The organism is Rhodovulum marinum (assembly GCF_004343075.1).
Taxonomy (GTDB): Bacteria; Pseudomonadota; Alphaproteobacteria; order Rhodobacterales; family Rhodobacteraceae; genus Rhodovulum; species Rhodovulum marinum.
On the sequence record NZ_SLXP01000005.1, the window covers coordinates 134372 to 187710 of the forward strand.

Sequence of the window (53339 nt, forward strand, 5' to 3'; positions counted from 1 at the left end):
GACGGCACGGGTTCAGTGGTGAAGGTGACGAAAGGCACATCGTCGGCGCGCGGCATGGCGTAATCCATGAAACTGGCGCTGAGAAGCTGGCCGTATTCGTCGAACCCCACCTGTTCGCAGATCGCCTGGCCCAGCCCCTGCGCCACGCCGCCATGGACCTGCCCCTCGGCCAGGCGGGGGTTCATCAGGTTCCCGAAATCGTCGGTGACGGTGTATTTCACGACGCGCGTCTTGCCGGTCTCGGGGTCGATCTCGACCTCGGCGACATGGGCGCCGTTGGGATAGGAGCGGCCCGGCAGGGTGTATTCGGCGCGGTGATTCAACAGGTCGCTGCGCCCGGCGGCGCGGGCCATCTCGGCCGCCTCGACCAGCGTGGGCGTCAGGTTGGAGCCCGGCGCGCGGAAGGTGTGGCCGTCGAAATCGACCGCGGCCGCGTCCACCCCCATTTCATCGGCCAGGAAGGGGGCGAAGGCGCCCACCATCTGCGCGACCGTGGCGACGGTGGCGTTGCACTGGGTGGTGACGGACCGCGACCCGCCGGTGCCGCCGCCCGTGGCGATCCGGTCGCTGTCGCCCTGGATCACGCGGATCTGCTCCACCGGGATGCCGGTGCGGTCGGCCAGGAACTGGGCATAGACGGTTTCGTGCCCCTGCCCGTTCGACTGGGTGCCGACATACAGGTTCACGGTGCCATCCTCGCAAAACTCGACCTCGGCGGCCTCGCTCGGGTCGCCCAGGATCGACTCGATGTAATAGCACAGGCCCAGCCCCCGCAGCCGCCCGCGCCCGGCGCTTTCGGCCCGGCGCGCGGCGAAGCCCGCGACATCGGCCGCCGCGTGCACCCGGTTCAGCACCCGCGCGAAATCGCCCACGTCGTAAAATTCGCCCGTGGGCGTGCGATAGGGGAAGGCGCCGACGGGGATGAAATTCTTGCGCCGCAACTCCCACGGGTCGACGCCCAGTTCGCGCGCGGCGCGGTCCAGGGTGCGTTCCAGGGCATAGATCGCCTCGGGGCGGCCCGCGCCGCGATAGGCGTCGACCGGCGTGGTGTTGGTATAGACGCCCTTGACCTGCAACAGCGCGGCGGGGATGGCATAGGCCCCGGTCAGCACCTTGGAAAACAGCTGCGACTGGATGAGCTGGCCGAATTGCGAGTTGTAGGCGCCGAGATTGGACAGCGTCGTCACCCGGTAGCCGGTGATCCGGTGATCGGCGTCGAAGGCCAGTTCCACGGTCGATGTCAGGTCGCGCCCAGCATTGTCGGTCAGCATCGCCTCGGTCCGTTCCGACATCCAGCGGACCGGCCGGCCCAGTTCCCGCGCGGCATGGCCGAGGACGAAATATTCCGGGTAGGGCATCCCCTTCATGCCGAAGCCGCCGCCCACGTCGGGGTTCGTCACCCGCACATCCCCGGGGGCAAGGTGCAGCATCTCGGCCAGCCGGTCCTTGTGGACCCAGACCCCCTGCCCCGACAGGCAGACATGCAGCCGCCCGTCGGCCCATTCGGCCCAGGCGCCGCGGGGTTCCATCGAATTCACGATGATCCGGTTGTCGGGCACCTCCAGCGTGACGGTATGGGCCGCCGCGGCAAAGGCCGCCTCGACCGCGTCCGCGTCGCCCATCGCCCAGTCATAGGCCAGGTTGCCGGGCACCTCGTCATGGACCAGCGGCCCGCCGGTCGCCAGCGCCAGGTGCGGGTCCAGTTCGTCGAAATCGAACTCGATCAGCTCGGCCGCGTCCTTGGCCTGGGCCAGCGTCTCGGCCACCACGACGGCCATCGCCTCGCCCACATGGCGCACCTTGCCCGTGGCCAGGAGCGGCCGGGCGGGCGCGGCGGCGCGCGTGCCGTCGCGATTCTTGACGATGGTGGCGGCCATGGCCATGCCCAGCCCGGCCGCGATCAGGTCGTCCGCCGTCAGCACCAGGTGCACCCCCGGCGCCCGGCGCGCCGCGGCCACATCCAGCGCGCGAATGTCCGCATGGGCCACGGGGCTGCGCAGGAACACCGCGTAAAGCGACCCCGCGGGCGCGGTATCGTCGACATAGCGCCCCTCGCCCTTCAGCAGGCGCACATCCTCGATGCGCTTGACCGTCTGGCTTTCGCCGAATTTCCTGTCCATGGGGCGCCTCCCTGTGCCTGCCGGGCGGACGATAGCGGCCCCGCGCCCCCTGTCCAGCCCCGCCGGGGGTTGGCCTTGGCCCGGCCTTTCGCTAATTGACCGCCAAGCCCACTGCCATGCGAAGGACCCGCGCCCCATGCCGATGGAAAAGACGTTCGACGCCGCCGAGGCCGAGGCCCGGCTTTACGAGGCCTGGGAAAAGGCCGGTTGCTTTACCGCAGGCGCGAATGCCTCGCGGGCCGAAACCTTCTGCATCATGATCCCGCCGCCCAACGTGACGGGGTCGCTGCACATGGGCCACGCCTTCAACAACACGTTGCAGGACATCCTGGTGCGCTGGCACCGGATGCGCGGGTTCGACACCCTGTGGCAGCCCGGGCAGGACCATGCGGGGATCGCGACCCAGATGGTGGTGGAACGGGAACTGGCCAAGGCGGGCAAGCCGTCGCGGCGCGAGATGGGGCGCGAGAAATTCCTGGAAACCGTCTGGGAATGGAAACAGCAATCCGGCGGCACGATCATCAACCAGTTGAAACGCCTCGGCGCCTCCTGCGACTGGTCGCGCAACGCCTTTACCATGTCGGGCGCGCCCGGGGCGCCGGCGGGCGAAGAGGGCAATTTCCACGATGCCGTCATCAAGGTCTTCGTGGACATGTACAACAAGGGCTACATCTATCGCGGCAAGCGGCTGGTGAACTGGGACCCGCATTTCGAAACCGCGATTTCGGACCTCGAGGTCGAACAGGTCGAGGTCGACGGCCACATGTGGCGCCTGCGCTACCCGCTGGAGGGGGGCGCGACCTATGAACACCCCGTGGAATGGGACGAGGACGGCAACCCCACCGCGTTCGAGACCCGCGATTACCTGGTGGTCGCCACCACGCGCCCCGAAACCATGCTGGGCGATACCGGCGTCGCGGTTCACCCCGAGGACCCGCGTTACAAGCACCTGATCGGCAAGACCGTGCGCCTGCCGCTGTGCGGCCGGTCGATCCCCATCGTCGCCGACGACTACGCCGACCCGGAAAAGGGCACGGGGGCCGTCAAGATCACCCCCGCCCATGACTTCAACGACTGGGAAGTGGGCCAGCGGACGGGCCTGCGCGCGATCAACGTGATGACTACCCGCGCGGCGATGTGGCTGAAGGACAACCCCGATTTCGCCGAGGGCTGCGACCCCGACCTGGTGGCCAAGGCGATCGAGCGGCTGGACGGCACCGACCGCTACGAGGCGCGCGAGGCGATCATCAACGAGGCCACCGATGACGGCTGGCTCGACGGCATCGACAGCGACCGCCACATGGTCCCCCACGGCGACCGCTCCAAGGTCGCCATCGAGCCCTACCTGACCGACCAGTGGTTCGTGGACACCGCCAAGATCGTCGGCCCCGCGCTGGACGCCGTCCGCGACGGGCGGACGAAGATCCTCCCCGAGCAGCACGAAAAGGTCTATTTCCACTGGCTGGAAAACATCGAGCCCTGGTGCATCAGCCGCCAACTATGGTGGGGGCACCAGATACCGGTTTGGTATGGGCCTTCGAAGGAAGAACTGGATGCGTATCCCGCGGTTTATAGCGGACTGCCTCAGAGTTTTTGCGCACCCAGCTTTGAAGCGGCAAGAGAACTCGCTTCGCAATACTACGGCGAAGACGTCCAGATTGGCGAGTTTCCGTCGACCGGACCTGCCCGTTCGTATGCCTTCGGCTGGAACGGACCGAAGCTCTCCATCGATCTTCAGCGCGACCCCGACGTCCTCGACACCTGGTTCTCTTCCGGCCTCTGGCCCATCGGCACCCTGGGCTGGCCCGAGCAGACGGACGAACTGAACAAATACTTCCCCACCGATGTCCTGATCACCGGCTTCGATATCATCTTCTTCTGGGTCGCCCGGATGATGATGATGCAGTTGGCCGTGGTCGACCAAATCCCGTTCCACACCGTCTATGTCCACGCCCTCGTCCGCGACGAGAAGGGCAAGAAGATGTCCAAGTCGCTGGGCAACGTCCTCGACCCCTTGGAACTGATCGACGAATTCGGCGCGGATGCGGTGCGGTTCACGCTGACCTCGATGGCCGCGATGGGCCGCGACCTGAAGCTGTCGACGCAGCGCATCGCCGGCTATCGCAATTTCGGCACCAAGCTGTGGAACGCCGCGCGGTTCGCCGAGATGAACGGCGTGTTCGAGGGCTATGCCCCCGACGGCACGATCCCGCAGCCCGCCGAGACCGTGAACACCTGGATCATCGGCGAAACCGCCCGCGTGCGCCAAACCGTCGATGACGCGCTGGCGGCCTATCGCTTCAACGACGCGGCGAACGCGCTTTATGCCTTTGTCTGGGGCAAGGTCTGCGACTGGTACGTGGAATTCTCGAAACCGCTGTTGATGGACGGCACGCCTGCGCAACAGGCCGAAACGCGGGCCACCATGGCCTGGGTGATCGACCAGTGCCTGATCCTGTTGCACCCGATCATGCCCTATATCACCGAGGAATTGTGGGGCACGCTGGGCCAGCGGGACAAGATGCTGGTCCATGCCGATTGGCCGACCTATGGGCCCGAACTAATCGACGCGCAGGCCGACCGCGAGATGAACTGGGTGATCGGGTTGATCGAGGAGGTCCGCTCGGCCCGCGCGCAGATGCACGTGCCGGTGGGCCTGCAGATCCCGATGCTGTTCACCGAACTCGACGCCGCGGGCCGCGCCGCCTGGGACCGGAACGAGGCGCTGATCCAGCGGCTGGCCCGGATCGAGAGCCTGGAGGCCGCCGAAACCCTGCCCAAGGGCTGCGTGACCATCGCGGTCGAGGGCGGCAGCTTCGGCCTGCCGCTGGCGGGCATCATCGACGTGGCCGAAGAACAGGCGCGGCTGGAAAAGACGCTGGCCAAGCTGGAAAAGGAACTGGGCGGGCTGCAGGGGCGGCTGAAGAACCCGAAATTCGTCGAAAGCGCGCCCGAGGACGTGGTCGAGGAAACCCGCGAGCTGGCCGCGGCCAAGGGCGAGGAGGCCGACAAGCTGCGCGCCGCGCTGGCGCGTCTGGCGGAACTGGCCTAGGCCTCGCGCAGGGTAAACGCCATCGCCGCGCCCGCCGCGGCGATGGCCGCGAACAGCCCCAGCGTGACGGCCGCGCCATAGGCCCCGGCCAGCGCGCCAAAGCCCCCTGCCGCCAACAGCGCCACGCCCACCGTGGTGTTCGCCACCGCCGTATAGGCCGCGCGGTTGTCGCTGGGCGCCATGTCCACCAAGTAGGTCGACCGGCCCAGCCGCACCCCCTGATAGGCGATCATCAGCCCGAACAAGACGCCCGGCGCGGCCCACGCGGTGCCCATCACCCCGGCCGTGTTCAGCGCCACCGCCAGCCCCAGGAACCCCGCCGCCACCGCGCCCGAAAAGGCCAGCACCAGCCGGCTGGACCGGTCCGCCAGCCGGCCCCAGACCCAGGACGACACCAGCCCGGCCAGAGACGAGGCCAGCACCATCGCGCCCAGCGCCCCGAACCGGTCGTCGCCCGCCTGCCCGGCCAGCAGCACGATATAGGGCGGCGCCAGCGCGGTCGGCAGCAGCAGCACGCGGGCCAGCACGAACCGCCCCAGCCCCGCATCGCGCCACAACAGCGCCAGTTGCGACAGCCCGATGCCCTGGGCCGACTCGCCCGGCGCGTCCTCTTCGCGGATTGTGGAAAAAATGAAAGCCGCCAGCAGCCAGAAAGCCCCGGCAAGGCCGATCGCCCCCAGCACAAGTTCGAATCGTGCAAGCGCCCCGGTCAGCAAAAGCGCCGCGAAAACCAGAACGCCCGCCGCCGCCACGCTGCCCGCGAGCCCGGTCGCGGTGCCGCGCCGGGCCTTGTCCACGGTCTTGCCCAGCACGTCCTTGTAGGAGACCGACGCCACCGAGCGCGCCACCGCCAGCACCGCCAGCGCCCCCACGATCACCGCGCCCGCAGCCCAGCCCGAAAGCGTCAGCGCGGCCACAAGGATCGCCAGCGCCGCCAGGCCCTGCCCCGCAGCCCCCGCCGCCCAGGCCCATTTCCGCCGCCCCATCGCCCGGATGCGCGCCGCGGTGAACAGCTGCGGCAACAGCGCGCCCGCCTCGCGCACCGGGACCAACAGGCCCACCAGCGCCGCGGGCGCGCCCAGCGCGCCCATCAGCCAGCTGAGCACCAGTTTCGGGTCGATCAGCCCATCGGCCAGCTTGGACAGCGACAGCGCCGCGCCATGGCGCAGGAAATTCCCCGGCTCGGCGGCGCGGGCGGCGTCGGTGATGTCGCGGGCGGGGGCGTCGGCATTCTCGACCAGCAGGTCGAAGGCGGTTTCGGCAATTCGGGACATGGCCCAATCAGATAGCGTCCCGGCGTCGCGGGCAACCCCGCTTGACACCGGGACGGCACAGGTTCACAGAAGCCGCGACCATAACCCGCAACCGGGCGTTCCGTGGGCGCCAAACCGACGAGGAGGCCGCAATGGGCCAGATCACCCTTACCTTCCCCGATGGCAATGCGCGCGACTATCCCGCCGGGATCACCCCGGCCGAGGTGGCCGCCGATATCTCGACCTCGCTGGCGAAAAAGGCGATTTCGGCCACGGTGAACGACGCGCATTTCGACCTGCAATGGCCGATCACCGAAAGCGCCGCCATCGCCATCAACACGATGAAGGACGAGGCCCCCGCGCTGGAACTGATCCGCCATGACCTGGCGCATATCATGGCCCGCGCGGTGCAGGAGATCTGGCCCGAGGTGAAGGTCACCATCGGCCCCGTCATCGAGAACGGCTGGTACTACGATTTCGACCGGGAGGAGCCTTTCACCCCCGAGGATCTGGGCCAGATCGAGGCCAAGATGCGCGAGATCATCAACCGCCGCGACCCCGTGACGACCGAGCTGTGGGACCGCGACCGGGCGGTGGCCTATTACGAGGCCAACAACGAGCCCTACAAGGTGGAACTGGTCGGCATGATCCCCGAGGGCCAGCCGATCCGCATGTATTGGCACGGCCATTGGCAGGACCTGTGCCGCGGCCCGCATTTGCAGCACACGGGGCAGGTGCCCGCGGATGCCTTCAAGCTGATGAAGGTGGCGGGTGCCTATTGGCGGGGCGATTCCAACCGCCCCATGCTGCAACGGATCTATGGCGTGGCCTTCCGGACGCGGCAGGAATTGAAGGATTACCTGACCTTCCTGGAAGAGGCCGAGAAACGCGACCATCGCCGCCTGGGCCGCGAGATGGAGCTGTTCCACATGCAGGAAGAGGCGCCGGGGCAGGTGTTCTGGCACCCCAACGGCTGGCGCATCTATACCACGTTGCAGGATTACATGCGCCGCCGGCAGTTCGACGGCGGCTATGTCGAGGTGAACACGCCCCAGGTCGTCGACCGCAAGCTGTGGGAAGCCTCGGGCCACTGGGAAAAATACCAGGAACACATGTTCATCGTCGAAGTGGACGAGGAACACGCGCGCGAGAAATCGATCAACGCGCTGAAACCGATGAACTGCCCCGGCCATGTGCAGATCTTCAACCAGGGGCTCAAATCCTATCGCGACCTGCCCTTGCGGATGGCCGAGTTCGGATCGTGCAACCGCTATGAACCCTCGGGCGCGCTGCACGGGTTGATGCGGGTGCGCGGCTTTACCCAGGACGACGCGCATATCTTCTGCCGCGAGAGCCAGATCGAGGAGGAGACGCAGAAATTCATCGAACTGCTCAGCTCGGTCTATGCCGATCTGGGGTTCGAGACGTTCCGCGTGAAATTCTCGGACCGCCCGGAAAAACGCGCGGGCAGCGACGAGGTCTGGGACAAGGCCGAAACCGCGCTGAAGGCCGCGACCGAGGCGGCGGGCTATGACTACGAGTTGAACCCGGGCGAGGGCGCGTTCTACGGGCCCAAGCTGGAATTCGTGCTGACCGACGCGATCGGGCGCGACTGGCAATGCGGCACGTTGCAGGTGGATTTCGTCCTGCCCGAGCGGCTGGAGGCCAATTACATCGCCGAGGACGGCGCGAAACACCGCCCCGTCATGCTGCACCGGGCGATCCTGGGCAGCTTCGAACGCTTCCTCGGGATCCTGATCGAGAATTTCGGCGGCAAGCTGCCCTTCTGGCTGACCGCGCGACAGGTGGTCGTGGCCTCGATCGTGTCCGATGCCGACGAGTTCGTGCACGAGGTCGTCGCGGCATTGAAAGCCGCGGGCGTGCGGGCCGAGGCCGACACCCGCAACGAGAAGATCAACTACAAGGTCCGCGAACATTCGGTCGGCAAGGTGCCGGTGATCCTGGCCATCGGCCAGCGCGAGGTCGAAGAGCGCACCGTCACCGTGCGGCGGCTGGGCGAAAAGCAGACCCGGACTGTAACATTGGACGAGATCGTCGCGGAACTGGCCCGCGAGGCCACGCCCCCCGACCTGGCCTAAGGCCCCCGCCCACCCCGTTGAAAAGGCGCCGAAAACCGGCGCCTTTTTCTTTTTCCTACATTTTTCATAAATATTTCAAGACCCTGACGCGCCCTCACGCCCGCGTGCTGCACCGTCCTGTGACTGGCAGTTGATCGGCCCTGGACGGCTCACTGGACCCGTCGCACAGCGCGACACAGCGATCCAACCAAGGGAGAGAGACCATGTCCGATACCACCAAGACCCTGGCCCTGGCCGGCGCCGTGGCCGCAGCCCTCGCCGCCCATGGCGTGACCCCCGCCCAGGCCCAGGAGAACGAGAAATGCTATGGCGTGGCGCTGGCCGGCGAGAACGACTGCGCCGCGGGCCCGGGCACGACCTGCGCCGGCACGTCCAAGGTCGATTACCAGGGCAACGCCTGGAAACTGGTGCCCGCGGGCACCTGCGAGACGATGGAGGTGCCCGGCGACCGCATGGGCGCGCTGGAACCGCTGGATCGCGACATCCCGTCCTGATCCGTCCCCCGGCCCGGGCCACACGCCCGGGCCGGCCCCCCAAGGGAGGCTGCCATGTTCGACACCACACGCCCCGCCCTGCCGCCCCGTCCCGGCGTCGGGTTCAAGGCCCGGCATTTCGCCGCGATCCTGGACGACCCGGGCCCGGTGGCCTGGCTGGAAATCCATGCCGAGAACTACATGGGCGATGGCGGGCGCCCGCTGGCGCAGCTGCGCGCGGTTGCGGATCGTTTCCCGATCTCGGTCCACGGCGTGGGCCTGTCGATCGGCGGCGCGGGGCCGCTGGACCCCGACCACCTGGCCCGGCTGAGTCACCTGCTGGGCTGGCTTGCCCCCGCCAGTTTCTCGGAACACCTCGCCTGGTCGACCCATGAGGGCGCCTATCTGAACGACCTGCTGCCCCTGCCCTACACGGCCCGGACGCTGGCCCGGGTCTGCGATCACATCGACCTTGTGCAGGACAGGCTGGGCCGCCGGATGCTCTTGGAAAACCCCGCGACCTACCTGGACTTCGCCGAAACCGAGATGGCCGAGACCGATTTCCTGGCCCGGGTCGTGGCCCGCACCGGCTGCGGCCTGCTGCTGGACGTCAACAACGTGCATGTCGCCTGCACCAATCGCGGCGCCGACCCGGTGGCCTATCTCGACGCCTTCCCGATGGCCGCCGTGGGCGAGATCCATCTTGGCGGTCACGACGTGCAAAAGGACGAGCACGGCGCGCCCCTGCTGATCGACAGCCACGGCACGCAGGTGGCCGACCCGGTCTGGGCGCTGTACGCCCATGCGCTGCGGCGGGCCGGGCCGGTGGCCACGCTGATCGAATGGGATACCGACCTGCCCGACTGGCCGACCCTCGCCGCCGAGGCCGCCCGCGCCGCGGCCCTGATCGACCGGGTCGCGGCATGACCGGGCAGGACGCCTTTGCCGCCGCCCTGCTGGACCCGGACCGGGCCCCGCCCGGCAGGCTGACCGGGGCGGGCGGCGCGCCTGCCGGGCGGCGCTTCGACGTCTACCGCAACAATGTCGTGGCCGGCCTGATCGAGGCGTTGGAGACCGGGTTTCCCGTGGTCCGCGCCCTGGTGGGCGCGGCGTTCTTCCGGGCGATGGCCGGGGAATTCGTCCGTGCCCACCCGCCGCGCACGCCGCTTTTGATGCTGTATGGCGAAGCGCTGCCCGGCTTTCTGGCCGGTTTTCCGCCCGTCGCGCATCTGGGGTACTTGCCCGATGTCGCCCGGCTGGAACTGGCCCTGCGCGACAGTTACCACGCCGCCGACGCGGCCCCCGTCGATCCCGGTGCGCTGGCCGCGCTATCGCCCCAGGCGCTGGCGCGCGCCCGGCTGAGACTTGCGCCCGCGGTTCGGTTGGTCCGCTCGGACTGGCCGATCCACGGCATCTGGCAGGCCCACCACGGCGGCCCCCGCCCGCCGCAGGGCGCGCAAGAGGTGCTGGTCGCGCGGCCCGGTTTCGACCCCGTTCCGCACCTGTTGCCGCCGGGCGGATACCGGGGCATCGCCGCGCTGCGGGCCGGCGTACCGCTGGGCGCGGCCCTTTCCGACTTGCAGGAATCGAACATTTCCGCCCTGCTGCAGCTTTTGCTGCAAAGCCGGGCCATTTCCGCCATCACCCCGGAGGATGCACAATGAAAGCCCTTGTTCGCCTGTCCGACAGGCTTGGCCAGCGGGCCGAGGCCGCGCTGGGCCCCGCGGTCCTGCCCAGCCTCGCGCGTTTCACTTTTGCTGCAACCTTGCTGGTTTATTACTGGAAGTCGGGACTGACCAAGCTGGACGGTGGATTGACCGGGCTCGTCTCACCTTCGCTGGGCGCCTATGCCCAGATCTTCCCCCGCGCGATGGCGGCGGCGGGCTATGACGCCAGCCAGCTGGCCGGCTGGCAGCACGCGGTGGTGATCGCGGGCACCTGGGCCGAATTCCTTCTGCCCGCGCTGCTGTTGATCGGGCTGGTCACGCGGCTGGCCGCGCTGGGGATGATCGGCTTCGTGCTGGTCCAGACCGCGACCGACCTGGTCGGCCATGGCGCGCTGTCCGATCCGGCGGCGCTGGGCGCCTGGTTCGACCGCGCGCCCGATGCGCCGATCCTGGACCACCGCTTGCTGTGGGTCACCGTCCTTGCGATCCCCGCGCTGATGGGGGGCGGGCCGATCTCGGTCGACGCGCTGTTGCGCCGCCGGGCCTATGCCGTGTCGGGCTGACGCGCGGCCAGCGCCAGGATACCGCCCAGGCCGCACATCGCGATCGGGAACATGGTGAACACGTTGAAGCCGAAGCCCCAGTACATCCCCGCGCAGGACAGCAGCATCAAGACGCCCCCGAGGATGTTCCGCGACCGCGCCATCGCACCGCCCGCGATCGCAAGGATCGGCGCGCCCAGCGAGATGATCCGCGTCTTGTCGGGGTTGTCGACCTGCCGCGCCAGGTCCCCCACCTCGCCGAAGCTGTCGATGAACACGGTATAGCCATAGCCGAAGAACCCCACGACCAGGGCCAGCAGCCCCGCGATCAGCCCCAGCACCAGGGCGGCGTTGCGCATGGTCTCGCTCCTCTTTCGTCGCCCCGGTCTAGGCCTTCGCCGCGCCCGTGCCAAGCAGCGCGGCCTGCACGTCCTTGCCCCAGCCCAGATACAGCCGCCCGCCGGCCTCGATCACCGGGCGTTTCATCAGGGCCGGGTGCGCGGCCAGCAAACCCGCTGGATCGCCCGCGCGTTCGGCCTCGGACAAACCGCGCCAGGTGGTCGAGCGGCGGTTCACCAGCGCCTCGCCGAAGGCCTCGAGAAACCGCGCGATCTCGGCTGCCGACAGCGGTGTTTCGCGCACGTCGCGCAATTCCGCACCGGGCAGCAACCCTTTGGCTTTGCGGCAGGAATCGCAGGTTTTCAGGCCAAAAATCACCATTTTTCACTCCGTTTGGGGGGGTGTTGCGGGAGTCTTTTCTTGCTTTTTAGGCGATTCGTCCGTCATCATCTCGCCCCGTGACGGCAGACGACCTGGACGACCGCTCCTCGCTCGGGGCAGCCGGTAGACTGGAAGACCTGGCTGTGACCCGCGCCCTCCGCAATCCCGCAGGCGCGGAAACCGACGAAGGAGAGACTGACGATGCCCACCGGCACCGTGAAATGGTTCAATACAACCAAGGGCTTCGGGTTCATCGCGCCCGATGACGGCGGCAAGGACGTGTTCGTGCATATCTCGGCGGTGGAACGCGCCGGGCTGACGGGCCTGGCCGACAACCAGAAGATCGCGTTCGAAATGATCGAAGGGCGCGACGGCCGGAAATCGGCGGGCGATCTTAAGCTTTTGTGATCGGGCCCACGGGGCGGCATATGAATCGCATATGAATTCCATATGACTCCCATATGAGCTTTGTCGGACGCGGCCCGGGTTAACGGGCCGCGCGCCGCCTCAGGCGAAAATCCGCGCCACGGTCACGCCCACCCAGGCCGACCCCCCGGTCAGAACCGCGCCCCAGGTCGTGTCGACCACCACCTGCACCACCGACCAGTTCTTCAGCGTCGCGTAATTGGTGAACTCGTAGGTGCCATAGGCCATGGCCCCCAGGATCGCCCCCTGCACCAGCGCCTGCATCGGATCGCCCGCGATCAACGCCGGGCGCGAGACCAGATAGACCAGCCCCCCGACATAGGCGAGGTAGAACGCCGCCGCCGCCCCCATCCGCGGATCCTCCAACAGCCAGTCGCCGACATAGCGCTCGAACAACGGGCGCATGACGGTCTTCAGCGCGACGACATCGACCGCGAGGAAAACCACCGCGGTGACAAGGTAAAGCACGATCAACGTGACGATCGACATGACGTCCCCCTTTTCCGGTTTTGCCAATCCTAGGGCGCGGGCGGGGTTGGGCAATGCGGCACGGGCGGGGATTTCGGGGCGGCGGGCGACGGGTCGCCCCCCCGGCCGCATGGGGGGCGAGGACCGGCCCGCGCCCCCGGGGGTCAGAGCGGTGGGTTGGCACCCACCCTACGGGTGAGGAGGCGGGTGAGGTCGGGCATGGGGGGAGGATAGCGGAAACGCCGGGGCGCGTCATGCGGCGCGCGGGGTGTGGTGGGTTGGCACCCACCCTACGCTTGCTTACAGCGAGGCAAAAAGCGTTCAATCAGTTGCCAAGGATGAACGAAAGTACGAGCGAAGATCGCTTGAGATTCGGGAGACCTCTGGTGCGCATTTTTCTTTTAAGTCGCTCCAAGCCTCATGCCCCATTCGAAAATCATCCGACTCCTGAGCAATTCTTTTATTTACTATCGCCCCATAAATATGATCAGCGATAGAGCGAAAGTCCTTTACCGTCTGCTCCGACATGAAAATTTCATGGATACTCACACAATTCCGAAACTCGATGTGCGCGTTAATCGCGTCATTGTGCCGCCTAATATTTTCTATCCGCATATATTCACCAGTTGGATTTGCGGATTCCAAAATTTCTTTCTTTTGGAAATCGAGTATATCAAGCCTATTCACATACTCCTCTCGCGCACCCTCACTCATCCGGCCAACATCCTGATACTCCTGCATCGGAGAAACAAATGCGTACGTCTTTCCAAATGCCAGATTCATTAACCTCCAGCACTCTGAAAGAACTTCAAACTCCTTCTCCTGAACGCGAAACCTGACATTTAAAGCGCCATCAATATTTGCCTTAAGGGCCTGTAGTTCTTTTGCGTTCTGGTGCCGGAATGATTCAAGTCTTTGAGCGAACATGTCGTCGAGCCACGACTTTCCGAGCACGCGAAATATTCCGTAGGCAACCATCGCTGCGCCACCCCCGGATGCAAGGAGCGCCAATATAGCGTCAGAGATATCCACGCCCAACGGATCAGCCACCAATCACCCCCTCAAACTCCCGCCATTCCCCCTTGGACATGCCGGAATTCTCCTGCGTCACCGTCTCGCCCTTCAGCATCCGGCGGACGCACTCCATCGCGGTGGCCGACAGGTTGACCCCGCCCATACGGTAATCGGCAAAGGCTTTATACGCCAGCGGCACCCAGTCGGCGACGATCTCGCACATCACCTGGGCATAGACGCGGATTTCATATTGCGCATGCACGTCGGCCCGCAGCCGCAAAAAGTGGAAGAGGTTGTGCAGATCGGTCTTCCAATACCATTGGGTATAGATATTGGCGGGCAGGTTCATCCGGGCCAATTCGCGGGCCAGGCCCTTTTGCCCCTCGGTGGACAGCATCGCCTCGTAATTGTCATAGGCGCGGGCGGCGTCGGTTTTCAGGATGTCGAGGACGCGGGCGGCCTCCTCCCCCTCCAGCAATTCGCCGCGGCCCTGGTTGTTGGTGGTGGACTGGGCGGCCAATGCCTCGGGCGCGGGGATGTAGAATTCGCGGTCGAGGATCGAGTAGCGGGCGGAGTATTCGTTGACGTTGGCGGTGCGGTGGCGGATCCACTGCCGCGCGACGAAGACCGGCAGCTTGACGTGGAATTTCACCTCGCACATCTCGAAGGGGGTCGAGTGCCAGTGGCGCATGAGGTAGCGGATCAGCCCCTCGTCGTTCGACACCGCCTTGGTGCCACGGCCGTAGGAGACCCGCGCCGCCTGGCAGATCGCGGCGTCGTCGCCCATGTAGTCGATCACCCGGATCAGCCCGTGGTCGAGCACCGGATGGGCGGTGTAGAGGCGGTTTTCCATCCCCGGCGCGGTGGCCCGCAGGGTCTGGCTGGGCTGGCCGCGCTGGGCCTCGATCTCGGCGCGTTGGTCTTGGGTGAGCGGCATGGGGCCCTCCTGCTGCGGGGTGCGAGTCGGGGGACACTATATCTATGCGGGTGCGCGCGGGAAACAGCCAGATGATGTGAAACGGCGCCGCATCGCGGGGGGTCGCCGGGGGCGCGGCGCGTGCTAGGTTGGGAGTGGCAAAGGAGGGAGAGATGGACGTTCGCTATCTGCACACGATGGTTCGGGTGAAGGACCTGGAGAAATCCAAGGCGTTCTATGAATTGCTGGGGCTGAAGGAGACGCGCCGGATCGACAGCGAGGAAGGGCGGTTCACGCTGGTCTTCATGGCGCCGCCGGGGCAGGAGGACTGCCCGGTGGAGCTGACGTATAACTGGGACGGGGACGAGGGGTTGCCGTCGGACAGCCGGCATTTCGGGCATCTCGCCTATGCGGTCGAGAATATCTACGAGATGTGCCGGCACCTGATGGACAACGGGGTGACGATCAACCGGCCGCCCAGGGACGGGCGGATGGCGTTCGTGCGCAGCCCCGACAACGTGTCGGTGGAGCTGTTGCAGATGGACGGGCGGCTGGAGCCGGCGGAGCCATGGGCGAGCATGCCCAATACCGGCCACTGGTAGGGCTGCTGGCGCTGGGGGCGCCCGGCCCGGCGGAGGCCTGCCGGCTGGCGCTGGTGCTGGCGCTGGACATCTCGTCCTCGGTCGATGCGGCCGAGGACGCGTTGCAGCGGGCGGGCGTCGCGGCGGCGCTGATGGCGCCCGAGGTGCAGGCGGAGCTGCTGGCCGGGCCAGAGCCGGTGGCGCTGGCGGTTTACGAATGGAGCGGGCGGTACCAGCAGGACGTGGTGCTGGGCTGGCGGATGCTGGACAGCGCGGCGGCGATCCGGGCGGCGGCGGAGGCGATCGCGGGGTCGCGCCGGTCCTATGCCGAGTTCCCGACCGCGATGGGCTATGGGCTGGGCTTTGCCACCGAGATGTTCGCCGCCGCGCCCGACTGCCTGTTCCGCACGCTGGACGTGTCGGGGGACGGGGTGAACAATGACGGGTTCGGCCCGGCGCTGGCCTATCGCAACTTTCCCTTCGACGGGATCACGGTGAACGGGCTGGCCATCGGCGGCGCGACCGAGAACGACGCCGAGCTGTTCGATTTCTACCGGCAAGAGGTCATCCGCGGCCCCGGCGCGTTCGTCGAGACGGCGCGGAATTTCGACGATTTCGAACGCGCGATGCGGCGCAAGCTGAAACGCGAGGTCGCGGCGCGGGTCTATGGCGCCCTGCCCGGCCCGGCGGCGGGGGACGGATGAGGGCGGCGGCGCTGGCGCTGGCGTTGACGGCGGGGGCGGCGCAGGCCGACTGCCGGCAGGCGCTGGCCATCGGGCTGGACGTGTCGGGGTCGGTCGATGCGCGGGAATACCGGCTGCAGATCGACGGGCTGGCGGGCGCGCTGAACCACCCCGAGGTGCGCGCGGCGCTGTTGCAGATGCCGAACGCGCCGGTGGCATTGGCGGTCTATGAATGGAGCGGGGCGGCCGATCAGCGGCTGGTCCTGCCCTGGACGGCGATCGACGGGCCCGAAACGCTGGCCGCGGTGGCGGCGCGGCTGCGCGGCACCGCCCGAGCCGAGGCCAGCCGGACGACGGCGATCGGCGCGGCGCTGATGCGGGGCGCGGCGCTGTTGGCAGAGCGGCCCGAATGCTGGCGCCACACGCTGGATTTGACCGGGGACGGCAAATCGAACGAGGGCCCCCGCCCGCGCGAGGTGCCCGCAGGCGCAGAGACGGTGAACGCGCTGGTGATCGGGATCGAGTCGGCCGCCCGGATGGACCATGCCGAGGCGGACCTGGCCGAACTGACCGCCTATTTCCACGCCGAGGTGATCCGCGGGCCGGAGGCCTTTGTCGAGACGGCGCAGGGATTCGCCGATTTCGAGGCGGCGATGGTGCGCAAGCTGCTGCGCGAATTGCAGACCGTGGCCGTGGGCGCGGCGCGCGCGGCGCCCTATGTCGTGGCGAAAGGAGACGACCGATGAAAGGCCCGGTTCTGGCCGTGGGGTTGGCGCTGGCGGCCGCCCCGGCCCCGGCCCAGCAAATCCCGTTCGCCGCCGGCTGGACCGAACAGCGGTTTTCGCTGCTGTCGAGCAACGATTACCGGCTGAACGGCGACAGCCTGGGGGTGCGCTCGGACGGGACCGTGTCGCTGTTGTGGACACCGTTGCCGCCGGCGCTGTGGTCGGGGCGGGTGGCGGCGTGGGACTGGCGGGTGGACCGCTCGGTGCCCGCGACCGACCTGGCGCGCAAGGGCGGCGACGACCGCAACCTGTCGCTGTATTTCGTGTTCCTGCCCGAGGCGGCGGCGCGCGCGGCCACGGGCCGCGGCGTGCGGGCCCTGTTGGACAACCCCGAGGCGCGGGTGTTGATGTATGTCTGGGGCGGTGCCCATGCGCGCGGCGACCTGCTGGCCAGCCCCTACCTGGGGGCGCGCGGCAAGACGCTGATCCTGCGGCCGGCGGGCACCGGGTCGGCCAGCGAACGGGTGGACCTGGCCGCCGACCACCGCCGCGCCTTTGGCACCGACCCCGCCCGGCTGGTGGGGGTGGCGGTATCGTCCGACAGCGACGACACGGGCAGCGCGGTGCTGGCCCGCATCGACCGGCTGCGGATCGAGTAAGCCGTTAGTAGATATAGCGGATCTGGTCGGTCCAGTAGCGTTCCATGCGCTTGAGCGAGTCCGTGATCTCGGTCAGCCCGTCGGCGGTGACCACGCCCCGCTCGACCAGCCCCTCGGCATGGCGTTCGAACAGGCCCGCGACGACATCGCGGATCTTGCGGCCCTCGGGCGTCAGGCGCACGCGCACCGACCGGCGGTCGATTTCGCAGCGCTGGTGGTGCATGAAGCCCTTTTCCACCAGTTTCTTGAGGTTGTAGGACACGTTCGAGCCCTGGTAGTAGCCGCGGCTTTTCAACTCGCCCGCGGTCACCTCGTTGTCGCCGATGTTGAACAGCAACAGCGCCTGGACCGCGTTCAGTTCCAGCACGCCCAGCCTCTCGAACTCGTCCTTGATGACGTCGAGCAGAAGCCGGTGCAGCCGTTCGACCAGTGAAAGCGCCTCGAGATAATCACTCATGACGCCCGTCTTGCCGCCCGAATCGATGGGGGAATGGATACTCATTTCTCTCTCCGCCGTTCGCTTGCTGAACGAAGAGATAAGGACCAAGTCGCGAATATTCGGTTAAAGCGTGAAAAAAGCGAACTAACCGGCGGTGCGGGCGGCCAATGCATCGACAAGGGGGGCATGGCGCGCGGGCGGCGGCACCTGGCCGGTCACCCATTGGTAGAGGTCGTGATCGTCCTCGGCCAGCAGCGCGTCGAAGGCCTCCAGCGCGGGGGCATCCATCGCGGCCAGGTGCGCGTCGGCATAGCCGCCCAGGATCAGGTCCATTTCCTTGGTGCCGCGCCGCCAGGCCCGGATATGCATGCGCTTGCGGCGCGCCTCGGTCGATTCGGTCATGTCTCAGCCATGCTCCTTGAGGGTGTGGCGCAGGCGTTTTTCCAGGATGCCCAGCCGGTCGGACAGGCGGCCCATCTCGGTCTTGACCTGCCGGATCTCGGTCAGCACCTGGCGCACGTCGCCGGACAGCGGGGCCTCGTCGGCGGGGGCGTCCAGCCCGTCGCCCTGGCCGTTCAACAGCCACATCATCGACACGTTCAGCACGCCCGCCAGCATCTGCAACTTGTTCGCGCGGGGTTCGGCCAGGTCCTCTTCCCAGGCGCGCACGGTCTTGAGCTTGACGCCCAGCCGCTTGGCCAGTTCCGTCTGGGTCATGCCCAGCGCCTCGCGCGCGCCGGCCAGGCGGTCGCCGAAGGTCGCGGTCTCTTCGGAATACCAGTCGGAGGCGTCGTCGGTCATGTCGGTCATCGCGGGAACCCCTTGCGGCAAAGCCGCTTGAACGGCCATCGCGGGAACCCTATGAGAAAGGGAATTCCTTTTCAAACCGGAGGCGACCATGTCCTTTCTGTCTGCGACACTCGCGCGGGTCAAACCCTCGCCCACCATCGCGGTGACGACCAAGGCGCGCGAGTTGAAGGCGGCGGGCAAGGACGTGATCGGGCTGGGCGCGGGGGAACCCGATTTCGACACCCCCGACAACGTCAAGGCCGCCGCCAAGGCCGCCATCGACCGGGGCGAGACGAAATACACCGCCGTGGACGGGCTGCCGGAACTGAAGAAAGCCATTTGCGAGAAGTTCAAGGCCGATAACGGGCTGGACTATACCCCCGCGCAGGTCAGCGTGGGCACGGGCGGCAAGCAGATCCTTTACAACGCGCTGATGGCCACGCTGAACCCCGGCGACGAGGTGATCATTCCCGCGCCCTACTGGGTCAGCTATCCCGACATGGTGCTGCTGGCGGGCGGCGAGCCGGTGATCGTGGAAGGCGGCATCGAGACGGGCTTTCGCATCACGCCCGAGGCGCTGGAGGCGGCGATCACGCCGAAGACCAAGTGGTTCATCTTCAACTCGCCCTCGAACCCGACGGGCGCGGGCTATACCTGGGACCAGCTCAAGGCGCTGACCGACGTGCTGATGCGCCACCCGCATGTGCACATCATGTCGGACGACATGTATGAAAAGCTGACCTATGGCGATTTCGAGTTCTGCACGCCGGCGCAGGTGGAACCGGGCCTTTACGACCGCACGCTGACCTGTAACGGCGTGTCCAAGGCCTATGCGATGACCGGCTGGCGGATCGGCTATGCGGCGGGGCCGGCCGAGATCATCAAGGCGATGGGCAAGATCCAGTCTCAGTCCACCTCGAACCCCTGTTCGATCGCGCAATGGGCCGCGTTGGAGGCGCTGACCGGACCGCAGGATTTCATCCCCGAGAACAACGCCACCTTCCAGCGCCGCCGCGACATGGTGGTGGAAATGCTGAACGCCGCCCCCGGCATCACCTGCCCGGTGCCCGAAGGCGCGTTCTACGTCTACCCGTCGATCGCGGGCTGCATCGGCAAGACGACGCCGGGCGGGGTCAAGATCACCGATGACGAGGCCTTTGCCACCGCGTTGCTGGAGGAAAAGGGCGTCGCGGTGGTGTTCGGCGCGGCGTTCGGGCTGTCGCCCAATTTCCGCGTCAGCTATGCCACCTCGGACGAGAACCTGAAGGCGGCCTGCACCCGCATCCAGGACTTCTGCGCGTCGCTGACCTGACCGGGGGGCGACCGATGGCCGCCGACCTGCCCGAGTTCTATTTCCGCACCCGTGAAAACGGGGCGCAGGTGTTCCGCGTCGACACGGCGAACCGGCACCAGCGCATCGAGATGGAGCCCATCGCGACGGTCAACACCCGGAGCGGCGAGATCAAGCCACAGGGGGGCCGGGCGCTGGGCGCGGCGGAACAAGCGGCCATCGAGGACTGGCTGGCGGCGCGGCGCGCCGTGCTGGCCGAGCGCGAGGTGGACGACATCCTGCGCACGGTCGATCACCTGAACCTGACGGCCCACTGGGCGCAGACCCGCGCCGACGACGCGGCGCTGGACCGGGTGACCGACGCTCTGCTGATGGCGATGCACGACCTGCGCACGGTGCTGGTGCGCAAGAAGGCCGAGCGGATGGGGAAAGGCGGGGAATAGGGCGGGGTCCGCTTTGCGGACGGAGCTGACGCATGAGAAGAAGGAGCGAATGTCTCGATTGGGGCCGGTTCCAGAAGGTCAGACTCGAGGTAAGAGATCGCCAATCCGTCCATTCCGGCCTCTGATTGGATCTACGAAACTTGCCCATGCCTATCACTATATGGCGGCGCAAGTAAGGCGCCCACCAACCCGCAGCATACTTCGTTGTCAGATTGTTTTACGCGGACTAGCCTTTGGGTCAGGATCGGCATCGAGGAGTACGCGCAATGGACGGAAAGAGGCTCCGAAATTTTTGGAACCAAGAAGTCAAGGCACTCTTGGCGGTGTACCGACAGTTTGAAACCCTACTGCCCAGCCCGGCTACGGATGGCGCAGCGCATCGCGGTGAGGATGGCCGTTACGTAGAAGCTTTGCTCCGCAGTTATCTGCAAAAATACCTTCCCAAGGATCTGGAGGTGCTGACAGGCTTCATTTTGCGACCGGCCGTCAAGACGGGCAAGAACACGCGCTACAGGAAAGGGGAAACAGACCAGCATTCGACCCAGCTTGACATCATTGTCTATGAGACTGCCGCCTTTCCAGTGTTTCAGCGCATCGGCGAGACGGTGATCGTACCGCCTGAGGGCGTCATTGCTGTGCTGTCGGTCAAAAAGAAGCTGCGCGATTCAGATGTAGTCGCCGAATGCAAAGCCTTAGCAGCCGTGGGCAAAGTTTGCCGCTCTGATGAGAGTAAGCCACAGGAGAGGCGCCGCGGGCCGTTCCTTGCACTAGTGGGTGCTGGCTCGCAACTTGCTGACACAGAAGCGCGGAAGGAAAAGAAAATTTTCGAGAAACTCGAAGGGCTTTACACTAACCCCTTTGCTTTCGATGACATGGTCGGCTTCATCGGCGATCTGTCAGGCTGGTATGTCTTCAAGGAGCGCCCACCGAAAAAAACCACACCGGGCAATAGTGTGGCGACATATCGGTATCTTTCTCTAAGTGATGATGAGTTGCATCATGGCTTCCAATTCCTCCTCACCAGCATTCTATCGGTCTATTATGATGAAACCAGGCGCACAGTGAAAAGACCTGGATATACGGCATTCCCGAAAAAGCCGGCTATCAAACTGGGTGGCATCCCATTCGCAAGCCTTCGGTGATAGCTCGCAATCATAGGGCTACTTGAAAACAGCGGCGCCTATATGAAAGGACCGCTTTGGAGGCCAAAGCGGTCCTTAATCCGGTTTTTTCCGCTATAAGCCGTCAGGAGTGACCGGAAACACACTTTGGCTATTTCGTCGGCAAGCTGAACTCTCGCCTTCCGCCCATGCATATAGCGCAACTTGCGAAGCGCTTCAAGGGAGGCGTCATCTCAGGAGGCGACCTTCGTTCAAGCTGCAGCATCGGTCAATTTGGGCTCAAAATACCCGTCCGCCCGCCCCTAGTTCCCGCCGAAGAGTTTCTTCAACCCCTTCTTCGCCTCTTCCTCCAGCCGCCGCCGGGCCGCGTCCTCGACGCTTTCGCCGTCTTCGGTGCGCGCGCCCAGTTCCTTGGCCAAGCTCTCCTTGGCCTTTTCCTCAAGCGCCTTTTTCTGCTCGTCCAGGCGTTCCTCGGCCAGGGATTCGAGGTCGAGCTGGAAGCGGGGCTTGGCCCAGGGGCCGGTGATCATCAGCGGCACCTTGACCCCGCCATTGCCGTCGCCGCCGGGCAGCGCGGTGGGCACGATGCGGTAATCCAGGGTGCGCGCGCCGATCCCCACCTTGCCCTTGCCGGTCGCGGTCAGAAGCGGCGCGGTGAAGCGCAGGTCGTTATTGGACAGCACGCCCTTGTCGATGGTGAAGCTGGCGGTGATCGCGTCGAAGATGGTCTTGGCGCCCTCGCCCACGTAAGCGGTGTCCATGGTGCGGATCATGCCCACCAGGTCGAAGCCGCGCAGTTCGCCCTTGCCGAAGCTGACCGCGCCCGAGCCGGACAGGCCGGACATGAGCGCGGCCATGGAATTGCCGACGCCCAGGAATTTCAGCCGCAGGTCGCCCTGCCCGATCAGCCGGTCGTAATCGGCCAGATCCGACAGCAGGCCTTGCATGGCGACGCCCGCCACGTTCAGGTCGCCGCCGACCGACAGGCCGCCGCGCCCGTTGACGACGAAATTGCCGGTGACGGTGCCGCCATAGGCACTGACCTGCCGCAGGTCGAGCACGAGGCGGCGGTCGGTAAGCGTGGCGCCGAGGCGGGTGGGGCCAAGCCGGGCGGTGCCGAGGTTCACGCTGTCGGCACTCAGCGACAGGTCGGCATCCAGCGCGCCGAGGCCGCCGACGTCGATGGGGGCGGTGGACCAGCCGTCTGCGCCACCGCCACCGCCATTGCCACCGCCACCGCCGGAGCCGCCCCCGCCCCCGGTCAGCGCGGACAGGTCCAGCGCACCGGCGGCGAGCGTGCCGGTCAGGCGCGGGCGGTCGCCGAAGGCAAGGTCGGCGCCGCCGGTGATCGTGTTCGCGTCCTGGCGCAGGGTCGCGTCGCGCAGGTGGACCGTGCCCTCGGGCGCATAGGTCAGCTGGCCCGCCAGTGCCAGACGCTGGCCGACGCCGGGCGGCAGGTCGGGGGCGGGCTGGCCCAGGGCGGCGAAGACCGCGGCGAGGTCGGAAAGGTCGGCGTCCAGCGCGCCCTCGGCGGCCAGCGGGTCGAGGCCCGCGCGCCCGTCGAAGGCAAGCTGCGTGCCGCCCAGCGTGGCGTTCAGCGCGAGGCCGGAGACCGCGCCGCCGGTGAAATCGGCAAAGCGCGCGATGCGGGCGCTGGCCGAAAGCGGCTGGCCACCCAACTCGGCCGAGAGCGTCACCTCGGCGGGGCCCGCGAAATCGGGGAGTGCCACGGCGGCATCCAGCGCGGCCAGTTCCACGCGGGTGCCCGCGGCGCGGTCGATGTAGAGGATGGTGCCGTCGCTGATCTGGCCGCGATCGAGGGTGAAGCGGCGCATCTCGGCGGGGGCGTCGGCGGGGGCCTGCGCGGCCGCGGGGGCGGATTCTTGCGCGGGTTCGGCGCCGAACACCCAGTTCGCCCGCCCGTCGGCGGATTTCTCCAGCACGATGCGCGGCGCCTGGACGGTCACCTCGCGGATGACGATATCGCCGCCGATCAGCGCGCCGAGGTCGAGCCCGACCGACAGCCCCTCGGCGGCCAGCATCGGGCCTGCGTCGGACCAATCGGCATTGGACAGCGTCACCGGCCCCGTCGCCACCCCGATCTGCGGCCAGAGCGACGGCGACAGCCGCCCCGACAGCGTCAGGTCGCGGCCCGTGGCGGCGCGCACCTGGTCCTGCACCAGCCCGGCGATGCGCTCGCCCGGCAACAGGAACAGCCCGCCGAGGCCAAGCACGGCCAGAACGAGAACGGCAAGAACGAGACGGATGATCCAGCGCATGGCAAGCCCCCGGGTTGGTGGCCCGAGTCTAGGCGCGCGGGCGGGCGGCCTGCAAGAACGGCTTGCGCTTTCCCGCGGCGGGGCGGGTCGCTATATGGGGCGCATGGCAACGAACCCGCCCGATCTGCGCCCCGACCTGGCCCCCCGCGCCCGGATCGAGGGCACCGCCCGCCCCGGCCAGCCGACCATCGGCATGGTGTCCCTCGGCTGTCCCAAGGCGCTGGTGGACAGCGAACGGATTCTGACGCGGCTGCGCGCCGAGGGTTACGCGATCAGCCCCGATTACGCGGGCGCCGACGCGGTGATCGTGAACACCTGCGGGTTCCTCGATTCCGCCAAGGCCGAAAGCCTGGAGGCGATCGGCGAGGCGCTGGCCGAAAACGGGCGGGTGATCGTGACGGGCTGCCTGGGGGCGGAGCCGGGATATATCACGGGCGCGCATCCCACGGTTCTGGCCGTCACGGGGCCGCATCAATACGAACAGGTGCTGGACGCGGTGCATGCCGCGGTGCCGCCCGACCCCGACCCGTTCGTGGACCTGTTGCCCGCCTCGGGGGTGAAGCTGACGCCGCGCCATTACAGTTACCTCAAGATTTCCGAGGGCTGTAACCACAAGTGCCGGTTCTGCATCATTCCCGACATGCGCGGGCGGCTGGCCTCGCGCCCGGCGCATGCGGTGATCCGCGAGGCCGAGCGGCTGGTCGAGGCGGGGGTGCGGGAATTGCTGGTGATCAGCCAGGACACCTCGGCCTATGGCGTCGACCTGAAACATGCCGAGGACCGGGGGCACCGGGCGCATATCACGGACCTGGCGCGCGACCTGGGGGGTCTGGGGGCGTGGGTGCGGCTGCATTACGTCTATCCCTACCCGCATGTGCGCGAGCTGATCCCGCTGATGGCCGAGGGGCTGATCCTGCCTTACCTGGATATCCCGTTCCAGCATGCCCACCCCGAGACGTTGAAACGGATGGCGCGGCCCGCGGCGGCGGCGAAAACGCTGGACGAGATCGCAGCGTGGCGGGCGGTGTGCCCCGAGATCGCGCTGCGCTCGACCTTTATCGTGGGCTATCCGGGCGAGACGGAAGAGGAATTCCAGACCCTGCTGGACTGGCTGGACGAGGCGCAACTGGACCGGGTGGGGTGTTTTCAATATGAAAACGTCGCGGGCGCCCGGTCGAACGCCCTGCCCGACCATGTGCCGGACGAGGTCAAGCAGGAGCGCTGGGACCGGTTCATGGAAAAGGCGCAGGCCATTTCCGAGGCGAAGCTGGCGGCCAAGGTGGGCCAGCGGATGCAGGTGATCGTCGACGAGGTGGACGAAGACGGCGTGGCCACCTGCCGGACCCGGGCCGATGCGCCCGAAATCGACGGCTGCCTGTTCATCGACGAGGGCGCGGGGCGTCTGGCGCCGGGGGACATCGTCACGGTCGAGGTGGACGAGGCCGGCGAATACGACCTGTGGGGGCGGTTGATGCCCTGAGCATCGCCGCCCGGTTGACGGCGGTCAATGCGCCGCCTGCCCCGCCGCCTAGGCTGGAACGCGGGGGACGAGTTGCCGAAGGGACGAGGGTTTGCAACGCGCCCGGCCGGGCCGGTGCGGGCGCGCAGACGCTTCGGGAGGCGCATCATGGAACTTTGGAAACGGACGCTGGCGCTGGCCTCGGCGGCACTGGTCGCGGGCTGCGGGGCCGACCTGGTGGTGTCGAACGTGCAACCCAACGGGGCGCCGGTGATCAATGCCGACAACGCGGTGGAATACCCGCTGCGGGTCGTGGTCACCAACCAGGGCACGGACCCCGCGGGGCCGTTCAAGGTTTCGACCCATTACAGCGGGGGGGCGATCGACCCGGCGCGCACCTTCTCGGTGGGGTTCGACGTGCCGCCGGGCGCACCGTTCGTCTATTACCCGTCGACCACCACGCCGCTGGCGCCGGGGGCGTCGGTCACGTTCGACGGGCACCTGGTGTTCCACCCGGCCGAACACGGGGTGAACGTGGCGCTAAGCGCGCGGGCCGACAGTTGCGCGGGCGACGAGATGATGCCGCCCTATTGCCGGGTCGAGGAAAGCAACGAGGGCAACAACGCATCCGCGCCGATCACGCTGGCGCTGCCCTAGGGGCTTAACAGCGCGGCAGGGGCGGCTAGGATGGGCGGGTCACCAGCCGGAGGCCCGCCCATGATCCACGTCACCACCACCTGCCCCGACCTGGACAGCGCGCGCGCCATCGCGCAGGCGGCGCTGGCCGAGCGGCTGGCGGCCTGTGCCAATATCGTGCCCGGTGTCCTGAGCCTGTTTCACTGGCAGGACGAGGTGTCGGAGGACGAGGAGGTGCAGATCACCTTGAAGACGACCGAGGCGGCGCGCGAGGCGCTGGTCACGCTGATCGAGGTGGAACACCCCTATGAACTGCCGGTGATCACCTGGGAAACCGTGGGGGCGACCAAGGAGGCCGAGGACTGGCTGGCCTGGGAGACGCGCCGGCCCTGACAGGATGCCGCAGCCCGCGACGGAGCGGGGCGCGGACCCGGCGGCGGCGCGGATCCGGGACGCGCCCGGCGGGTCAGGCGTATTCCTTGAGCGCCTGGAGACGGGCCTTGAGCGGGCACCAGTCGGGGATTTCCTCGGCGCCGGCGCCCTGTTGGGCGAGCCAGGGCATGCAGCGTTCGGTGCGGTCGCATTGGCAGCACCGCGCGACCAGTTCGGCGAATTCGCCGCGGCCCAGGTGACCGTCCCTGAGCGCGTCGTTGACATTGGCGCCGATGGTGCGCGCCATGCCCTGCGTCAGCCAGAAATGTTTCGACAGCCTGCCCTGATCTTCCATCGCCACTCAGGCGGACACCAGACGGGTCCGCATCGCCTCCAGCAGATCCTTGTTGCGGCAATAGCCGGGGGTTTCGTCGGCCCCGGCGGTGTTCTCGCCCAGCCAGCCCTTGCAATGGGCGGGATCGGTGCAGCCCAGGCAGCGCGACACGGTGGCCTGCATGTCCTCGGGCGTCCAGTTGCCGGCCATCATCTCCTCGGTCAGGTCGACGCCCAGCGTTTCGGCCATCTTTTCCACCAGCTGGGCGTGTTCGTCATACTTGTTCTGGCCGGACATCGCATTCTCCCGTAACCTCGGTTCCCGCTTAGTAAAGCGAACGGGGCGCATTAACGCCTTGATGCGTGTCAAATCGCCGGGAGGGGCCACGGACGGCGGTTTTCGGCCCGGTCGGGCGTGCTAAATGCCGGGGCATGGCGGAAACGGAAGTGATCTATAACGGGGCCTGCCCGGTCTGCGCGCGCGAGATCGCCGGGTATCGGCGGATGGCCCGGGCCGAGGGCGCGGCGGTGCGGTTCACCGACCTGAACGACGCCGACCTGGCGCACCTGGGCCTGAGCGCGGAGGACGCCGCGCGGCGGCTGCACGTGGTGCGCGACGGCCAGGTGATCGCGGGGTTCCCGGCCTTCCTGGCGCTGTGGTCGGGGATCGGGCGCATGCGCTGGCTGGCGCGGGTGCTGGGCCTGCCGGGGGTGCGGCAGGTGGCGGACCTGGGATACGAGCGGATCGCGGCGCCGGTTCTTTACGCGATGCACCGGCGGCGGCTTCACAAGGGGCGCGCGGGCGGCTAGCCTGAGCCCATGTTCACCATCGAGCACGAATTCGACGCCACCGTCATCACCCTTGTCGACGAGGGCCAGAGCCACCTGCAGGAGGACGTGACGATCACGGCCTTCGAGGATTGCGTGACGATCGAACAGTTCGACCCGCGCACCGACCGGGTGCAGAAGGTGACGCTGTCGCTGGCGCAGCTGCACGAGTTGGGCGCGGCGCTGGACCTGCCCGAAGGCATCTACCGGATCGGGCCCGAGCGCGACTAGCTGTTCCGTCCCGGCGCCCGGTGGATCGGCTTGGTCAGCCGATATCCGATCCCGCTTACCCCGCAGATCATGTCGAACCGCATTGGCCGAGAGATGATCGTGATCCGGTTTCGCGGCTGTTCGGCGAACGGGATGCCGTTGTCGGTCAGGATCGTGTGGATGCGCTAGAGGCAATCGTCCAGCGGCCGTAGCGTATGGCGAGGCAAGGCGGAGATGCCGGACCTGGGCCGGCAGGCCACCGTCAAGGGGCGAGGCATTGGGCGGGGCGCGCGTGTTCCGGACGTGTGGGGGCCTCAGCCGCCGACCCGCACCAACTTGTCGCGGGCGGTGTGGCCGCGGATGATTTCCAGCCGCGATTTCGGCACGCCCAGCGCCTTGGCCAGAAGTTTCAGGACGGCGGCGTTGGCCTTGCCGTCCTCGGGGACCACGGTGACATAGACCCGCAGCACGCCGTCCTCGGCCACGATGCGGTTGCGCGAGGCCTTGGGCGTGACGCGCAGGGCGATCTCGGTGCCGGGGGCGGAAAGCTGTCTCAGGTCCATGGCCGGTTTGCTGGGCCATGGGCGCGGCGGCGTCAAGCCGGGCTTGAACCGGGCGGCGCGATGGCCGACATGAAACCTAAGGACAAAGGAGGCCCCCATGCCCGAGCCGCGCCCCGAGGTGCTGGATTTCCTGCTGACCCGCCGCTCGCGCCCCGCGAAGACGCTGCGCGCCCCCGCGCCCGACCGCGACGCGCTGCGCCCGATCCTGACGGCGGCGGCGCGCACCCCCGATCACGGCAAGCTGGAACCCTGGCGGTTCATCGTGCTGGAGCGCGGCGCGCTGGACCGGCTGGCGGGGCTGGTGCGGACCCGCGGCGCGGCGCTGGGACTGGCGGCGGAGGCGATCGACAAGGCGGCGGCGGCCTATGAGGGCAGCCCGCTGGCCGTCGCGGTGATCGCGGCGCCGAAACCGTCGGACAAGATCCCCGAGATCGAACAGCTCTACTCCGCCGGGGCGGTCTGCCTGGCGCTGGTGAACGCGGCGCTGGCGGCGGGCTGGGGGGCGAACTGGCTGTCGGGCTGGCCGTCGCATGACCGGGAATTCGTGGAAAGCGGGCTGGGCCTGTCGCCGCACGAACGGGTGGCGGGCGTGATCCATATCGGCACGGAAACGGCGGCGCCGCCCGAACGACCCCGCCCCGACCTGGACGCGATCACGACCTGGGGGACGGAATGATCTTTTCGGCCTTCCTGAAAACGCTGGGGCAACTGGGCGACCGGGCGTTCCGCAAGGTGCTGCTCCTCGGCATCGGGCTGTCGGTGCTGTTGCTGGCGGTGGTGTACGCGGCAATCTTCGTGCTGATCGGGTGGCTGTTGCCCGACAGTTTCACCCTGCCCTGGATCGGCGAGGTGCAATGGGTGGACAACCTGATTTCGGGCGCGTCGCTGATCCTGATGCTGGTCTTGTCGATTTTCCTGATGGTGCCGGTGGCGTCGGCCTTTACCGGGCTGTTCCTGGACGACGTGGCCGAGGCGGTTGAGGCGAAGCATTATCCCCATTTGCCCAAGGTCGCGCCGATCCCGGTCTTCGACCAGATCCGCGACGCGGTCGGGTTCCTTGCCGTGGTGGTGGGCGTGAACCTGGTGGCGCTGGTGCTGTATTTCATGGTCGGCCCGCTGGCGCCGATCCTGTTCTGGGCGGTGAACGGGTTCCTGCTGGGCCGGGAATATTTCCAGATGGCGGCGATGCGGCGGCTGGGGCGCAAGGGTGCCGTGGCACTTAGGAAGCGCCACGGGCTGACGGTGTTCGTGGCGGGATTGCTGATGGCGGTGCCGCTGTCGCTGCCGCTGGTGAACCTGGTGATCCCGATCCTGGGCGCGGCGGTGTTCACCCACCTGGTGAACCGGCTGGCCCCGCAGGGCGCGGCCTGAGCGCGGTGCTCAGACCTGTTCGAGTTCGACCAGGCAGCCGTTGAAATCCTTGGGGTGCAGGAACAGCACCGGCTTGCCATGGGCGCCGATCTTGGGCTCGCCCGTGCCCAGCACGCGGGCGCCCTGTTCCTTGAGCCGGTCGCGGGCGGCCAGGATGTCGTCCACCTCGTAGCAGATATGGTGGATGCCGCCCGCGGGGTTCTTTTCGAGAAAGCCCTTGATCGGGCTGTCCTCGCCCAGCGGATACAACAGTTCGATCTTGGTGTTGGGCAGTTCGATGAACACCACCGTGACGCCGTGATCGGGTTCGTCCTGGGGCGCGCCGACCTTGGCGCCCAGCGTGGTGGCGTATTGCTCCGCGGCCGCCTTGAGGTCGGGGACGGCGATGGCGACGTGGTTCAGGCGGCCGATCATGGGGCATTCCTTTCGGGCTGATGTCGGGGCGGTTTATCGGGCCTTGCGCCGTGGTTCGCAAGCCTTCAGCCAAGGGCGGGATCACTGCTGACGCGGATCGGCGCGGTCAGGTCGCCCAGGGGCACGATCTGGCGGCCCGATGCGTCGAAATTCGACGGCGCCAGCCAGCGGTCATAGGCCGATTTCAGCGCGGGCCATTCCCCGTCGATCGCGGCGAACCAGGCGGTGTCGCGGTTGCGGCCCTTGACGACGTTCTGCTGGCGGAACACGCCCTCGTAGCTGAACCCGAAGCGCTGCGCCGCCCGGCGCGAGGCCAGGTTCAGCGCGTTGCATTTCCATTCCACCCGGCGATAGCCCGCCCCGAAGGCCCAGCCGACAAGCAGGGTCACCGCCTCGGTCGCCGCGGGCGTGCGTTGCAGCGCGGCCGAGAAACAGACATGGCCGATCTCGATCGAACCGGCCTCGGGCTGGATGCGCAGGTAGGACAGCACCCCGGCGGCGTCCTGATCGTGCGGGCGGATGGCGAAGAACACCGGGTCGGCGCCCGCGGTCACGGCGTCGATCCAGCCGGCGAAGGCGGCTTCGTCCGGGAAGGGGCCGTAGGGCAGATAGGTCCAGATCGACGGATCGGCGGTATTGGCGCGGTGGAGCGCGGCGGCGTGGGCGTCGGCGGTCAGCGGGTCGAGCGTGACCCAGCGCCCGCGCAGCGCCTGGCGCGGCGGGCGCGGCGGCGGCACCCATCCGGGCACCTCGACGCCCAGGGGGGCGGGCTGGTCCATGCGGTCCTCCGTGCGCGACGTGCCGATCTAGCGCCAAAGCGCGGGCGGGCGAAAGACCGAAACCAACCGATTTTAGAACGCTTCCCGCCGAATTGCCGCCCCATTGCGGTGGCATCCCTGATCCGATCCAAGAGGGGAGCCAAGCCATGCCGACCGACCGCCTGAAAGCCCTGTTCGACCGCGGCCTGTTCCTGGGCGGCATCGCCTCGTTCTCGGTGGCGGTGCTGGGCACGGTCTGGCCGGTGTAACCGGCCCCGCGGCCCGGCGGAAAGGGTTTGTCAACGCCTGGATGTTCCACTAATGTTCGTGTTGGACCATCGGGGGTTTTCCGCCAATATGTTGGATATGACAAGCTCGGCCGCACAAGACCTGCGTGAGTTCCTGGGGAATGACCGGTTCGGCACCGTTCTGGCCGACCCGCCCTGGCGATTCATCAACCGGACCGGCAAGGTCGCCCCCGAACACAAGCGGCTGTCGCGATACCCGACGCTGGAGGTCGACGATATCTGCGCCCTTCCGGTGGCCGACCACCTGGAGGACCGGGCGCATTGTTACCTGTGGGTGCCCAACGCGCTGTTGCCGCAGGGGTTGCAGGTGCTGGCGGCCTGGGGATTCGAGTACAAGTCGAACATCGTCTGGCACAAGGTGCGCAAGGATGGCGGGTCGGACGGGCGCGGCGTGGGGTTCTATTTCCGCAACGTGACGGAATTGCTGTTGTTCGGCACGCGCGGCAAGAACGCCCGCACGCTGGCGCCCGGGCGGCGGCAGGTGAACATGCTGCAAACGCGCAAGCGCGAGCATTCGCGCAAGCCCGATGAACAATACGATCTGATCGAGGGCTGTTCCTGGGGGCCCTACCTGGAGTTGTTCGGCCGCGGCGTGCGCGAGGGCTGGACGGTCTGGGGCAACCAGGCGGATGCGGATTACAAGCCCGACTGGAAGACCTACGCCTATAATTCGGGAATGGCGGCGGAATAGTCAGTCGACCAGAACGCGGTCGGGCAACCCCAGCAGCAACAGCGGACAGGGATTGCCGACGCCCCGGTCCAGCCGCGCCACCAGCTTGTCCCAATGGGTGGTGGCCTGGCCGAACTTGCTGGAGACGAAATTGCGGGTGAACGCCTCGGCGAAGGGCAGGCCCTGGGCAACCAGCCGGGCGACCGCCTTGCGCTGGGCGGCGGTGCGTTCGGCGATGCCGTAACGGGCAAGGTCGGCCTCGCAGGCCACGCCATCGGCGGCAAGGCGTGCGGCGATGCGCGCGCGGAACGCCGCCTGCATGGTGGCGCCGCGGGTGACGATCACGCCGACGCTGAGGGCCGATTGGGCGTGCAGGCGCTGGAAATTCTCAAGGTCGCGGTCGTAGAACGGATCCTTGTTGTTCCACTCGATTTCGAGGGCGAGCGTGCCGGCCGGGGCGCGGCGGACATGGTCGATCTCGTGGCTGATGCCTTCGCGTTCGACGCCGTCGACGATGGTCTGGACGTGGAAGACATGTTTCGGCCAGCCCGCCTCGGCCAGGGATTTGCGCAGCCGCTGGGTAAAGCGCGCCTCGCCGCCGCCGCCCCCGATGATCTCGGGGATGGCGATGCGGAACTCGGCCAGCACGGAGACGAGTTCGCCGAGTTCCGCGGGAAAATCCTGGGTCAGGATGGCCAGCGCGTGGTTCTTGGCCCGCACATCGTATCCCAGATCCTCCAGCGGACGGAGCATCACTCCTCCGGCGGCAGCACCCGCAGGCGCAATTCGCGCAATTGTTCGTTGGTGGGCAGCGTGGGGGCGCCCATCATCAGGTCTTCGGCGCGCTGGTTCATCGGGAACATGATGACCTCGCGGATGTTCTGCTGGTCGGCCAACAGCATCACGATGCGGTCGATGCCCGCCGCGCAACCGCCGTGGGGCGGCGCGCCGAAGCGGAAGGCGTTGACCAGGCTGGGGAACCGGGCGCGCACCTCGTCCTCGGTGTAACCGGCCAGGCTGAACGCCTTGAACATGGTGTCGAGGCGGTGGTTGCGGATCGCGCCCGAGATCAGTTCGTAGCCGTTGCACGCGAGGTCATACTGGTAGCCCAGAACCTGAAGCGGGTCGCCCTCCAGCGCTTCCATGCCGCCTTGGGGCATGGAGAACGGGTTGTGGGAAAAGTCGATCGCGCCGGTTTCGTCGTCCTTTTCGTACATCGGGAAATCGACGATCCAGCAAAAGGCGAAGCGGTCCTTTTCGGTCAGGCCCAGTTCCTCGCCGATGACGTTGCGGGCACGCCCCGCGACGGATTCGAAGGCGGCGGGCTTGCCGCCAAGGAAGAACGCGGCGTCGCCCTTACCAAGGCCCAGTTGCTGGCGGATCGCCTCGGTGCGTTCGGGGCCGATGTTCTTGGCCAGCGGGCCGGCGGCCTCCATCCCGTTTTCACCGTCGCGCCAGAAGATGTAGCCCATTCCCGGCAGGCCCTCTTTCTGGGCGAAGCTGTTCATGCGGTCGCAGAACTTGCGCGAGCCGCCGGTGGGGGCGGGAATGGCGCGGATCTCGGTGCCGTCCTGTTCCAGGAGCTTGGCGAAGATGGCGAAGCCCGAGCCCCGGAAATGGTCGGACACATCCTGCATCTTGATCGGGTTGCGCAAGTCGGGCTTGTCGGTGCCGTACCAGCGGGCGGCGTCGGCATAGCTGATCTGGGGCCAGTGCTTGTCGACCTTGTGGCCGCCGCCGAACTCCTCGAACACGCCTTCGATCACCGGCTGGATCGTGTCGAACACGTCCTGCTGGGTGGCAAAGCTCATTTCCATGTCGAGCTGGTAGAAATCGGTGGGCGAGCGGTCGGCGCGGGGGTCTTCGTCGCGGAAGCAGGGCGCAATCTGGAAATAGCGGTCGAAGCCCGAGACCATGATCAGCTGCTTGAAGATTTGCGGGGCCTGCGGCAGCGCGTAGAAGCGGCCCGGATGCAGGCGCGAGGGCACGAGGAAGTCGCGCGCGCCCTCGGGCGAGGAGGCGGTGATGATCGGGGTCTGGTATTCGCGGAACCCCTTGTCCCACATGCGGCGGCGGATGCTGGCCACCACGTCGGAGCGCAGTTTCATGTTGTCCTGCATCGCCTCGCGCCGCAGGTCGAGGTAGCGATAGCGCAGGCGCGTTTCCTCGGGGTATTCCTGGTCGCCGAACACCATCAGCGGCAGTTCCTCGGCCGATCCCAGAACCTCGATGTCGCGGATATAGACCTCGATCTCGCCGGTGGGCAGTTTCGGGTTGATGAGCGATTCCGCGCGGGCCTTCACCTCGCCGTCGATGCGGATGCACCATTCGCTGCGGACCTTTTCGACCTCGGCGAAGACGGGGCTGTCGGGGTCGGCCAGCACCTGGGTGATGCCGTAATGGTCGCGCAGGTCGATGAACAGCACGCCCCCGTGGTCGCGGACGCGGTGCACCCAGCCCGACAGGCGGACGGTTTCGCCCACATCGGCTTTGGTCAGGTCGGCGCAGGTATGGCTGCGGAAGGGATGCATGGCGCTTGTCCTTCAGGCTTGCGGCGGGTCCGCGCCGATACACCCTTGATGCGGCGCGAAGTCAAGGGAGGCGGCGGGGCAATTTGGGGGATCGCGGGTTTTAAGGTATGTTAACGCGCGAGGCGGGGCACAGGCATTGCAGACAGGTGGGGTTTGCGATGTGGCAACAACTCTTGGACAGGATGCTGTCGCGGTTCATGCGCGAGGGCGAATTGGGGGTGGATTTCCCGGACGGCACGTCCCGGCGGTACGGGCCGGGCGGCGGGGATGCGGTGCGGATCGCGATTGCCGATGCGGCGACGGTTCGCGCGCTGTGCCTGAACCCGGACATGGGGCTGGGCGAGGGATACATGGAGGGGCGGATCACGGTCGAGGGGGACCGGCTGCACGCGTTGATGGTGCTGCTGTTGCGCAACCGGCGGCGGGCGGGATTGCCCGGCTGGGTGCGGGCGGCCACCGGGGCGCGCAACCGGCTGGCGGCCTGGGTGGCGCGCAACACGCCGGAACGCGCGCGGGCGAACGTGGCGCATCATTATGATCTGTCGAACGAATTCTACGGGCTGTTCCTGGATTCCGACCTGCAATACAGCTGTGCCTATTTCCCGCGGCCGGGCCTGAGCCTGGAGGAAGCGCAGGCCGCGAAAAAGGCGCATATCGCAGCCAAGCTGCGGCTTGAGCGGGGTTTGCACGTGCTGGATATCGGCTGCGGCTGGGGCGGGATGGCGATCACGCTGGCGCGCGATTACGGGGTGCGGGTGACCGGCGTGACGCTGTCGAAGAACCAGCTGGCGCTGGCGCAGGAGCGCGTCGCGGCGGCGGGGCTGGGTGACCGGGTCGCGTTGCGCCTGGTGGATTACCGCCGGCTGACGGGGCCGTTCGACCGGATCGTCAGCGTGGGCATGTTCGAACATGTCGGCAGCGCCCATTACGACGAATATTTCGGCCAGTTGGAACGGTTGCTGACCGATGATGGCGTGGCGCTGATCCACACGATCGGGCGGGTGCAGGGCGCGGCGATGCGGGCGGGCTGGATGCAGAAATACATCTTTCCGGGCGGATACGTGCCGACGCTGTCGGATGTCGCGCGGCCCGTCGAGCGGACGGGGATGTGGCTGACCGACCTGGAGATTTGGCGGCTGCATTACGCGACAACGCTGGCGGAATGGCGCGCGCGGTTCGAGGCGCGGCTGGACCGGGTGCGCGCGATGTATGACGAACGGTTCGTGCGGATGTGGCGGTATTACCTGGTGGCCTGCCAGGCGACCTTCGAGGTCGACCGGCAATGCGTGTTCCAGATGCAGTTCGCGAAACGGGCCGACGCGGTGCCGCTGGCGCGCGATTACATGGTGCAGGCGGCGGCGCGCGCACGGCACGCCGCCGAATAGCTCAGCCGCGGGAAATCTCGAACCGGCAGACCGATGCGCCGGAGGCGGTGCATTTCGTCTCGCGCGTGCGCAGGCGGCGGTCGACGAGGGTCTGGAACAGCCGGTCGAACACGGCCTCGTGCCAGCCGCAGATCGGGTGCGGCGCGCTTTCGCCGCGGATCAGCGGGTTGTCGGTGAGTTCGAAGACCAGCGGCCGGGTCGAGATGACGCGGAATTCGCCCGATCCGGCGAAGGTCCAGCTGTGTTTCGCGATGGCCTTGGCGAGGATCGGGGCCGCCAGCACCGGGGGCAGCGCCTTGAGCACCTTTTGCGCAAGCGCCGGGATGCGGTGGGCGAGGATATAGTCCCCGGTGCGCGCGCCCGCCTCGCGCAGGAGGTCGGGCGCGCGTCCGGGCAGGCGGCGGCGCAGGGCGCGATGCATGGCGGCGGCCGGTCCCTCGTCCATAAGGCCGGTGTCCGACGGGGGTTCGGCAAGGCCCGCCGCCTCTAGCATCTCGTCGCGGAGCGCCGCCCCGCCCGCCGTCTCCAGCACAGGGAGAAGCTGGAGCACGGCATTCGGTCCGATCCGGCCCGCGTGGCCGGACAGGGTGTCTTTCATCAGGCGTCTTCCATCTGCTGGTCGCCGCCGCCGCAGACCTTGGCCTCGGCCGCCTGTTTCGCCGCCGCGCCCTCAACCGGCATCTTGAAGCTGGCATCCTTGGACTTGCGCTTGGCCGCGGCCTGTGCGGCCTTGTCGGCGTTCGACACCCAGTCGTCGATCTGCGCCTGGGCGGGCTGGCGGGTCATGTCGAATTCGAACTTGACCTTGTCCTTGGACTGCGGGCCCCAGTAGTTGTTCTTGCCAAGGTCATAGAACGAGCGCTGCACGCCGGCCTTGAGGAATGCCTTGAGGCAGCCCAGCAGGTAGCGCCGGCGGAACCCGGTGCCGCGCCACGGGTAGTGGAACAGCGCCTTGCGCATGTAGAACCGGCGGTAGTTGTTCATCACCCGGTCCAAAAGCTCGGCACGGTCCATCGCCTCGGGCTTCATGATCGGGTTCACGAAGTTGTAGCGCGAGTAGTCGAAGACCTCGACCTTGTTGTGCAGTTCCTGGAACAGCGGCGTGAACGGCCAGGGGGTATACATCGCCCAGTTGGCGAGATCCGGCTGCCAGTCCCAGCACAGCTGGAAGGTTTCTTCCAGCGTCTCGGGGGTTTCGTTGTCGAGCCCCACGATGAACTGCGCCTCGGTCAGGATGTCAGCGTCGCGCAGCAACTGGATCGCGCGCTTGTTGTCCTCGACGCGGGTTTCCTTGTTGAACTGGTCAAGCTTCAGCTGCGCCGCGGCCTCGGTGCCGAGGCTGATGTGGACCAGGCCCGCCTTGCGGTAGAAGGGCAGCAATTCCTCGTCGCGCAGGATGTCGGTCACGCGGGTGTTGATGCCCCATTTCACCTTGTCGGGCAGGCCGCGGTCGATCAGTTCCTGGCAGAAGGCGATGAACTTCTTGCGGTTGATAGTCGGTTCCTCGTCGGCGAGGATGAAGAAGCCGACGCCGTGCCGTTCCACCAGGTCCTCGATCTCGTCGACGACGAGTTTCGGGTCGCGGATGCGGTAGTCGCGCCAGAATTTCCACTGCGAGCAGAACGAGCAGGTGAACGGGCAGCCGCGGGCCATGTTGGGGATGGCCACCTTGCAGTTCAGCGGGATGTAGATGTACTTGTCCCAGTCGAGGATGTCCCAGTCGGGTTTCAGCGCGTCGATGTTCTTGATCGTCGGCGCGGCGGGGGTGGCGACGATTTCCTCGCCATCCAGGAAGGCCAGACCCTTGATGTCGCGGCGGCATTCCGGCCAGCGCTTGTCGCGGATCGCGTTCATCAGCTCGACGACGATCTCTTCGCCCTCGCCGCGCACGATCACGTCGACCCAGGGGGCCTCGGACAGGACCTGCTTGAACATGAAGGTGGCGTGGATGCCGCCCAGGACACGCACCGCGTTCGGCACCACTTCCTTGGCGATTTCCAGGAGCCGTTCGGCGGCGTAGATCGACGGCGTGATCGAGGTGGTGGCGACCACGTCGGGTTTCAGGTCCTTCAGCTGGGCGCGGACGTCATCCTCGGACAGGTTGTGCGTCATCGCGTCGATGAAGGTGATGTCGTCATATCCCGCAATCCGCAGCGAGCCCGTGAGATAGGCCACCCAGGCCGGCGGCCAGTTGCCCGCGATCTCGGCGCCACCGGACTTGTAGTTGGGATGCAAAAAGACAATGCGCATGGATCGACTCCCCGTGTTTCGCGAGACAACATGACACAACCTCTGTCAACTCAACTTGACACAAGTCAAATCGCTGTCAGGTTTGTAAGGCACCCTGCCCCGGGCCGGAACGCGGGGCGTATCCCACTGTAGTAAAAAGGTTTTTGCGAAGCAGCGGTGAACGCGGCCCGGCCCGGCGGGCCCGGTGGCGGGCCCGGAGGCGGAATTTTCCTGCCAGACTCGCCGGCCCGGCCAAGGCGATTCCGTCGCAGGCGCCGGGGCCGCGCGGCTGTTGCAAGGGCGCCGCGGCGCGCCGTGCAATCGCATACGGCGCGCGAAAGGAGTTCGAAAGCCCCGGCGCGCTATGGTGATCTGCCCGCCACACCCGCAGGAGGCCCGCCCGCCCCATGATCCCCGTGCCCCAGGACAGCCCCCCCGCCCGTTCCGGCGGCCCGGCCGCGTGGCGGGCGGCGGGCGTGGCGTTGGGCATGCTGGTACTGGGCTATATCGCCATCGCCCTTGTCGCCGCGCCGCGGATGTCGGGCGATTTGTTGCCGCTGTGGCTGGCGGGCGAGGCATTCGCCGGGGGCGGGCCGGTCTATGCCCCCGCCGACGGCCTTTTCCGCATGCTGCCGCCCGAGGGCTGGACCGCGCGCGCCGCCGCGCTGGGCCATGAGGGCCATGTCTATCCCTTCGTCTATCCGCCGCTCTGGGCCTGGGTGTTCGGGGGGCTGACGCGGGTGACGGATTTCGCGACGGTCGCGGCGGTGGCGGGCGCGCTGAACACCGCGCTTCTGGTCGCGATGCCGCTGTTGGCGCGGCGGGCCGCGGGGGCGGGCCCCGGGGTCTTTGGCTATCTGGTGATCAGCCAGGTGCTGATCCACATGACGCCCGTGGGCATGATCGCGCTGTACCAGAACCAGTCGCAGATCCTGGTGGCCTTCCTGGTGGTGCTGGCGCTGGAGCGGGCAGAGGCGGGACGGCCGGCAAGCGCGGGGGCGGCGATGGCGCTGGCCGCCTCGATCAAGCTGTTCCCGGCGGCGTTCGCGCTGATCTGGCTTGTTTCGGGCGAGCGGCGCGCCTTTGCGTCCTTTGCCGCGGTCGGGCTGGCGCTTGGGCTGGTATCGGTCGCGGTGGCGGGCTGGCCGCTGCACGCCGCGTTCCTGGGCCATGTCGCGGCGATCGGCGAGACGGGCTTTTTCAGCGCGCTGTCCTTCAGCCTGGATGCGGTGGCCGCACGGCTGGCGGGGGCAGAGCCCGTATCGGTGCCCCTCGCCAATACCCATCCGGGCCAGATCGCGCCGCAGGTCATCGCGGTGTCGGACAAGCCCGCCGCCCTGGTCCTGGCCGGCAAGGCGGCGGTCGTGGCGGCGATCCTGGGCCTGGGCCTTGCGATGCGCAGGGCCGGCCGCGGGGCGCGGCGCGCCGCGCTGTGGCCGGCCGCACTGACCCTTTTGCCGCTGCTGGGGCCGATCGCGTGGGGCTATTACTTCCTTGCGGCGACGGCCTTTGCCCCGGTGCTGCTGTCGACGCTGGGGCGTGTGCGGGGCGGCGCGATCCTGTGCCTGGTCTATGCGCCGCTGCACATGGCCGTTCTGAACGTGCTGCGCGATCGGGCCGTCGATCTGCAGGTCGTCGGCGCGTTGCTGTTCCTGTTTCTGGCGGCCGCGTTCCTTGCCTCGGCGCGGACATGGCGCGACGCGGCCTGAAAAACATCCCGCCGCCCTTGCGTGCCCCCCGCGCTTGGCTATAACCCGCAGCAATTTGCCAATCCGGGGGACGGGCGCATGCCGAAGAGAACCGATATCAAGTCCATCATGATCATCGGCGCGGGGCCCATCGTCATCGGGCAGGCCTGCGAGTTCGACTATTCCGGGGCACAGGCCTGCAAGGCGCTGCGCGAAGAGGGCTACCGGGTGATCCTGGTGAACTCGAACCCGGCCACGATCATGACCGACCCGGGGCTGGCCGATGCCACCTATATCGAGCCGATCACCCCCGAGGTCGTCGCCAAGATCATCGAGAAGGAACGCCCCGACGCGCTGTTGCCGACGATGGGCGGGCAGACGGGGCTGAACACCTCGCTGAAGCTGGCGGACATGGGCGTGCTGGACAAGTACGGGGTGGAACTGATCGGCGCCAACCGCGCGGCCATCGAGATGGCCGAGGACCGCAAGCTGTTCCGCGAGGCGATGGACCGGATCGGGCTGGAAAACCCCAAGGCGACCATCGCCAACAACATGGACGAATGCATGGCCGCGCTGGAACATGTCGGCCTGCCCGCGATCATCCGGCCCGCCTTTACCCTGGGTGGCACCGGGGGCGGCGTGGCCTATAACCGCGAGGAGTTCGTGCATTACTGCCGCACGGGGCTGGATGCCTCGCCGGTGAACCAGATCCTGATCGACGAAAGCCTGCTGGGCTGGAAGGAATTCGAGATGGAGGTGGTCCGCGACAAGGCGGACAACGCGATCATCGTCTGTTCCATCGAGAACGTGGACCCGATGGGGGTGCATACGGGCGATTCCATCACCGTGGCCCCGGCGCTCACGCTGACCGACAAGGAATACCAGATCATGCGCAACGGCAGCATTGCCGTGCTGCGCGAGATCGGGGTCGAAACCGGCGGGTCGAACGTGCAATGGGCGGTGAACCCCGAGGACGGCCGGATGGTGGTGATCGAGATGAACCCGCGGGTGTCGCGGTCGTCCGCGCTGGCGTCCAAGGCGACGGGGTTCCCGATTGCCAAGATCGCGGCGAAACTGGCGGTGGGTTACACGCTGGATGAGCTGGACAACGACATAACCAAGGTGACGCCCGCGTCCTTCGAGCCGACGATCGACTATGTCGTGACCAAGATCCCGCGCTTTGCCTTCGAGAAGTTTCCCGGCGCCAAGCCGGAACTGACCACGGCGATGAAATCGGTGGGCGAGGCGATGGCGATCGGCCGGACGATCCACGAATCGCTGCAAAAGGCGCTGGCGTCGCTTGAGACCGGCCTGAGCGGGTTCGACGAGATCGCCATCGAGGGCGCGCCCGACCGCGCGCAGGTCATTGCCGCGCTGTCCAAGCAAACCCCCGACCGGCTGCGGGTGATCGCGCAGGCGATGCGGCACGGGCTGTCGGATGACGACATCTTTGCCGCCACGAAATACGACCCCTGGTTCCTGTCCCGCATCCGCGAGATCGTCGAGGCCGAGGCCGAGATCCGCAAATCGGGCCTGCCGGTCACCGAAGAGGGGCTGCGCAAGCTGAAGATGATGGGCTTTACCGATGCCCGCCTGGCCACGCTGACCGGCCGGGACGAGGCGCAGGTGCGCCGCGCCCGCCAGAACCTGGGCGTGACGGCGGTGTTCAAGCGGATCGACACCTGCGCGGCCGAGTTCGAGGCGCAGACGCCTTACATGTATTCGACCTATGAAACCCCGGTGATGGGCGATGTCGAATGCGAGGCCCGCCCCTCGACCCGGAAGAAGGTGGTGATCCTGGGCGGCGGCCCGAACCGGATCGGCCAGGGGATCGAGTTCGACTATTGCTGTTGCCACGCCTGTTTCGCGCTGACCGATGCGGGCTATGAAACGATCATGATCAACTGCAACCCCGAGACGGTGTCGACCGATTACGACACCTCGGACCGGTTGTATTTCGAGCCCCTGACCTTTGAGCACGTGATGGAGATCCTGCGGGTGGAGCAGGAACGCGGCACGCTGCACGGGGTGATCGTGCAGTTCGGGGGGCAGACGCCCCTGAAACTGGCCGACGCGCTGCAATCCGAAGGCATCCCGATCCTGGGCACCACGCCCGACGCGATCGACCTGGCCGAGGACCGCGAGCGGTTCCAGGCGCTGGTGGTCAAGCTGGGTCTGAAACAGCCGAAGAACGCGATCGCGTCCTCGGATGCCGCCGCGATGAAGGCCGCCGAGGAGATCGGCTATCCGCTGGTGATCCGGCCCTCTTACGTGCTGGGCGGGCGCGCGATGGAGATCGTGCGCGATACCGCGCACCTGGAACGCTATATCTCCGAGGCGGTGGTGGTGTCGGGCAAGTCGCCGGTGCTGCTGGACAGCTATCTTTCCGGCGCGACCGAGGTGGATGTCGATGCGCTGTGCGATGGCAAGGATGTGCATGTCGCGGGCATCATGCAGCATATCGAGGAGGCGGGCGTGCATTCGGGCGACAGCGCCTGTTCGCTGCCGCCCTATTCGCTGGCCCCCGGGATCGTCGAGGAGCTGAAGGCGCAGACCCGTGCGCTGGCCCTGGAACTGGGGGTCGTGGGGCTGATGAACGTGCAGTTCGCGGTCAAGGATGGCGAGGTCTACCTGATCGAGGTGAACCCGCGCGCCAGCCGCACCGTGCCCTTCGTCGCCAAGGCGGTGCTGTCGCCCATCGCGTCGATCGCGGCGCGGGTGATGGCGGGCGAGAAGCTGGCCGATTTCGACCTGGTGGACCCGCAGATCGAGGGCTTTGCCGTCAAGGAGGCGGTGCTGCCCTTTGCGCGTTTCCCGGGGGTCGACACGCTGTTGGGGCCGGAAATGCGCTCGACGGGCGAGGTGATGGGCTATGACCGGTCCTTCCCGCGCGCGTTCCTGAAGGCGCAGCTGGGCGCGGGCACGGTGCTGCCGCACGAAGGCACGGTGTTCCTGTCGATCAAGGATGCCGACAAGACGCCCGAGCTGGCGGAAACCGCGCGCATCCTGACGGGTCTGGGATTCACCATCCTGGCGACGCGGGGCACGGCCGGTTTCCTGGCCGAGAACGGGATCGAGGCCGAGATCGTCAACAAGGCCTATGAAGGCGGGCGCACCATCGTCGACGTGATGAAGGACGGGCTGGTGCAGCTGGTGATGAACACCACAGAGGGCGCGCAGGCGGTCGAGGACAGCCGCTCGATGCGGGCGGTCGCGCTGTCGGACCGGATCCCTTATTTCACCACCGCCGCGGCCAGCCATGCGGCGGCCCTTGCCATGAAGTCGCGCGAGGACGGCGAATTCGGGGTGGTCAGCCTGCAGGAGTGAGGCGATGGCCAAGCTCTATTTCCACTATTCGACGATGAACGCGGGCAAGTCGACGATCCTGTTGCAGGCCGCGCATAATTATCGCGAGCGGGGGATGGAGACGCTGTTGCTGACCGCGGGTGTCGACACGCGGGCGGGCGCGGGGCGCATCGCCTCGCGGATCGGGTTCGGGGCCGAGGCGGGAACCTTTGCGCCGGGCGATGACCTGTTCGACCTGGTCGCGGCGCGGCTGGCGGCCGGGCCGTGCGCCTGTGTCTTCGTCGACGAGGCGCAGTTCCTGACCCGCGATCAGGTCTGGCAACTGGCCCGCGCGGTCGATGAACTGGGCGTGCCGGTGATGTGTTACGGGCTGCGGGTGGATTTCCGGGGCGAGCTGTTCCCCGGTTCGGCCACGCTGCTGGCGCTGGCCGACGAGATGCGCGAGGTGCGCACGATCTGCCATTGCGGGAAGAAGGCCACGATGGTGGTGCGGATGGGCCCCGACGGGCAGGCGCTGCGCGACGGCGCGCAGGTGCAGATCGGCGGCAACGAGACCTATGTCTCGCTGTGCCGGCGGCATTGGCGCGAGGCGGTGGGCGAGGCGGGCTGAGGTTTCGCCCCGGCTGACGCCGGGGCGACCGGCTGGGGGGCTTTGCCCCCCAGACCCCCCGGGTATTTTCACCAGGAGAACATCCATTGCCGCGGCGGCCTTGCGGGGCCGGAGCGATGCCCATCGTTCAGGCGCGTTTCGGGCCGGGCGCAAAGCGCCCGGCCCCGGTCGCCTCGCGCAAGCGAGGCGAAACCCGAAGGGCCTGTCGCGGTGTGGAGATCCGGCACGGGCGGCGGGGCCGGCCTAGCCCAGCGCCACGTCCAGCACCATCATCAGGATCAGACCGGCCGTGAGCCCCGTGGTGGCGCGGTTCTGGTGGCCGTAGCGGTGGGTTTCGGGGATGATCTCGTGGCTGATGATGTAGATCATCGCCCCCGCCGCAAAGGCCAGCCCCCAGGGCAGCAGGTGCACCGAGACCGACACCGCCGCCGCCCCCAGCACGCCCCCCACCGGTTCGACCAGCCCCGTGGCCAGCGCGATCAGGAAGGCCGACAGGCGCCGGTAGCCCTGCCCGCGCAGCGCGACCGCGACGGCCAGCCCTTCGGGGGCGTTCTGCAGCCCGATGCCGGTGGCCAGCGACATCCCGTTCGCCACGTTGCCGCCGCCGAAGCCCACGCCCACGGCCATGCCCTCGGGGAAGTTGTGGATGGTGATCGCGAAGACGAAGAGCCAGATCTTGGCGAGTGCGGCCGCCTCGGCGCCTTCGCGGCCCGCGATGAAATGTTCGTGCGGGATGAACTCGTTCATCGCCGCGACCGCAAGCGCGCCCAGCGCGATGCCGGTGCCCGCGATCAGCGCGGCCAGCAGCACGCTTCCGTAAAGGCCTTCGGCCGCGTCGATGCCGGGCAGGATCAGCGAGAAGAACGAGGCCGACAGCATCACGCCCGCGGCAAAGCCCAGCATCGTGTCGCTGGACTTGCGGCTGATCGAGCGCCCGAACAGCACGGGAAGCGCCCCTACCCCGGTCATCAGCCCGGCGGCAAGCGACGCGAGAAGGCCCAGGGCGACGATGCTCATGCCCCCTTGCATGGCCGATTGCACGCGCCGCGGCAAGCGCCATCGCCGTTGCGGCCCGCCCGCCCGATTGGTAAGGGAACCTGACCACCGCGAGGAGCCGCCCATGCCCATCATCACCACCGTCGAGGATCTGCGCCGGATCTATGCCCGCCGCGTGCCGCGGATGTTCTACGACTATTGCGAGTCGGGCAGCTGGACCGAGCAGACCTTTCGCGACAACGTTTCGGATTTCGCGGATATCCGGCTGCGCCAGCGCGTCGCCGTCGACATGGAGGGCCGGTCCACGGCCACGAAGATGATCGGCCAGGACGTGGCGATGCCCGTGGCGCTGGCGCCCGTGGGGCTGACGGGGATGCAGTCGGCCGATGGCGAGATCAAGGCCGCCCGCGCGGCCGAGAAATTCGGCGTGCCCTTCACCCTGTCGACGATGTCGATCTGTTCCATCGAGGACGTGGCCGCCCACACCACGAAACCCTTCTGGTTCCAGCTTTACGTGATGCGCGACGAGGAATTCGTGGCGGGCATCCTGCAAAGGGCCAAGGATGCCGGGTGTTCGGCGCTGGTGCTGACGCTGGATCTGCAGATACTGGGCCAGCGGCACCGGGATGTGAAGAACGGGCTGTCCGCACCGCCCAAGCTGACGCTGCCCACGCTGATGAACCTGTCGACCAAGTGGGGCTGGGGGCTGGAGATGCTGGGCACGAAGCGCCGGCAGTTCGGCAATATCGTGGGCCATGCCAAGGGGGTGTCGGATGTCTCGTCGCTGTCGGACTGGACGGCGGAGCAGTTCGACCCGCGGCTGGACTGGGACAAGGTCCGGCGGCTGAAGGAGCAATGGGGCGGCAAGCTGATCCTGAAGGGCATCCTGGATGCCGAGGACGCGCGCCGCGCCGCCGATGTGGGGGCCGATGCGATCATCGTGTCGAACCATGGGGGGCGACAGCTGGACGGGGCGCTGTCCTCGATCCGGGCGCTGCCGTCGATCGTGCGGGCGGTGGGCGACCGGGTGGAAATCCATGTCGATGGCGGCATCCGCACCGGGCAGGACGTGCTGAAGGCGTTGGCCCTGGGGGCGAAGGGCACCTATATCGGGCGCGCCTTCGTCTATGGGCTGGGTGCGATGGGCGAGGCGGGCGTGACCAAGGTGCTGGAGGTCATGCACAAGGAGCTGGACACGACCATGGCGCTGTGCGGGCGCAAGAGCGTCGACAGCCTGGACCGCGACATCCTGCTGGTGCCCGAGGATTTCGAGGGGAAATGGGCCTGAGCGCCGGTTTTCCCCCTTTCCAATCGGGCCGGTCTCGGCTATGGGCACGGCTTCATCCGGGCATACACCCTTGGAGGATGCCCATAACCTTAGGAGAATGACCCATGGCAGGTGAGATCCCTGATCTTCACGCCACGGAACGGACGGGGACAGGCAAGGGGGCCGCTCGTCAAGCTCGTCGTGAGCAACTCGTTCCGGGCATCGTTTACGGCGGCGGCGCCGATCCGCTTCCGATCAACCTGAAATTCAACGAGCTGTTCAAGCGGCTCAAGGCGGGGCGCTTCCTGTCGACGCTGTTCAACCTGAAGGTGGACGGCCACGAGGACGTGCGCGTGATCTGCCGCGGCGTGCAGCGCGACGTGGTCAAGGACCTGCCGATCCATGTCGACCTGATGCGGCTGAAGCGCACCTCGCGCGTCAACCTGTTCATCCCGGTCGAGTTCGTCAACGAGGACAAGGCGCCCGGCATCAAGCGCGGCGGCGTCCTGACCGTGGTGCGCCCCGAGGTGGAACTGGTGGTGACCGCGGGCGATATCCCCGATCACCTGACCGTCGACCTGGCGGGCCTGGACATCGGCGACATCGTCCACATCTCGAACGTGACGCTGCCGGAAGGCGCGCGCCCGACGATCACCGACCGCGACTTCGTGATCGCCAACATCTCGGCCCCGTCGGGCCTGCGGTCGTCGGATGGCGCCGAGGGTGACGAGGACGGCGAAGGCGACGAGGGCGGCGAGGACTGATTCCGCGCCCGCACCCGTCGGTGCGACAGGATTTGCGACGGGGCGCCCTTCGGGGCGCCCCGTTCGCGTTTCAGGGGGGGGTCAGAAGCCCGGCGGCGCGTCGGGATCGACCGTGCCCAGAAGGCCCGGCAGCACGGCACAGAAGCGGTGCATGCGCATCGCGGGTTCGGTCCCGGCAGGGGTACGGATGCCGTCCGGCCACCAGGCGGCGCACAGCTCGCGCTGGCTGTCGGCGTCGATCAGCGGGCGCAACTGGCGGGTTTCGAACTCTTCCACCCAGCGGACCTGCATCCACAATTGCTGCCGCGCCTGCGACCAGGTCCCCGCCCCGTCCAGCGCGTCGAGCAGGTGCCAATGCTGTTCGATCATGTCACGCGCCCAGGCGACGCACAGGATGCCGGCCTTGAGCCGCTGAGTTTCGGTCGCGGCAGGGGACAGGTCCCGCAGGGTGGGCCCGGGATCAAAGGGCGCCTCGCCCGCCATGGCCGGGCCGGCCCCGAGCAGCGCCGCCGCCGCCGCAGCGTGCAGGACCCGCCGGAAGGCCGAATGTCGAAAAACGGTATGCCACATGCGCGTTGCCTCGCTTTTCCACAAGCGTGGCCCAGCGAGGTTGCGAAATGGTTGTCCTGTCGCGGGGTCGGCGGGGCGGATGGCAACGCCTGCCGGTTTCGCGGGCGCCCGCGCGATGCTGCGCCGCAGAAAAAGGCAGGCCGCGACCGGCCCGCGCGGTCAGGCGAGGTGCTGGACCGACTCGAAGATTTCCAGTTCGGGCGGTTCGAGATACATGTCCGACGGCCCCTTGGCGCCCTTGTGGGCGGCGCGGAACGCCTCGGATTTGGTCCAGGCGGTAAACGCGGCCTCGCTGTCCCAGAAGGTGTGCGAGGCGTAAAGGCGATAGCCGTCCTTCTCGGGGCCCTTCAGCAGGTGGAAGGCGACGAAACCCGGCACCGATTTCAGGTGGCTGTCGCGGTTTTTCCACACCGCCTCGAACGCCTCTTCCGCGCCGGGTTTCACCTTGAACCGGTTCATGGTCAGATACATCGCACGTCTCCACCGAATTGCCGCATCGCGCTGGACTTGGGCGCCAGTTCACGGCATCGGGGACAAAGGTTCAAGGGGGAGCGGCGGACGCATGCGTCTCTTCGTGGGTCTGGGCAATCCGGGCGCCAAATACGCGGGAAACCGCCACAATATCGGCTTCATGGCGGTGGACCGGATCGCCGGGGATCACGGGTTCGCGCCGTGGCGGGCAAAATTCCAGGGCCAGCTGTCCGAGGGGCGGCTGGGCGGCGAAAAGGTCGTGCTGCTGAAGCCCGAGACCTACATGAACCGGTCGGGCGATTCGGTGCAGGCGGCGGTGCAGTTCTACAAGCTGGCCCCAGGCGACGTGACGGTGTTCCACGACGAGTTGGACCTGGCGCCGGGCAAATGCCGGCTGAAACAGGGCGGCGGGCATGCGGGGCATAACGGGCTGCGGTCGATCCACGCCCATATCGGGCCGGAGTACGAGCGCGTGCGGCTGGGGATCGGGCATCCGGGGCACAAGGACCGGGTGTCGGGATACGTGCTGAGCGATTTCGCCAAGGCCGATCGCGACTGGCTGGACGACCTGCTGCGCGGGATTTCGGACGGCGCGGCGGATTTGGCGCGGGGCGACGGGGCGCGGTTCCTGAACGCGGTGGCGTTGCGGGTGGCGCCGCCACGCAGTTCGGGCGGCGCGGCCAAGCCCGCCGCCCCGCCGCGCGCGCCCGAGCCGCAGGCCGACCCGCCCGACGACACGCGCACGCCGCTTCAGAAACTTGCCGACCGGTTCAGATAGGAGAGGCCCGATGCCGAACCCCAAGGTCCCTTCGGTGAACGCGCTGGGCGGCAAGCTGGCCCCCTGCTCGACCGCGCCGCTGACCGGGTTTTTCCGCAATGGCTGTTGCGACACCGGCCCCGACGATCACGGCAGCCACACGGTCTGCGCGGTGATGACGGCCGAGTTCCTGGCCTATTCGAAATACGTGGGCAACGACCTGTCGACGCCGCGGCCCGAATTCGGGTTCGAGGGGCTGAAACCGGGCGACCGCTGGTGCCTGTGCGCCGGCCGCTTCCTGCAGGCCCATGACGAGGGCTGCGCGCCGCAGGTCGACCTGAACGCCACCCACGAGGCGGCGCTGGAGGTCGTGCCGCTGAGCGTGCTGCGGCGCTACGCGGTCGGTTAGCCCATGTCGAAGCCCAGGTGGCGGGCGACGGTGAAGATGTCCTTGTCGCCCCGGCCGCACATGTTCATGCAGATGATGTGATCGGCCGGAAGGTCGGGGGCGATCTTGGCGACATGGGCCAGCGCGTGGCTGGGTTCCAGCGCGGGAATGATCCCTTCCGTCTCGCAGGACAGCTGGAAGGCGGCCAGCGCCTCCTTGTCGGTGATCGAGACGTATTCGGCCCGGCCGATATCGTGCAGCCAGGAATGTTCCGGCCCGATGCCGGGATAATCCAGCCCCGCCGAGATCGAGTGACCTTCGAGGATCTGGCCGTCGTCGTCCTGCAGCAGGTAGGTCCGGTTGCCGTGCAGCACGCCGGGCCGCCCGCCGGTCAGGCTGGCGCAATGTTCCATGCGGTCGTCGACGCCGTGGCCGCCGGCCTCGACCCCGATGATGCGCACGTCCTTGTCGTCGAGGAACGGGTAGAACAGCCCCATCGCGTTCGACCCGCCGCCGATCGCCGCGATCAGCGTGTCGGGCAGGCGGCCCTCGGCCTCCAGCATCTGTTCCTTGGCCTCTTTGCCGATGATCGCCTGGAAATCGCGCACCATCGCCGGATAGGGATGCGGACCCGCCACCGTGCCGATGCAGTAGAAGGTGTCGCGCACGTTGGTCACCCAGTCGCGCAGCGCGTCGTTCATCGCGTCCTTGAGCGTGCCGCGGCCAGAGGTGACGGGCACCACCTCGGCCCCCAGCAGGCGCATGCGGAACACGTTGGGCGCCTGGCGTTCGACGTCGGTCGCGCCCATGTAGACCACGCATTTCAGCCCGAACTTGGCGCAGACGGTGGCGGTGGCGACGCCGTGCTGGCCCGCGCCGGTTTCGGCGATGATCCGGCTTTTGCCCATGCGGCGGGCCAGGATGATCTGGCCCAGCACGTTGTTGATCTTGTGCGCGCCGGTGTGGTTCAGCTCGTCGCGCTTGAGATAGATCTTGGCCCCGCCCAGCCGTTCGGTCAGCCGTTCCGCGAAATAGAGCGGCGAGGGGCGGCCGACGTAATGCTTCCACAGGAAGTCCATCTCGTCCCAGAAGCTTTGGTCGGTCTTGGCATGTTCATACTGCGCCTCGAGCTCGAGGATCAGCGGCATCAGCGTTTCCGACACGAAACGCCCGCCGAAATCGCCGAACCGGCCCTTGTCGTCGGGGCCCGTCATGAAGGAATTGATCAGGTCTTCGGCCATGTCATTGATCCTTAAATCCAAACTCGGCAGCTAGTATGCGATAAAGCTGCTCAGCCGCTTCTTCACCAAATTGGAGTGTTTGGCTAAGCTTGTCAGGCATATCGCGGTCATTCGAACCATACGAGTTTAATTGCAGAATTCTCCGGCCGTCGCGCTCTGCCACCATGTATTTGCAAACCAGTTCAGTAGGGTGTGCGCTCCGGATTTCGCGTTCATCTTTTTCGATTGAAATCACAAAAGCCATGGTTCGCGCTCCTCTCGCTTGCGCCCCTGTCTACAGCCAGTCCCGGGCACGGTAAAGCCGGGGCGCGGCGCTCAGCCCCGGTTGCAGAAGATGCGCGTCAGGACGCCGTAGCAGGTGGCGCTTTCGGCCTCGCCCAGCGACACGCGGGCCTGCGAGAACAGCACGCGGTCCTGGTAGTCCAGCGCCATCATCGCGCGGATCAGCTGGGCGCATTGTTCGCGGCCCATCTTGCAGGTCGCGGTCAACAGCGCCGCGACCGGGTCGGCCCGGGTGGCGGGGTCGGCGGCGTCGATCCGGGCCAGAAGCTGCGCCTCGAGCGCGGCCTCGAAATCGGCCTGGGTCGGCTTGGTGAAGGCCAGCACGAGGCCCAGCACCCCCAGCGCGGCAACGAGGCCGATCAATCCCTTCATCGCACGTCCTCCATCCGCGCGGCGGCGATGAACCGGTCGATCAGCGCCGCGTCCTTGACCCCCGGCGCGGATTCCACGCCCGAAGAGACATCCACCTGGATCGCGCCGGTCAGGCGGATCGCCTCGGCGACGTTGTCGGGGGTCAGCCCGCCGGCCAGCATCCACGGCACCGGCCAGCGCCGGTTCGCGATCAGCCGCCAGTCGAAGGACAACCCGTTGCCACCGGGCAGCGCGGCGGTCTTGGGCGGTTTCGCATCGACCAGAAGCTGGTCGGCAACGCGGGCATAGGCGGCCAGCTGCGGCAGGTCGGCCTCATCGGCGATGCCCACCGCCTTCATCACCGGCAGGCCGAAGCGGGCGCGGATCGCGGCCACGCGCTCGGGCGTTTCATGGCCGTGCAATTGCAGCATGTCGATCGGAACGCGGTCCATGAGCGCCGCCAGCGCGGCGTCGTCGGCATCGACCGTCAGCGCAACCTTGGCGATGCCCGGGGGCACCTCGGCGGCCAGCGCGCGGGCGGCGTCATGGCCAAGGTTACGGGGCGATTTCGGGAAAAAGACAAAGCCCAGGTAGGATGCCCCGGCGGACACGGCGGCGGCCACCGAAGCGGGGTCCGTCAAACCGCAGATCTTGACCCGGATGCGCGATGCCATGGCGGCCATCAGCCGGCCTTCGCGTCCTTTTCAAGCAGCGCCAGCACCTCGTCGCGGCCCTCGCTCTTGTGCTGGTCGGCCTTGACGCGGTCGAGTTCGCGCTTGAGCTTGGCGGCCTCGCGGCGCTGGCGGCTGGCCTGCGACCGATACTTGCCCTCGCGCAGCCATTCCCAGAAGAACCCGATCAGCAGCCCGGCCAGAAGCCCGCCAAAGCCCACCACGTAAAGCGGCAGGTCGATGGATTTCGAGATCCCCGAAAAGGTCGCCAGCTCGTCCGGCAGAAGGTGCAGCGTGACCATCTGGCGGTTGGCCATGGCGACGACGACAAGGCAGATCGCGAGAAGCAGCAGGAAGAGATAGCGAATGGCGCGCATGGTCTGACCCGATTATTTACCGTTGAGCCGATCGCGTAGCAGCTTCCCCGTCTTGAAGAAAGGCACGTATTTCTCGGCCACCTCGACGGATTCGCCGGTGCGCGGGTTGCGGCCCGTGCGCGCGTCGCGCTTCTTGACGGAAAACGCGCCGAACCCGCGCAGTTCCACCCGGTCGCCGCGGGCCATCGCGGTGATGATCTCTTCGAAGATCGTGTTCACGATCCGCTCGACGTCGCGCTGGTACAGATGCGGGTTCTCTTCGGCAATCTTCTGGATCAATTCCGATCGGATCATCGCTTGGGTGTCCCTGTTCAATGCCTTTCTGGCCCGGGGGCGGAGGCTTGGGGACTATAGGCATGTTTTGCCCGCCGGAGAAACAGAAAGCCTTTGAAAATCCACCGGGAAGCGGCGGAAAGCCGCGTCGGAAGGGGTGTTTCCCCACCCTTTCGGCGCTGTGATCCGACGCCCCGCGGCACCGGGCGGGGCAAGCGGACCCGCACGGGAATCCGTGATTCGCGGAACGGAAAACGGCCCCGCATCCGCATGCGGGGCCGTCCATGCTCCGGCAGGGCCGGGGCGGTTTACTTGTCGTCGCCCTTGAGCGCGGCGCCCAGGATGTCGCCCAGCGAGGCGCCCGAATCCGAGCTGCCATACTGTTCGACGGCCTCTTTCTCCTCGGCGATCTCGCGGGCCTTGATCGACAGGCCCAGGCGGCGGGTCTTGTTGTCGATATTGGTCACGCGGACGTCCACCTTGTCGCCCACCTGGAAGCGCTCGGGGCGCTGTTCCGACCGGTCACGCGACAGATCCGAGCGGCGGATGAAGGATTTCATGCCTTCGTATTCCACCTCGATGCCGCCATCCTCGATCGCGGTGACCGCAACCGTGATGACCGAGCCGCGCTTGACGCCGCCCACGGCCTCGGCGAAGGGGTCGCCTTCCAGGGCCTTGACCGACAGCGAGATACGCTCTTTCTCGACATCCACCTCGGTGACGACGGCCTGGACCATGTCGCCCTTGCGGTAGTCCTGGATCGCCTCTTCCCCGCGCTGGTCCCAGCTGAGGTCGGAGAGGTGCACCATGCCGTCGATGTCGTGTTCCAGGCCGATGAACAGACCGAATTCGGTGATGTTCTTGACCTCGCCCTCGACCTGGGTGCCCACGGGGTGGGTTTCGGCGAAGACTTCCCACGGGTTGCGCATGGTCTGTTTCAGACCCAGGCTGACGCGGCGCTTGGCGGTGTCGATTTCCAGCACCATGACGTCGACTTCCTGGCTGGTCGAAACGATCTTGCCGGGATGGACGTTCTTCTTGGTCCAGGACATTTCGGACACGTGCACCAGGCCCTCGACGCCCGGTTCCAGTTCCACGAAGGCGCCGTAGTCGGTGATGTTGGTCACGCGGCCCTTGTGCACCGATTCGATCGGGAACTTGGCCTCGACGGTATCCCACGGATCGTCCTGCAGCTGTTTCATGCCCAGGCTGATGCGGTGGGTTTCCTTGTTGATCTTGATGACTTGAACCTTGACGGTCTCGCCGATCGACAGGATTTCCGACGGGTGGTTGACGCGGCGCCAGGCCATGTCGGTGACGTGCAGCAGGCCGTCCACACCACCCAGATCGACGAAGGCGCCGTATTCGGTGATGTTCTTGACCACGCCGTCGATGGCATCGCCCTCGGTCAGCTTGGAGATGATCTCGGCGCGCTGTTCGGCACGCGATTCTTCCAGGATGGCGCGGCGCGAGACCACGATGTTGCCGCGGCGGCGGTCC

The 53339-nt window shown here is 67.3% G+C and carries 60 protein-coding genes and 1 pseudogene (2 of these 61 running past the window's edge); 30 read left to right on the forward strand and 31 right to left on the reverse strand.

All coding sequences use genetic code 11. The features are described from left to right. Positions 1 to 2120, reverse strand: partial view of a xanthine dehydrogenase family protein molybdopterin-binding subunit gene (locus EV662_RS09610; protein WP_132461946.1) — the 5' portion only. 169 nt of this gene lie to the left of the window's left edge; the window shows 2120 of its 2289 coding nt (coding positions 1–2120); its start codon is at positions 2118 to 2120; the stop codon falls past the left edge of the window. Positions 2121 to 2256: 136 nt separating this feature from the next. Between EV662_RS09610 and EV662_RS09615 the strand changes: the two genes are divergently transcribed. Further along, a complete protein-coding gene (locus EV662_RS09615) occupies positions 2257 to 5172 on the forward strand; it encodes a valine--tRNA ligase (RefSeq protein ID WP_132461947.1) in 2916 nt (971 codons plus the stop codon). Here the strand turns inward: EV662_RS09615 and EV662_RS09620 are convergent. Continuing rightward, positions 5169 to 6446 carry an MFS transporter gene (locus tag EV662_RS09620; RefSeq protein WP_132461948.1) on the reverse strand — a complete coding sequence of 426 codons (1278 nt, stop codon included), beginning with the start codon at positions 6444 to 6446 and terminating at the stop codon, positions 5169 to 5171. The genes EV662_RS09615 and EV662_RS09620 overlap by 4 nt on opposite strands. Before the next feature lie 131 nt (positions 6447 to 6577). On the opposite strand from EV662_RS09620, the gene thrS reads away from it, so the two are divergent. The 5 genes from thrS to EV662_RS09645 all read left to right on the forward strand — a co-directional run bounded on the left by thrS (position 6578) and on the right by EV662_RS09645 (position 11227). Then, positions 6578 to 8524 (forward strand): threonine--tRNA ligase, encoded by a 1947-nt coding sequence (gene thrS / locus EV662_RS09625; RefSeq protein ID WP_132461949.1) that lies wholly within the window; start codon positions 6578 to 6580, stop codon positions 8522 to 8524. Positions 8525 to 8727: 203 nt separating this feature from the next. Further along, positions 8728 to 9018, forward strand: coding sequence for a BufA1 family periplasmic bufferin-type metallophore (locus EV662_RS09630; RefSeq protein ID WP_132461950.1), 291 nt, complete (start codon positions 8728 to 8730; stop codon positions 9016 to 9018). A gap of 54 nt (positions 9019 to 9072) precedes the next feature. Then, positions 9073 to 9924 (forward strand): MNIO family bufferin maturase, encoded by an 852-nt coding sequence (bufB, locus tag EV662_RS09635; RefSeq protein WP_132461951.1) that lies wholly within the window; start codon positions 9073 to 9075, stop codon positions 9922 to 9924. After that, positions 9921 to 10661, forward strand: a complete 741-nt coding sequence (locus EV662_RS09640; protein ID WP_132461952.1) for an HvfC/BufC N-terminal domain-containing protein — start codon at positions 9921 to 9923, stop codon at positions 10659 to 10661. Before bufB ends, EV662_RS09640 begins: the two co-directional genes overlap by 4 nt. Continuing rightward, positions 10658 to 11227 (forward strand): DoxX family membrane protein, encoded by a 570-nt coding sequence (locus tag EV662_RS09645; RefSeq protein WP_132461953.1) that lies wholly within the window; start codon positions 10658 to 10660, stop codon positions 11225 to 11227. Before EV662_RS09640 ends, EV662_RS09645 begins: the two co-directional genes overlap by 4 nt. Here the strand turns inward: EV662_RS09645 and EV662_RS09650 are convergent. After that, positions 11209 to 11565 (reverse strand): hypothetical protein, encoded by a 357-nt coding sequence (locus tag EV662_RS09650; RefSeq protein WP_132461954.1) that lies wholly within the window; start codon positions 11563 to 11565, stop codon positions 11209 to 11211. The genes EV662_RS09645 and EV662_RS09650 overlap by 19 nt on opposite strands. A 28-nt stretch (positions 11566 to 11593) precedes the next feature. Then, positions 11594 to 11926 (reverse strand): arsenate reductase family protein, encoded by a 333-nt coding sequence (locus EV662_RS09655; RefSeq protein ID WP_132461955.1) that lies wholly within the window; start codon positions 11924 to 11926, stop codon positions 11594 to 11596. A 201-nt stretch (positions 11927 to 12127) separates the two neighbouring features. On the opposite strand from EV662_RS09655, the gene EV662_RS09660 reads away from it, so the two are divergent. Beyond that, positions 12128 to 12334 (forward strand): cold-shock protein, encoded by a 207-nt coding sequence (locus tag EV662_RS09660; protein ID WP_132461956.1) that lies wholly within the window; start codon positions 12128 to 12130, stop codon positions 12332 to 12334. 99 nt (positions 12335 to 12433) lie between these two features. Here EV662_RS09660 and EV662_RS09665 read toward each other — a convergent pair whose 3' ends face one another. The 3 genes from EV662_RS09665 to thyX form a co-directional block, all read right to left on the reverse strand. Next, positions 12434 to 12841, reverse strand: a complete 408-nt coding sequence (locus EV662_RS09665) for a DUF2177 family protein (RefSeq protein WP_132461957.1) — start codon at positions 12839 to 12841, stop codon at positions 12434 to 12436. A gap of 300 nt (positions 12842 to 13141) precedes the next feature. Then, positions 13142 to 13870, reverse strand: a complete 729-nt coding sequence (locus EV662_RS09670) for a hypothetical protein (protein WP_132461958.1) — start codon at positions 13868 to 13870, stop codon at positions 13142 to 13144. Then, a complete protein-coding gene (thyX, locus tag EV662_RS09675; protein ID WP_132461959.1) occupies positions 13863 to 14771 on the reverse strand; it encodes an FAD-dependent thymidylate synthase in 909 nt (302 codons plus the stop codon). Before thyX ends, EV662_RS09670 begins: the two co-directional genes overlap by 8 nt. 152 nt (positions 14772 to 14923) lie before the next feature. Here thyX and EV662_RS09680 point away from each other — a divergent pair, with 152 nt between their 5' ends. Genes EV662_RS09680 through EV662_RS09695 form a run of 4 tightly spaced genes read left to right on the forward strand, consistent with a single transcriptional unit; the run spans position 14924 to position 17398 of the window. After that, entirely contained in the window at positions 14924 to 15352 is a 429-nt protein-coding gene (locus tag EV662_RS09680) for a VOC family protein (protein WP_132461960.1), read from the forward strand. Beyond that, entirely contained in the window at positions 15319 to 16035 is a 717-nt protein-coding gene (locus EV662_RS09685; RefSeq protein WP_132461961.1) for a DUF1194 domain-containing protein, read from the forward strand. The genes EV662_RS09680 and EV662_RS09685 overlap by 34 nt, the downstream gene beginning before the upstream one ends. Further along, positions 16032 to 16760 carry a DUF1194 domain-containing protein gene (locus EV662_RS09690; RefSeq protein WP_132461962.1) on the forward strand — a complete coding sequence of 243 codons (729 nt, stop codon included), beginning with the start codon at positions 16032 to 16034 and terminating at the stop codon, positions 16758 to 16760. Before EV662_RS09685 ends, EV662_RS09690 begins: the two co-directional genes overlap by 4 nt. Continuing rightward, positions 16757 to 17398 carry a DUF3047 domain-containing protein gene (locus tag EV662_RS09695; protein WP_132461963.1) on the forward strand — a complete coding sequence of 214 codons (642 nt, stop codon included), beginning with the start codon at positions 16757 to 16759 and terminating at the stop codon, positions 17396 to 17398. Before EV662_RS09690 ends, EV662_RS09695 begins: the two co-directional genes overlap by 4 nt. 4 nt (positions 17399 to 17402) lie before the next feature. Here the strand turns inward: EV662_RS09695 and EV662_RS09700 are convergent, their stop codons facing one another. From EV662_RS09700 to EV662_RS09710, 3 genes are all read right to left on the reverse strand, one after another. Next, entirely contained in the window at positions 17403 to 17900 is a 498-nt protein-coding gene (locus EV662_RS09700) for a MarR family winged helix-turn-helix transcriptional regulator (protein WP_132461964.1), read from the reverse strand. Between the two features lie 81 nt (positions 17901 to 17981). Further along, the gene (locus EV662_RS09705; RefSeq protein ID WP_132461965.1) at positions 17982 to 18239 is read right to left on the reverse strand and encodes an FAD assembly factor SdhE; all 258 of its coding nucleotides are present in this window, start codon (positions 18237 to 18239) and stop codon (positions 17982 to 17984) included. A gap of 3 nt (positions 18240 to 18242) precedes the next feature. Then, positions 18243 to 18638 carry a helix-turn-helix domain-containing protein gene (locus EV662_RS09710; RefSeq protein ID WP_132462062.1) on the reverse strand — a complete coding sequence of 132 codons (396 nt, stop codon included), beginning with the start codon at positions 18636 to 18638 and terminating at the stop codon, positions 18243 to 18245. A 97-nt stretch (positions 18639 to 18735) separates the two neighbouring features. Between EV662_RS09710 and EV662_RS09715 the strand changes: the two genes are divergently transcribed. From EV662_RS09715 to EV662_RS09725, 3 genes are all read left to right on the forward strand, one after another. Next, on the forward strand, positions 18736 to 19938 hold the full coding sequence (locus EV662_RS09715; RefSeq protein ID WP_132461966.1) for a pyridoxal phosphate-dependent aminotransferase: 1203 nt from the start codon (positions 18736 to 18738) through the stop codon (positions 19936 to 19938). 14 nt (positions 19939 to 19952) lie between these two features. Beyond that, positions 19953 to 20360 (forward strand): hypothetical protein, encoded by a 408-nt coding sequence (locus tag EV662_RS09720; protein WP_132461967.1) that lies wholly within the window; start codon positions 19953 to 19955, stop codon positions 20358 to 20360. Positions 20361 to 20626: 266 nt separating this feature from the next. Further along, positions 20627 to 21502 carry a DUF6602 domain-containing protein gene (locus EV662_RS09725; protein WP_132461968.1) on the forward strand — a complete coding sequence of 292 codons (876 nt, stop codon included), beginning with the start codon at positions 20627 to 20629 and terminating at the stop codon, positions 21500 to 21502. A gap of 281 nt (positions 21503 to 21783) precedes the next feature. Here the strand turns inward: EV662_RS09725 and EV662_RS09730 are convergent, their stop codons facing one another. After that, positions 21784 to 23760, reverse strand: coding sequence for an AsmA family protein (locus tag EV662_RS09730; protein ID WP_132461969.1), 1977 nt, complete (start codon positions 23758 to 23760; stop codon positions 21784 to 21786). A gap of 103 nt (positions 23761 to 23863) precedes the next feature. Here EV662_RS09730 and rimO point away from each other — a divergent pair, with 103 nt between their 5' ends. The 3 genes from rimO to cutA all read left to right on the forward strand — a co-directional run bounded on the left by rimO (position 23864) and on the right by cutA (position 26248). Beyond that, complete coding sequence (rimO, locus tag EV662_RS09735) at positions 23864 to 25240, forward strand: 30S ribosomal protein S12 methylthiotransferase RimO (RefSeq protein ID WP_165915570.1); 1377 nt, start codon at positions 23864 to 23866, stop codon at positions 25238 to 25240. Positions 25241 to 25387: 147 nt separating this feature from the next. Next, positions 25388 to 25876: a CARDB domain-containing protein gene (locus EV662_RS09740; RefSeq protein ID WP_165915571.1), complete on the forward strand. Its 489-nt coding sequence runs from the start codon at positions 25388 to 25390 to the stop codon at positions 25874 to 25876. A gap of 60 nt (positions 25877 to 25936) precedes the next feature. Next, positions 25937 to 26248 carry a divalent-cation tolerance protein CutA gene (cutA, locus tag EV662_RS09745; RefSeq protein ID WP_132461972.1) on the forward strand — a complete coding sequence of 104 codons (312 nt, stop codon included), beginning with the start codon at positions 25937 to 25939 and terminating at the stop codon, positions 26246 to 26248. 73 nt (positions 26249 to 26321) lie between these two features. On the opposite strand, the gene EV662_RS09750 is transcribed toward cutA, so the two are convergent. Continuing rightward, positions 26322 to 26582 (reverse strand): DUF6455 family protein, encoded by a 261-nt coding sequence (locus EV662_RS09750; protein WP_132461973.1) that lies wholly within the window; start codon positions 26580 to 26582, stop codon positions 26322 to 26324. Positions 26583 to 26588: 6 nt separating this feature from the next. Further along, positions 26589 to 26858, reverse strand: a complete 270-nt coding sequence (locus tag EV662_RS09755; protein ID WP_132461974.1) for a DUF6455 family protein — start codon at positions 26856 to 26858, stop codon at positions 26589 to 26591. A gap of 134 nt (positions 26859 to 26992) precedes the next feature. On the opposite strand from EV662_RS09755, the gene EV662_RS09760 reads away from it, so the two are divergent. Both EV662_RS09760 and EV662_RS09765 read left to right on the forward strand, forming a co-directional pair. Next, entirely contained in the window at positions 26993 to 27370 is a 378-nt protein-coding gene (locus EV662_RS09760; protein ID WP_132461975.1) for a thiol-disulfide oxidoreductase DCC family protein, read from the forward strand. Positions 27371 to 27379: 9 nt separating this feature from the next. After that, a complete protein-coding gene (locus EV662_RS09765; RefSeq protein ID WP_132461976.1) occupies positions 27380 to 27619 on the forward strand; it encodes a hypothetical protein in 240 nt (79 codons plus the stop codon). A gap of 20 nt (positions 27620 to 27639) precedes the next feature. On the opposite strand, the pseudogene EV662_RS20090 reads toward EV662_RS09765, so the two are convergent. Next, positions 27640 to 27783 (reverse strand): annotated as a pseudogene (locus EV662_RS20090) (IS481 family transposase); the annotation flags it as partial. 129 nt (positions 27784 to 27912) lie between these two features. Beyond that, positions 27913 to 28161, reverse strand: a complete 249-nt coding sequence (locus tag EV662_RS09775) for a DUF167 domain-containing protein (protein ID WP_132461977.1) — start codon at positions 28159 to 28161, stop codon at positions 27913 to 27915. 97 nt (positions 28162 to 28258) lie between these two features. On the opposite strand from EV662_RS09775, the gene EV662_RS09780 reads away from it, so the two are divergent. Together EV662_RS09780 and EV662_RS09785 are read left to right on the forward strand one after the other, a co-directional pair. Continuing rightward, on the forward strand, positions 28259 to 28837 hold the full coding sequence (locus EV662_RS09780; RefSeq protein ID WP_132461978.1) for a nitroreductase family protein: 579 nt from the start codon (positions 28259 to 28261) through the stop codon (positions 28835 to 28837). Further along, positions 28834 to 29532, forward strand: coding sequence for an EI24 domain-containing protein (locus EV662_RS09785; protein WP_132461979.1), 699 nt, complete (start codon positions 28834 to 28836; stop codon positions 29530 to 29532). The genes EV662_RS09780 and EV662_RS09785 overlap by 4 nt, the downstream gene beginning before the upstream one ends. Positions 29533 to 29541: 9 nt before the next feature. Here the strand turns inward: EV662_RS09785 and mce are convergent, their stop codons facing one another. Then, positions 29542 to 29946, reverse strand: coding sequence for a methylmalonyl-CoA epimerase (gene mce, locus EV662_RS09790; RefSeq protein WP_132461980.1), 405 nt, complete (start codon positions 29944 to 29946; stop codon positions 29542 to 29544). A gap of 65 nt (positions 29947 to 30011) precedes the next feature. After that, the gene (locus EV662_RS09795) at positions 30012 to 30725 is read right to left on the reverse strand and encodes a GNAT family N-acetyltransferase (protein ID WP_132461981.1); all 714 of its coding nucleotides are present in this window, start codon (positions 30723 to 30725) and stop codon (positions 30012 to 30014) included. Positions 30726 to 31070: 345 nt separating this feature from the next. Here EV662_RS09795 and EV662_RS09800 point away from each other — a divergent pair, with 345 nt between their 5' ends. Further along, positions 31071 to 31703, forward strand: a complete 633-nt coding sequence (locus tag EV662_RS09800; protein ID WP_132462063.1) for an MT-A70 family methyltransferase — start codon at positions 31071 to 31073, stop codon at positions 31701 to 31703. Here the strand turns inward: EV662_RS09800 and EV662_RS09805 are convergent, their stop codons facing one another. After that, the gene (locus EV662_RS09805; protein WP_132461982.1) at positions 31704 to 32435 is read right to left on the reverse strand and encodes a BglII/BstYI family type II restriction endonuclease; all 732 of its coding nucleotides are present in this window, start codon (positions 32433 to 32435) and stop codon (positions 31704 to 31706) included. It abuts the gene before it with no gap. Beyond that, positions 32435 to 34213 carry an aspartate--tRNA ligase gene (aspS, locus tag EV662_RS09810; RefSeq protein WP_132461983.1) on the reverse strand — a complete coding sequence of 593 codons (1779 nt, stop codon included), beginning with the start codon at positions 34211 to 34213 and terminating at the stop codon, positions 32435 to 32437. Before aspS ends, EV662_RS09805 begins: the two co-directional genes overlap by 1 nt. 158 nt (positions 34214 to 34371) lie before the next feature. Here aspS and EV662_RS09815 point away from each other — a divergent pair, with 158 nt between their 5' ends. Continuing rightward, positions 34372 to 35598, forward strand: coding sequence for an SAM-dependent methyltransferase (locus tag EV662_RS09815; protein WP_132461984.1), 1227 nt, complete (start codon positions 34372 to 34374; stop codon positions 35596 to 35598). Between the two features lies 1 nt (position 35599). Here EV662_RS09815 and bchJ read toward each other — a convergent pair whose 3' ends face one another. Further along, positions 35600 to 36196: a bacteriochlorophyll 4-vinyl reductase gene (gene bchJ, locus EV662_RS09820; RefSeq protein WP_132461985.1), complete on the reverse strand. Its 597-nt coding sequence runs from the start codon at positions 36194 to 36196 to the stop codon at positions 35600 to 35602. After that, positions 36196 to 37848 (reverse strand): magnesium-protoporphyrin IX monomethyl ester anaerobic oxidative cyclase, encoded by a 1653-nt coding sequence (bchE, locus tag EV662_RS09825; protein WP_132461986.1) that lies wholly within the window; start codon positions 37846 to 37848, stop codon positions 36196 to 36198. Before bchE ends, bchJ begins: the two co-directional genes overlap by 1 nt. A 386-nt stretch (positions 37849 to 38234) precedes the next feature. Between bchE and EV662_RS09830 the strand changes: the two genes are divergently transcribed. From EV662_RS09830 to EV662_RS09840, 3 genes are all read left to right on the forward strand, one after another. Continuing rightward, entirely contained in the window at positions 38235 to 39536 is a 1302-nt protein-coding gene (locus EV662_RS09830; RefSeq protein ID WP_132461987.1) for a glycosyltransferase family 87 protein, read from the forward strand. 78 nt (positions 39537 to 39614) lie between these two features. After that, positions 39615 to 42842 (forward strand): carbamoyl-phosphate synthase large subunit, encoded by a 3228-nt coding sequence (gene carB, locus EV662_RS09835; RefSeq protein WP_132461988.1) that lies wholly within the window; start codon positions 39615 to 39617, stop codon positions 42840 to 42842. Positions 42843 to 42846: 4 nt separating this feature from the next. Then, positions 42847 to 43431 (forward strand): thymidine kinase, encoded by a 585-nt coding sequence (locus tag EV662_RS09840; protein WP_132461989.1) that lies wholly within the window; start codon positions 42847 to 42849, stop codon positions 43429 to 43431. Positions 43432 to 43674: 243 nt separating this feature from the next. Here EV662_RS09840 and EV662_RS09845 read toward each other — a convergent pair whose 3' ends face one another. Beyond that, entirely contained in the window at positions 43675 to 44448 is a 774-nt protein-coding gene (locus tag EV662_RS09845; RefSeq protein ID WP_243695820.1) for a ZIP family metal transporter, read from the reverse strand. Positions 44449 to 44551: 103 nt separating this feature from the next. On the opposite strand from EV662_RS09845, the gene EV662_RS09850 reads away from it, so the two are divergent. Further along, positions 44552 to 45715, forward strand: coding sequence for an alpha-hydroxy acid oxidase (locus EV662_RS09850; RefSeq protein WP_132461990.1), 1164 nt, complete (start codon positions 44552 to 44554; stop codon positions 45713 to 45715). Between the two features lie 104 nt (positions 45716 to 45819). Further along, positions 45820 to 46458 (forward strand): 50S ribosomal protein L25/general stress protein Ctc, encoded by a 639-nt coding sequence (locus EV662_RS09855; protein WP_132461991.1) that lies wholly within the window; start codon positions 45820 to 45822, stop codon positions 46456 to 46458. 81 nt (positions 46459 to 46539) lie between these two features. On the opposite strand, the gene EV662_RS09860 is transcribed toward EV662_RS09855, so the two are convergent. After that, complete coding sequence (locus tag EV662_RS09860; protein WP_132461992.1) at positions 46540 to 47028, reverse strand: hypothetical protein; 489 nt, start codon at positions 47026 to 47028, stop codon at positions 46540 to 46542. Positions 47029 to 47187: 159 nt separating this feature from the next. Next, a complete protein-coding gene (gene hmuQ, locus EV662_RS09865; RefSeq protein WP_132461993.1) occupies positions 47188 to 47499 on the reverse strand; it encodes a heme-degrading protein HmuQ in 312 nt (103 codons plus the stop codon). Between the two features lie 91 nt (positions 47500 to 47590). Between hmuQ and pth the strand changes: the two genes are divergently transcribed. Continuing rightward, positions 47591 to 48277, forward strand: coding sequence for an aminoacyl-tRNA hydrolase (gene pth / locus EV662_RS09870; RefSeq protein WP_132461994.1), 687 nt, complete (start codon positions 47591 to 47593; stop codon positions 48275 to 48277). A gap of 10 nt (positions 48278 to 48287) precedes the next feature. Further along, positions 48288 to 48665 carry a DUF2237 family protein gene (locus EV662_RS09875; protein ID WP_132461995.1) on the forward strand — a complete coding sequence of 126 codons (378 nt, stop codon included), beginning with the start codon at positions 48288 to 48290 and terminating at the stop codon, positions 48663 to 48665. On the opposite strand, the gene trpB is transcribed toward EV662_RS09875, so the two are convergent. From trpB to rpsA, 7 genes are all read right to left on the reverse strand, one after another. After that, the gene (gene trpB / locus EV662_RS09880) at positions 48662 to 49885 is read right to left on the reverse strand and encodes a tryptophan synthase subunit beta (protein WP_132461996.1); all 1224 of its coding nucleotides are present in this window, start codon (positions 49883 to 49885) and stop codon (positions 48662 to 48664) included. The genes EV662_RS09875 and trpB overlap by 4 nt on opposite strands. Position 49886: 1 nt before the next feature. After that, positions 49887 to 50129: a hypothetical protein gene (locus EV662_RS09885; protein ID WP_207903607.1), complete on the reverse strand. Its 243-nt coding sequence runs from the start codon at positions 50127 to 50129 to the stop codon at positions 49887 to 49889. Positions 50130 to 50200: 71 nt separating this feature from the next. Then, complete coding sequence (locus tag EV662_RS09890; RefSeq protein ID WP_132461997.1) at positions 50201 to 50539, reverse strand: hypothetical protein; 339 nt, start codon at positions 50537 to 50539, stop codon at positions 50201 to 50203. Then, complete coding sequence (locus tag EV662_RS09895) at positions 50536 to 51192, reverse strand: phosphoribosylanthranilate isomerase (protein WP_132462066.1); 657 nt, start codon at positions 51190 to 51192, stop codon at positions 50536 to 50538. Before EV662_RS09895 ends, EV662_RS09890 begins: the two co-directional genes overlap by 4 nt. An 8-nt stretch (positions 51193 to 51200) precedes the next feature. Next, complete coding sequence (locus EV662_RS09900) at positions 51201 to 51566, reverse strand: lipopolysaccharide assembly protein LapA domain-containing protein (protein ID WP_132461998.1); 366 nt, start codon at positions 51564 to 51566, stop codon at positions 51201 to 51203. A gap of 12 nt (positions 51567 to 51578) precedes the next feature. Continuing rightward, positions 51579 to 51860: an integration host factor subunit beta gene (gene ihfB / locus EV662_RS09905; protein ID WP_132461999.1), complete on the reverse strand. Its 282-nt coding sequence runs from the start codon at positions 51858 to 51860 to the stop codon at positions 51579 to 51581. A gap of 287 nt (positions 51861 to 52147) precedes the next feature. Next, positions 52148 to 53339, reverse strand: partial view of a 30S ribosomal protein S1 gene (gene rpsA, locus EV662_RS09910; RefSeq protein WP_132462000.1) — the 3' portion only. Its footprint extends 491 nt past the window's final position; the window shows 1192 of its 1683 coding nt (coding positions 492–1683); its start codon lies off the right edge, out of view — the gene reads right to left on this strand; the stop codon is at positions 52148 to 52150.

Excerpts from the sequence above, each read along its gene's own strand:
- EV662_RS09730 (WP_132461969.1), bottom strand. The coding sequence starts at position 23,760 with ATGCGCTGGATCATCCGTCTCGTTCTTGCCGTTCTCGTTCTGGCCGTG.
- EV662_RS09690 (WP_132461962.1), top strand. The coding sequence starts at position 16,032 with ATGAGGGCGGCGGCGCTGGCGCTGGCGTTGACGGCGGGGGCGGCGCAG.
- EV662_RS09615 (WP_132461947.1), top strand. The coding sequence starts at position 2,257 with ATGCCGATGGAAAAGACGTTCGACGCCGCCGAGGCCGAGGCCCGGCTT.
- aspS (WP_132461983.1), bottom strand. The coding sequence starts at position 34,213 with ATGCATCCCTTCCGCAGCCATACCTGCGCCGACCTGACCAAAGCCGAT.
- EV662_RS09695 (WP_132461963.1), top strand. The coding sequence starts at position 16,757 with ATGAAAGGCCCGGTTCTGGCCGTGGGGTTGGCGCTGGCGGCCGCCCCG.
- EV662_RS09725 (WP_132461968.1), top strand. The coding sequence starts at position 20,627 with ATGGACGGAAAGAGGCTCCGAAATTTTTGGAACCAAGAAGTCAAGGCA.
- EV662_RS09740 (WP_165915571.1), top strand. The coding sequence starts at position 25,388 with ATGGAACTTTGGAAACGGACGCTGGCGCTGGCCTCGGCGGCACTGGTC.
- EV662_RS09715 (WP_132461966.1), top strand. The coding sequence starts at position 18,736 with ATGTCCTTTCTGTCTGCGACACTCGCGCGGGTCAAACCCTCGCCCACC.
- EV662_RS09630 (WP_132461950.1), top strand. The coding sequence starts at position 8,728 with ATGTCCGATACCACCAAGACCCTGGCCCTGGCCGGCGCCGTGGCCGCA.
- EV662_RS09815 (WP_132461984.1), top strand. The coding sequence starts at position 34,372 with ATGTGGCAACAACTCTTGGACAGGATGCTGTCGCGGTTCATGCGCGAG.
- EV662_RS09850 (WP_132461990.1), top strand. The coding sequence starts at position 44,552 with ATGCCCATCATCACCACCGTCGAGGATCTGCGCCGGATCTATGCCCGC.
- EV662_RS09645 (WP_132461953.1), top strand. The coding sequence starts at position 10,658 with ATGAAAGCCCTTGTTCGCCTGTCCGACAGGCTTGGCCAGCGGGCCGAG.
- EV662_RS09855 (WP_132461991.1), top strand. The coding sequence starts at position 45,820 with ATGGCAGGTGAGATCCCTGATCTTCACGCCACGGAACGGACGGGGACA.
- hmuQ (WP_132461993.1), bottom strand. The coding sequence starts at position 47,499 with ATGTATCTGACCATGAACCGGTTCAAGGTGAAACCCGGCGCGGAAGAG.
- EV662_RS09660 (WP_132461956.1), top strand. The coding sequence starts at position 12,128 with ATGCCCACCGGCACCGTGAAATGGTTCAATACAACCAAGGGCTTCGGG.
- EV662_RS09760 (WP_132461975.1), top strand. The coding sequence starts at position 26,993 with ATGGCGGAAACGGAAGTGATCTATAACGGGGCCTGCCCGGTCTGCGCG.
- EV662_RS09650 (WP_132461954.1), bottom strand. The coding sequence starts at position 11,565 with ATGCGCAACGCCGCCCTGGTGCTGGGGCTGATCGCGGGGCTGCTGGCC.
- trpB (WP_132461996.1), bottom strand. The coding sequence starts at position 49,885 with ATGGCCGAAGACCTGATCAATTCCTTCATGACGGGCCCCGACGACAAG.
- EV662_RS09750 (WP_132461973.1), bottom strand. The coding sequence starts at position 26,582 with ATGGAAGATCAGGGCAGGCTGTCGAAACATTTCTGGCTGACGCAGGGC.
- EV662_RS09875 (WP_132461995.1), top strand. The coding sequence starts at position 48,288 with ATGCCGAACCCCAAGGTCCCTTCGGTGAACGCGCTGGGCGGCAAGCTG.
- thrS (WP_132461949.1), top strand. The coding sequence starts at position 6,578 with ATGGGCCAGATCACCCTTACCTTCCCCGATGGCAATGCGCGCGACTAT.
- EV662_RS09775 (WP_132461977.1), bottom strand. The coding sequence starts at position 28,161 with ATGGACCTGAGACAGCTTTCCGCCCCCGGCACCGAGATCGCCCTGCGC.
- EV662_RS09700 (WP_132461964.1), bottom strand. The coding sequence starts at position 17,900 with ATGAGTATCCATTCCCCCATCGATTCGGGCGGCAAGACGGGCGTCATG.
- EV662_RS09885 (WP_207903607.1), bottom strand. The coding sequence starts at position 50,129 with ATGGCTTTTGTGATTTCAATCGAAAAAGATGAACGCGAAATCCGGAGC.
- cutA (WP_132461972.1), top strand. The coding sequence starts at position 25,937 with ATGATCCACGTCACCACCACCTGCCCCGACCTGGACAGCGCGCGCGCC.
- EV662_RS09680 (WP_132461960.1), top strand. The coding sequence starts at position 14,924 with ATGGACGTTCGCTATCTGCACACGATGGTTCGGGTGAAGGACCTGGAG.
- bchE (WP_132461986.1), bottom strand. The coding sequence starts at position 37,848 with ATGCGCATTGTCTTTTTGCATCCCAACTACAAGTCCGGTGGCGCCGAG.
- EV662_RS09805 (WP_132461982.1), bottom strand. The coding sequence starts at position 32,435 with ATGCTCCGTCCGCTGGAGGATCTGGGATACGATGTGCGGGCCAAGAAC.
- EV662_RS09845 (WP_243695820.1), bottom strand. The coding sequence starts at position 44,448 with ATGAGCATCGTCGCCCTGGGCCTTCTCGCGTCGCTTGCCGCCGGGCTG.
- EV662_RS09800 (WP_132462063.1), top strand. The coding sequence starts at position 31,071 with ATGACAAGCTCGGCCGCACAAGACCTGCGTGAGTTCCTGGGGAATGAC.
- carB (WP_132461988.1), top strand. The coding sequence starts at position 39,615 with ATGCCGAAGAGAACCGATATCAAGTCCATCATGATCATCGGCGCGGGG.
- EV662_RS09720 (WP_132461967.1), top strand. The coding sequence starts at position 19,953 with ATGGCCGCCGACCTGCCCGAGTTCTATTTCCGCACCCGTGAAAACGGG.
- EV662_RS09685 (WP_132461961.1), top strand. The coding sequence starts at position 15,319 with ATGGGCGAGCATGCCCAATACCGGCCACTGGTAGGGCTGCTGGCGCTG.
- EV662_RS09780 (WP_132461978.1), top strand. The coding sequence starts at position 28,259 with ATGCCCGAGCCGCGCCCCGAGGTGCTGGATTTCCTGCTGACCCGCCGC.
- EV662_RS09785 (WP_132461979.1), top strand. The coding sequence starts at position 28,834 with ATGATCTTTTCGGCCTTCCTGAAAACGCTGGGGCAACTGGGCGACCGG.
- rimO (WP_165915570.1), top strand. The coding sequence starts at position 23,864 with ATGGCAACGAACCCGCCCGATCTGCGCCCCGACCTGGCCCCCCGCGCC.
- mce (WP_132461980.1), bottom strand. The coding sequence starts at position 29,946 with ATGATCGGCCGCCTGAACCACGTCGCCATCGCCGTCCCCGACCTCAAG.
- EV662_RS09860 (WP_132461992.1), bottom strand. The coding sequence starts at position 47,028 with ATGTGGCATACCGTTTTTCGACATTCGGCCTTCCGGCGGGTCCTGCAC.
- EV662_RS09655 (WP_132461955.1), bottom strand. The coding sequence starts at position 11,926 with ATGGTGATTTTTGGCCTGAAAACCTGCGATTCCTGCCGCAAAGCCAAA.
- EV662_RS09795 (WP_132461981.1), bottom strand. The coding sequence starts at position 30,725 with ATGGACCAGCCCGCCCCCCTGGGCGTCGAGGTGCCCGGATGGGTGCCG.
- EV662_RS09895 (WP_132462066.1), bottom strand. The coding sequence starts at position 51,192 with ATGGCATCGCGCATCCGGGTCAAGATCTGCGGTTTGACGGACCCCGCT.
- EV662_RS09900 (WP_132461998.1), bottom strand. The coding sequence starts at position 51,566 with ATGCGCGCCATTCGCTATCTCTTCCTGCTGCTTCTCGCGATCTGCCTT.
- EV662_RS09705 (WP_132461965.1), bottom strand. The coding sequence starts at position 18,239 with ATGACCGAATCGACCGAGGCGCGCCGCAAGCGCATGCATATCCGGGCC.
- EV662_RS09765 (WP_132461976.1), top strand. The coding sequence starts at position 27,380 with ATGTTCACCATCGAGCACGAATTCGACGCCACCGTCATCACCCTTGTC.
- EV662_RS09710 (WP_132462062.1), bottom strand. The coding sequence starts at position 18,638 with ATGACCGACGACGCCTCCGACTGGTATTCCGAAGAGACCGCGACCTTC.
- EV662_RS09840 (WP_132461989.1), top strand. The coding sequence starts at position 42,847 with ATGGCCAAGCTCTATTTCCACTATTCGACGATGAACGCGGGCAAGTCG.
- pth (WP_132461994.1), top strand. The coding sequence starts at position 47,591 with ATGCGTCTCTTCGTGGGTCTGGGCAATCCGGGCGCCAAATACGCGGGA.
- ihfB (WP_132461999.1), bottom strand. The coding sequence starts at position 51,860 with ATGATCCGATCGGAATTGATCCAGAAGATTGCCGAAGAGAACCCGCAT.
- EV662_RS09620 (WP_132461948.1), bottom strand. The coding sequence starts at position 6,446 with ATGTCCCGAATTGCCGAAACCGCCTTCGACCTGCTGGTCGAGAATGCC.
- EV662_RS09755 (WP_132461974.1), bottom strand. The coding sequence starts at position 26,858 with ATGTCCGGCCAGAACAAGTATGACGAACACGCCCAGCTGGTGGAAAAG.
- thyX (WP_132461959.1), bottom strand. The coding sequence starts at position 14,771 with ATGCCGCTCACCCAAGACCAACGCGCCGAGATCGAGGCCCAGCGCGGC.
- bchJ (WP_132461985.1), bottom strand. The coding sequence starts at position 36,196 with ATGAAAGACACCCTGTCCGGCCACGCGGGCCGGATCGGACCGAATGCC.
- bufB (WP_132461951.1), top strand. The coding sequence starts at position 9,073 with ATGTTCGACACCACACGCCCCGCCCTGCCGCCCCGTCCCGGCGTCGGG.
- EV662_RS09830 (WP_132461987.1), top strand. The coding sequence starts at position 38,235 with ATGATCCCCGTGCCCCAGGACAGCCCCCCCGCCCGTTCCGGCGGCCCG.
- EV662_RS09890 (WP_132461997.1), bottom strand. The coding sequence starts at position 50,539 with ATGAAGGGATTGATCGGCCTCGTTGCCGCGCTGGGGGTGCTGGGCCTC.
- EV662_RS09640 (WP_132461952.1), top strand. The coding sequence starts at position 9,921 with ATGACCGGGCAGGACGCCTTTGCCGCCGCCCTGCTGGACCCGGACCGG.
- EV662_RS09665 (WP_132461957.1), bottom strand. The coding sequence starts at position 12,841 with ATGTCGATCGTCACGTTGATCGTGCTTTACCTTGTCACCGCGGTGGTT.